Genomic DNA, 45,141 nt, shown 5'->3' with positions numbered 1-45,141 from the left:
GTGGCGGGACCCGCTGTTCTGCCGGAGGGCGCGGCGGGACCGGCCGCCCCGGCGGCGGGCCGGGTGCGGGCGCGGATGGAGGCGGCGTCATCGTCTGGACGGATGGCGCCGAAGGTCACCGTCTGCTCGCCGGGGGATTCCTGGTCATCCGGCGGGGGGCCGCCAGATGGCTCCTGGGGGGTGCCGGCGAGGCGAGGGTCACGGCCACCACCCGAATGGGGAGGCCTGTTGGAAGCCGATTTCACGGTACTCGCTCCGCTCGAACCATCTCGACCTCCTGGCCGACCTTCACGACATCACCGACGATCACGATCGCAGGGGGCCGAATCTCAGCCGCGCTTACGCGCTCCGCCACGGTGGAGAGCGTGGCGTAAAGAGCGCGCTGGGTCGGAAGGGTACCGTCCTGTACCACCATTACGGGAGTTTCCGGCGAACGTCCGTTATGAAGCAGCGTTTCGGCGATCACCCCGATCCGTTCGACCGCCATCATAAGCACCAGCGTGCCGCCGGATCTGGCCAGATTGGGCCAGTCGACCGTGGATCTCTCGTCGCCCGGCGGGACGTGTACGGAGATCACATGGAATTCCTGGCTGACGCCGCGATGCGTCACGGGCACGTTGGCGGCGGCCGGCACCGCGACCGGGCTGGTGATGCCGGGGACCACGACCACCGGGATGCCCGCGCGGGCGCAGGCGAGCAGCTCCTCGCCACCGCGGCCGAAGACGAACGGGTCGCCTCCCTTGAGCCGGACCACGAACTTGCCCTGCCTGGCGTGCTCGATCAGCAGCTCGTTGATCCTCTCCTGGGCCATGTAGCGACCGTAGGGGATCTTCGCGGCGTCGATCAGCTCGACGTCCGGGGAGAGCTCGTCGAGCAGGGCCTGCGGGGCGAGACGGTCGGCGACGACCACGTCGGCCTGGGCCAGCAACTGCCGTCCACGGACCGTGATCAGGCCGGGGTCGCCGGGACCGCCACCGACCAGGGCGACGCCCACGGGCTTGGTACGGTTGCGCCGGGCGTCGACCGTACCGTCCCTGAGAGCGCCCACCACGGCGTCCCTGATCCCGGCGGCGCGCCGGGGATCGCCTCCGGCGGTGATCGCCACACTGATCTCGTCCACCTTGCCGCTGGCGGGGGTCCAGGCCGCGGAGGCGTCCTTGTCGTCGGCGCGCACGCACCAGATCCGCTTCGCCTCGGCCTCCTCGGCCACGGCGGCGTTCACCTCGGGATTGTCCGTGCAGGCCTGCACCAGCCAGGCACCGTCGACGTCGCCGGCCTGGTAGCGCCTGGCCTCCCAGGTCACGCGGCCTGTCGCGATGAGATCGTCGAGGGCGTGCGTGACGCTCGTCGAGACGATGGTGACCAGTGCGCCCGCGTCGAGCAGCGCCGGAACACGCCGCTGGGCGACGCGCCCACCGCCCACGACGAGTACCCGCCGCCCGGAGAGGCGCAAGCCGAGCAGGTAGGGCGACATGGCGACCGATCTCCCGTTCACGAGGAATTGTGAATCATGACGTGCTTAAGAGGTAAACCTACCGGCTAACGACGCTCTCTTTGCTGCACCTGTGTTAACAGGTGTCAAGAGACGGCTGACTGTTGTCAACCGGCCGGCTTCAAGACTTCCGCAGGTCAGGCTTCCTTGTCTGTCACACCGGCGGAATCGAAGGTCGCGACCTCGTGCATCACCCTGGCCGCGGCGCAGACGAGCGGGTGGGCGAGCAGGCCGCCGGTGCCCTCGCCGAGCCGGAGTTCCAACTCCACCAGGGGGCGCAGGCCCAGGTGATCCAGGGCCGCGGCGTGACCGGGTTCGGCCGAGCGGTGCCCGGCCACGCAGTGGTCGACGACGTCGGGCGCCATCGCCGCCGCCGCCAGTGCCGCCGCCCCCGCGATGACGCCGTCCAGGATGACCGGCACCCGCAGAGCGGCCCCGGCGAGGACGAATCCGGCGATCGCCGCGTGTTCCAGGCCGCCGACCGCGGCCAGCGTCTCCAGGGCGGACACCGCGGAGGCGGCACCCGGCTCGCGCTCCAGGCCGTTCACCCGGAGTGCCTCGCGGACCACCTCGACCTTGCGTTCCAGGGTCTCGCCGTCGATACCGGTGCCCCTGCCGGTCACGGCCGCCGCTTCGTGCCCGGTGAACGCGCAGATCAACGCGGCCGAGGCGGTGGTGTTGGCGATGCCCATGTCTCCGGTGATCAGGCAGCGGGCGCCTCCGTCGACGAGATCGCGGGCATGGGCGATCCCGGCCTCCAGGGCCGCGACCGCCTGCTCGGGGGTCATCGCCGGTCCGCGGGACAGGTCGGCCGTACCGTACGCGACCTTACTGATCGTCAGTCCTGGCGCGGGGTCGAGGTCGGCGGCCACACCGACGTCGACGACCGTCACCGAGGCGCCTACCTGGGCGGCGAAGGCGTTGGCCACGGCGCCGCCCGCGAGGAAGTTGCCGACCATCTGCAGGGTGACCTCCTGCGGCCACGGGGTCACGCCCCTGGCGTGGACACCGTGGTCGGCGGCGAAGATCGCCAGAGCCGCGGGAACCGGGAGTGGCGGCGGGCTGACCGCCGCGGCCCCGGCCAGCCGGATCGCCACGTCCTCCAGCGCGCCCAGCGCGCCCCTGGGCTTGGTCAGGCGGTCCTGGTGGGCCCGGGCCTCGGCGACGGCCGCCGGGTCGGCGGGACGGATCGCCGCGATGGTCTCCTCGAGGATGGTCATGCGCTTCAGTCTCCTCCAGAAACCAGCCGGAAAAACACCAAAACCATCACGGGATCACCAGGCGATGCCGCTGAGCGCCTCCTCGTAGCGCTCGATGACCACGTCGGCCAGGCCCTCGCAGTCGCCGATGACGTCGGCGCAGCGGACGTCCAGGTTCGAGTGGCCTGCGGCGTAGGCCATGGCCTGAGCCCAGACGCGGTCGAGCAGGCCGCCGGCGAAGAGCAGGTAGGGCACGACGATCACGCGCTTGGCGCCGAGGCGGCGGCAGCGCTCGATGCCGCCGGGGACGCCGGGCGGGGTGAGGGAGACGAACGCCGTCTCCACGGTCATGTACTCGTGGGCGTGGGTCTCCCAGAAGAGCCGGGAGACCCGGTGCACGTCGGCGTTGGTCTCGGGGCTGGTGGAGCCGTCACCGACCAGGACGACGGCGGTCTCGCCGATCTCGATGTGCTCGGGTTCCTCGTCGAGCGGCCCGGCGGCGGCGGGGACCAGCCGGAGGCTGGCGACCTCGGCGGCGGCGTCGGCCAGACGCTCGGCGAGCAGCGCGAGGATACGGGGGTCGGAGCCCAGGGAACGGCCGTAGTCGCAGGTGAGCATGGGATGTCTCTCCCGCTCGCGGGCTATCGCGGAGGGAATGTCCGTGCCGAGCCACGTACCGCCGGTGAGACTCATGGGCTGGGCCACCATCCGATGGTGCCCGCGCGCGACCAGCGATGCGACGGAGTCACTGAGGCGTGGCCTGGCCTTGGCGATGTAGCCGCCGGAGACGTCGGCCGCCGTCTGGTCCAGGCGACAGCGGAGCCGGTGGATGAACCTACCGAATTCAGCGGATCCGTTGTCGTCGTGCGAGCCCTGCCCGATGAGCAGCAGCGGCGGTTTCATGGAAACAGGACTCCAATGACCTTGACCTGGGGTTACGCAGTAACGACTCGCGACAATATCCGATAATGACACCACGTGGGCAGGTAACGGATCGGTAAATTCCGCCTTTTCTCCTGCGGACCTGATGGACGGCGAGGATCGGATCGACCCCGGCGGGCGACAACCGTCCGCCGGCCGAGCCCTGTGGATCACGCGCCATGGCACGCTAGCCGGGCATGCCGTAGACGTCCAGCACGGCCACATCCGTGTTTCGCGCCCGACGCGCCTCCCCCTGCCGGATCAGCGGATGACGACGACCTCCAGCGCGCGCGGACCGTGCACGCCCTCCACCCGGTTCAGCTCGATGTCGCTGGTCGCGGAGGGACCGCTGATCCAGGTCAGCGGCCTGGACGGGTCGAGCCTGCCGACGGCCTCGGGAACGCCGGCCACGATCTGCCCGGCGCGCACGACGCACAGGTGGTAGTCCGGTACCAGGGTCAGCGCCCGGCGCCCCTGCCCGGGGCCGGCGTCCAGCACGATCGTGCCGGTCTCCGCGATCGCCACGGCGCACCCGGTGACGACACCGTCCACCCCGTCCAGCTCGGCCGCGCTCAGCGGCGGATCGTCGGTGACCGGCTCTGCGGGGACCCACTCGGGTGGCAGTCCTTCGGGGACGACCAACCGGGTGGCGCCCCGGCGGGCCAGCGCCGCCGCGATCGTCGCGGCCGCCTCCCCCTCGTCCACCACGTGCACGACGGCCCGGTAGTCGGCCACCCGCTCGGCGAGCAGTTCCACCAGGCCCGTCGGGCGGGCCGGGTCCGGTGAGGTGCGGTAGGCGCGGGTGATCTCGACCTCGCCGGCCCCGGCCACCGCGGAGCGGATCCGCGACAGGATCAGCTCCCTGCTGCCCGCAGCGGTCATTGAACGCCTCCGTCTGTACGGTCCCACCAGTCACGGAATGACTCGGGAGGAATATCGGGAATGTCGCGCGTGTCGGTCCAGGCCGACAGCGGGCCCGGCAGGCGTCCGGGGACGAACCTGCGCAGGCGGCCACCGAGCCGCTGAGCACGCGCCAGCCGCGCGGGGCGGTCGAACACCCATCCGGCGGCACGCATGCCCAGGCGCTCGACGCGCGCGTGGCGGACCTTGCCACGCAGGTGGACCAGGACCTCGGGAATGTCGATCGCGACCGGGCAGGCGTCGAGGCAGGCGCCGCAGAGGGTCGAGGCGTACGGCAGCGACGCGTCCAGCTTCGAGGCGGTGCCACGCAGCTGCGGGGTGAGGATCGCCCCGATCGGTCCCGGATAGACCGAGCCGTACGCGTGGCCTCCGGCCCGCTCGTAGACCGGGCAGACGTTCAGGCAGGCCGAGCAGCGGATGCAGCGCAGCGCCTGACGGCCGATCTCGTCCGCCAGCACGTTCGTCCGGCCGTTGTCGAGCAGCACCAGGTGGAACTCCTGCCCCTCGACCGCGCCGGTCCAGGTGGAGGTGTAGGGGTTCATCCGCTCGCCGGTGGAGCTCCTGGGCAGCAGCTGAAGGAAGACCTCCAGGTCCTGCCAGCTGGGCAGCAGCTTCTCGATGCCGACCACGCTGATCAGCGTCTCGGGCAGGGTGAGGCACATCCGCCCGTTGCCCTCGGACTCCAGCACCACCAGCGTGCCGGTCTCGGCGATCATGAAGTTGGCGCCGGAGATCGCGACCCTGGTGGAAAGGAAGCGCTCGCGCAGGTGGAGCCGGGCGGCCTCGGCGAGGGCGCGGGGGTCGTCCGTCAGGTCCGCCGGCGCGGCACGCCCCCAGTCGGCCATCTTCTCCCGGAAGATCTCGCGGATCTCCGCGCGGTTGCGGTGGATCGCCGGGACCAGGATGTGCGAGGGCCAGTCGTCGCCGAGCTGGACGATCAGCTCGGCCAGGTCGGTCTCGTAGGCGGTGATGCCCTCCAGTTCGAGAGCCTCGTTGAGGCCGATCTCCTGGGTCGCCATCGACTTGACCTTGACCACGCTGGTCTCGCCGGTGGCCTTGACCAGGTCGGCGACGATCCGGTTGGCCTCCTTGGCGTCGGCCGCCCAGTGAACGTGGCCGCCCGCCGCGGTGACCGCCTCCTCCATGCGCACCAGGTAGCGCTCCAGGTTGCGCAGGGTATGGTCCCTGATCTCCTTGCCCGCCCGGCGGAGCTCGGCCCAGTCGGGCAGCTCGCCGACCACGGCGGCCCGCTTGCCGCGGATCGTGTGGGTGGCCTTGCGGAGGTTGTACCTGAGCTGCGAGTCCCGCACGGCGACCGCGGCGTTCGCGGGGAAGGCCGGCATGCCGAGGAACGTGGCGCCCCCGCTCATCCGCGCACCGCCCTGCCGTCGCCGCTCTCCGTGGCGGCGAGGATCTCGGCGAGGTGCATGATCCGTACACCGGTGCGCTGGCGTCTGAGGGTGCCGCCGATGTGCATCAGGCAGGAGTTGTCGGCGGCGCACAGCACCTCGGCGCCGGTGGTCGCGACATTGTGCACCTTGTCCGCGCACATGGCGGCGGAGATCGCCGGGTTCTTCACCGCGAAGGTGCCGCCGAAACCACAGCACTCGTCCGCTCCGGGGAGCGGGACCAGCTCCAGGCCCCTGACCTGCTCAAGCAGGCGGGTGGGCCGGTCTCCCAAGCGGAGGCCGCGCAGCGAGTGGCAGGTCGGGTGGTAGGTCACCCGGTGCGGGAAGTAGGCGCCGACGTCGGTGACACCGAGGACGTCGACGAGGAACTCCGAGAGCTCGTAGACCTTCGGCACCGTCTCGGCCACCTCCGCGGCGAACGAGCCGGGCGGGGGCCTCTCCCCCGCGGGGGCCCCGGCGGCGGCCGGGGTGCGGGCGAGACGCGGGTACTGCTCGCGGACCATCGCGGCGCACGACCCGGACGGCGCGACGACCGCGTCGTACTCGGCGAAGACGTCCACGAAGTGCCGCGCGAGCCGGCTGCCCTCCTCGGGGTACCCCGTGTTGACGTGCATCTGGCCACAGCAGGTCTGCGCCCGCGGGAACTCGACGTCACATCCGAGGCGGCGCAGCAGCGTGACGACCGCTCGCCCGGTGCCGGGAAAGAGCGTGTCGTTCACGCAGGTGATGAACAGGGCGACGCGCACGGCACTCCTTTACGCTCATATGGTCTGACCATAGTATGGTCTGACCATATTCCCTCACAAGAGGAGGCCCCCTTGAGCGGTTGGCAGCCGGTCCGGCGCACCCGGGCGTTCGAGGATGTGATCGCCCAGATCGAGCGGCGCATCGCGGACGACGGGCTCACGGTCGGCGACCGCCTGCCCGGCGAGCGGCAACTCGCCGAGCAACTGCGGGTGAGCCGGTCGTCCGTACGCGAGGCGATGCGGGTTCTGGAGACGCTGGGCGTGGTGTCGTCGCAGGTCGGGCGGGGGCCGGACGCGGGGGCCTGCCTCATCTCCAAGCCCGCGGACGCCCTGAGCGACCTGCTCAGGCTCCACCTCGGGCTGTCGAACCTGTCGCTGGCGGAGGTCGTCGACGCCCGGCTGATGATCGAAAAGTGGTCCGCCGCGCACGCCGCGGCACACGGGGCGGACCTGTCGGCCCTGACCGCCGCGCTGGAGAGGATGGCCGCCTCGACGACCGCGGAGGAGTTCGTCGAGCACGACACGGCCTTCCACGTGGCCATCGCCGAGGCATCGGGCAACAGGCTGACCACCGCCATGATGCTCTCGCTGCGTGACTCGCTCCGCCGCTACGCGGTCGGCGCGGTCGAGCGCCTCGGCGACACGGCAGGGCTGATGGCCGATCACCATCGGATCCACCGGGCCATCGTCGCCGGGGACGCGGCGGGGGCCGCCGCCGCCGTCGAGGCCCACCTGCTGCGGGCCTACCCCGGCATCTCACGGTCCCCACGGACCGAGGAAGAGGGGCCTGACGGGCAGCACGGGCGGCTTGACCGAGTCGGCTGACCTGCAGGTGGCGCCCGAGCAGGAGACCAGGGCGTCGAGCTGCTGGTTGAACTGGGCGATCACGGAGAGCGGGGTCTCGGCGGCGATGTTGCGGAGCTGGTAAGGATCCGCGACGAGGTCGTAGAGCTGGTACTCGCCGGTGGAGTAGCGGACGAAGGTGTGCCAGGCGGTCCGCATGCCCTGGTAGGCCGGGACCGGAGTCTGGCGGGCCGAGCCCGGGTCCGTCGGGCGGTTGAACTCCAGCAGCACGTTCTGGCGCCACGAGGGCGGCGTGCGGCCCTGCAGGAGCGGCAGCAGGGAGCGGCCCTCGACGAAGTCGGGGAGCGTGACACCGGCCAGCTGGGCGAACGTCGGGGCCAGGTCCACCGTGGAGGCCATGTCACCGATGACGCGGCCCGCCGGCACACCGGGGCCGCGGACCAGGAGCGGCACCTTGATCGACTCGTCGAAGGGGGTGGTCTTGCCCTGGGCGAGCCGGTGCTGGCCCTGGTGGAACCCGTTATCGGAGGCGAAAAAGATATACGTTTCATCCAGCTTGCCGGAGACCCTGAGGGACTCGACCAGGGCACCCACCATGTCGTCCACGCCGAGCATCGCCCGGAGCCGGTCGCGGTAGTGCCGGTCGATCTTCTGGACCTTCCTGGCGTCGAACTGCGGGAGCGACCTGAGCCAGAGCGGCTCGGCACTGACGTCCGGCTGGTTGAAGGACGGGGTACGCGGGGCCACCGCTCCGGCGAAGGCGGCCTCGTGCCGGGGGGCGTAGTTGGCCGGGTTGTGCGGGGCGATCGGGGCGAGGTAGAGGAAGAACGGGTCGTCGCCCGGCTGGGAGACGAACGCCCCCGCCTTCGCACTGAGCACGTCGGCCAGGTAGTCCTCCGGCGCGAAGCCGTAGGCCCGCAGCGCGCCGTTCTCGTTGAGCGTGTAGCCGTACTCCTCGTAGAGCCTGCGCACCGGCACGTCCCACTCGTCCCAGCCGGGCGGCACGTAGGTGGCGGCGGTGGCGCCGCCGGGGTAGTGGTTGAGGTACTTGCCCATCAGGCCGGTGCGGTATCCGGCCGACTTCATCCAGGTCCCGAGCGTGGAACGTTCCAGGCCGGTTGTGTAGTACTTGGTGAAGCCGCCCTCGGGAGCGGTGTTGGTCAGCACTCCGTGGCTGTGCACGTACTGGGAGCGCATGATCGACGCGCGTGACGGGCAGCACCAGGAGTTCGGCACGAAGAACCGGTCGAAGCTGGTGCCACCCCTGGCAAGGAGGTTTGAGATGTTGGGAAATTTCTGGAGATCCCCCGCATCCAGGTCGTCAACGAGGACCAGCACGATGTTGGGCCGCCCCGCCGCGTGCGCCACGGCCGGGATCGCTCCCGCGACGGCGAGGGCAAGGAGAAAGATCAGGGAGAGGAGCTTGCGAGCTGCATAGAGCACAGATGGACGCTTCCCGGGAGACCGAATTTCGACACCTCACACTCGACCGACCAATGTAGAACGTGTTCTAATTGCGGGGCGTGTCCGGCCTTACGTTGCGAGGAGACCCGGTGAGTACCGACCTGAAACTCGGCCTGAACCTCGGCTACTGGCAGCGCGACGCCGACGACGCCACCGAACTCGTCCAGGCCGCGGAACGGCTGGGGTACGAGTCCGTCTGGACCGCGGAAGCCTACGGTAGCGACGCCTTCACCCCGCTGGCCTGGTACGGCGCGCGGACGTCCCGCATCAAACTGGGCACATCGGTGGTGCAGATCTCCGCCAGGACCCCGACGGCGACCGCGATGACCGCGATGACCCTCGATCATCTCACCGGCGGGCGGCTGCTGCTCGGCATCGGCGCGTCCGGCCCCCAGGTGGTCGAGGGCTGGTACGGCCGTCCGTTCCCCAAGCCGCTCGCCCGCACCCGCGAGTACGTCGAGATCATGCGCAAGGTCTGGCGCCGCGAGGAGCCGGTGACCAGCGACGGCGAACACTACCCCTTGCCCTACCCGGGCGGCGCGAACCTCGGCAAGCCGCTGAAGCTGATCACCCACCCGCTCCGCGACGAGATCCCCCTCTATCTCGGCGCGGAGGGCCCGAAAAACGTCGCGCTCGCCACCGAGATCGCCGACGGCTGGCTGCCGCTCTTCGTGTTCCCCGAGAAGATCGAGCGGATGTACGGCCCCTCGCTCGCCGGCGCCGGGCCTGACTTCGACATCGCCGCCATGGTCATGACAGTGATCACCGACGACGTCAGGGCGGCGCTGGACGGGGTGAAGATGATGCTGACCCTCTACATCGGCGGCATGGGTGCCAAGAGCCGCAACTTCCACGCCGACATCATCGGCAGGATGGGCTACGCCGAGGCCGCCGAGGAGATCCAGGCGCTCTACCTGGCCGGGCGCAGGGACGAGGCGTTCAACGCGATCCCCGACGAGCTGGCCGACGGCATCTCCCTGGTCGGCCCGCTGGGCCGCATCCGCGAACGCCTGGAGCTGTGGCGCAAGAGCCCGGTGAGCAACCTCCTGGTGATGGGTCCCCGCGACGAGACCTCCCTGAAGGCGATCCGGGACCTGGTCCTCGGCTGAGCCAACCCGCCCCCGCCGGGTGCCCCGCCGCCCCCTCCGGGGCGGCGGGGCGGGAGATCACTTCCGGGCGCCGAGTTCGTTGACCCAGCCGGAGCTCTCGTACGCGACCTTGAGACCCTTACGGGCGGGGATGAACACGGTGCGGGAGTCGGTGGCGCGGGGCTTCTCGTCCGGGCCGTCGTAGAGGAAGGCCAGCAGGCGCGCCCCCGACTCGTCGATGACCAGGGTGTGGTGGCCGTTGGCCGTGCTGACCGCGGTGCCCGTGCGGCCGAGCGGGTCGAGGACGCCCTGCTTCAGGACGAGTCCCGGCTGGGCGGCCAGGATGCGCAGCATCGAGGCGCGCGTGGCCGCGCTCGTCGGCATGGAGAGCAGGTGGCGCGCCCCCTCGAAGGCGAAGTCCGCGAACGATCCCTCGCGGTGCGCCGAGCGGAGCCAGCGCTCCAGTCCCTCGACGTCGCCGGGCAGCTTCTGCTCCTTGCCCAGGGTCAGCGTCTTGGTACCGATCTGCATTCCCAGGACCATGGAGAAGTCCTCGGTACGCGGGGCGGGCCACAGGGACGGGGATCCCTTGGCCTTCCAGGCCGCCTCATCGGAGTCGGTCTCGAAGGTGACCTGGACGTCCTGGTTGGAGGAGAGCCGCCCGTCCTTGCCGTCGGACCAGGATTCGTCGGTGTGGGCGACGACCGCGCCGGACCCGACGGGCTCGAAGGTCCGGGTGCGGTCGAACCAGTACCTGCCCTTCGGGGCGGTCTCACGCGCCGCCGTCTCCGCGCCGGCCAGCAGGAACGACCGGGCGTCAAGCGTGACCACCGGTGTGCCGGGCGTCGCGGCGGTGGATCCGGCGGAGGTCTGGTCCGGGTAGGCGAGCTCGGCGGTCCGGCCGCCACCCGGCCCCCGCAACCCGATCGTCCCCGTCACGACGGCCGGTGCCGTCACCGCTGCGGCCAGCCCGACGAGGGCGCCGACCAGTGCGACCCTCGGGGTGAGACGGAACCCCGGGCGGAAGGTGGGGCGGAACACGGACCGGGGCCGGGGCCTGGCCTCGGCGAAGGCGCGGGCGAGGTCCGCCTCGCGGCGGCTTCGGTAGGAGTCCTCGGTGAGGGCGTCCGGGCGTAGCGCGCGGACCCGCTCGTCAACGTCGTTCATCGGATACCTCCAGTTCGGATACCCCGGGCCTGGAACCCGGGGTGGGACGCGGCGCGGTGCCGCAGGGGATTGGTGAGGTGAGGTCGAGCGCCTGGGACAGGCGGCGGCGGGCGCGGTACAGGCGGACCGTGAACGCACGGGCCGAGCATCCGGCGAGCCGGGCGGCATCGGCCGGGGCGAGGCCGTACCAGCTGGCCAGGACCACGGCCTCGACGTCCTGCTCGGACAGGTCGGCGAGCGCCGCCAGCGCGGCCTCGCGCTCGGCGACCTGGTCGGCCACGTCGCCCGCCGGGGCCAGTTCGGCCAGCCGGTCGGCCAGCGCCCGCTTCCGCAGCCCGGAACGCCGCTGCGCGCGCAGCAGGTTGCGGGCGGTGCCGAGCAACCACGGCAGCGGAGACTCGGGCAGGCGTTCCAGCTGCCGCCAGGCGATCAGGAACGTCTCGCTGGCGACGTCCTCGGCCTCCTGCCGCTCGGCACGGAGCAGCGCGTAGCCGAGCACGCTGCGATAGTGCCGGTCGTACAGCGCGGTGAATCGCGCTTCTGGATCATCCACACCCAGTAGTGCCTTTCCACGCGCCCCGATCACCGGCGGAACGAAAAATCATCCGGCGCGTCCGATCCCCATGGTGCTCGCGCGGGTTCGTCCACGGGCCGGACGCGGGCGCCCTGTGCTGAAAGCCGGGCCTGCCCACCTCCGGCTGGGTTTGTCGGTGAATGCCGAACCGTTGCCCGGCGCCGGGCTGGCAGAATCCATCGGGTGACGATTCGGGTGCTCATCGCTGACGACCAGGAACTGGTGCGGACCGGGTTCCAGATGATTCTGGACGCCCAGGAGGACATGGAGGTCCTGGCGACGGCCGCCAACGGAGCCGAGGCCGTTGAGCTGGCGCGGCGGCTGCGGCCCGACGTCTGCCTGCTGGACATCCGGATGCCCAAGCTGGACGGCCTGGAGGCCACCCGCCTCCTGGCGGGACCGGGGGTGCCCAACCCGATGAAGGTGGTCATCGTCACGACCTTCGACCTGGACGAGTACGTCTACGGAGCGCTGCGCGCCGGAGCGACCGGTTTCCTGCTCAAGGACAGCGGGCCGACCCTGCTCATCGAGGCGATCCGGGCCGCGGCGGCGGGGGACGCGCTGGTGTCGCCCTCGGTGACCGTACGCCTGCTCGAACACCTGGCCCACCCGCGGGCCGGTGCCCGCCGGCCGCCCCGCGAGCCCCTCACCGAGCGCGAGCTGGACGTCGTACGCCTGGTGGCCAGGGGACGGACCAACCAGGAGGTCGCCGCCGAGCTGTTCGTGTCGCTGTCGACGGTGAAGACGCACCTGGGAAGCATCCAGACGAAGCTCGGCGCCAGGAACCGGGTGGAGATCGCCGCGTGGGCCTGGGAGTCGGGCACCGTGAGCTGAGCGAGCCGAGTTGGCCAAGTGGACAGAGTGGTCCGAGTGGGCTGATTAGCGAAAGGGCTGACGGGATAGAAAAAGGGCAGGTCCTCAGCGCATGGCGGGGGGAGATATACATGCGCTCTATCCCATCTCTACAGAAAAGGTCGGCTTCGGCCGTCTACTTCACCCTTACCACCCTGGTGGTCGCGACCGCCGCCCTGGCGGTGTTCGAACAGGCCCGTGGCCGGCGCCTCGTCCTGGAGATCTCGAAACTCGGCGGCGACCCCCACGCCCCCGGTGCCGACGCGATCTTCGGCGCGGTGACGGTCTTCGCCATCCTGATCATTTTCTTCGCCACGGCCGCGATCGCCGCCGTCGTCGCGTACCTGAACTGGCTGCTCCGTGCCCGGCAGTGCGCCGACCGGCCCGCGGTGGCCATCGTCCTGGCGAGCTGGTTCGTGCCGGTGGTCAACCTCGTCGCCCCCGTCGTGCTGGTCGACCGGCTGTGGCGGGCCTCCCGTCCGCCGGCCGACCGCCGCTCGCGCTGGCGGGTGCTGCTCGCCACCTGGTGGCTGAGCTGGCTGGTCGCGCTCACGCTGGTGCTGGTACGGCTCTGGCCGGGCGTGTCCCAGGCGGGCACCGGCCTGACCGGTTTCGGCCCGCCCGAGCTGACCGCCGTCACGGTCGCCGCACTGCTCTGCGCGGCGACGGTCCGGCAGATCACCGGGATCCAGACCGCGGGCGCCAGGCACCGGCGCCGAGTCCCGGTGCACCGTCCGGAGCGTGCCGGACGCCGGGGCGGGATGGGATCCTGGAGCGTGGCCGCGGCCTGGGGCAGGGAGTCAGTCCCAGGCCCTGATCAGCAGCCAGCCCTCGCCCGCGGTGTCGAACCGGAGCTCGTAGGTGCCGACCTGGCCACCGGTGGCGGCCTCGGCTCGCCAGAACCGGCGCTCGCCCGGATCACTGTCGGAGACCTTCCACCACTCGCGCGCGACAACCCAGTGGTCGAGAATCCGGTGGACCGTGTAGAGCCGGTCTCGCCAGACGAACTGGACGGGTCGTCCCTCGCGGGTCCACACCTCGACAGGGTCGCCGTAGAGTCGGTTCAAGACGCCTCTTCTCCCCGCGGCTTCGGATGAGTGCCCGGGGGAAGGCGGGCCTGCCGTGTCGAACATACGTTCTCATCGAGCCGGGCGCAAGTCACCCATCTGCCGTACCAGCGGGTTGGCGTCCACCGAGTTGCGGATGCTGAAGGTCACGCTGCCCGCGCGGTAGCGGTCGTCGGACCACTCGACGGGCCGGCCCTCGTGGGTGGTGGTGACCCGGCGCTGACGCAGCAGCGGGCTGCCCCTGCGCACGGCCAGCAGCCTGGAGTCCTGCACGCCGGCGGCCACCGCGTCGATGAGGTGCTCGCCGTAGGCGAAGACGAGGCCGACACTGTCGTAGAGGGCCCGGGTGATCGACTCGCAGCCGGGTTCGATCCGCTCGACGGCCGGGGCGATCCACCCCGCGTAGGTCGTGCGCTCCAGCATCACCGGCTCGCCTTCCAGGGAACGAAGCCGCAGCACCGACAGCACCGGTTCGCCCGGCTGGAGCGCCAGCCGGGCCGCCTCGGTGGCGTCGGCGCCCCTGCGACGCTGTTGCAGCACCTGCCCGCTGACCCGGTAGCCCATCGCCCGCGCCCACTGGGCGAAGCTGTGCAGCTCGGCGAAGCTCTGGCTGCGCTCGCGGCCGAGCACGATGCGCCTGGCCCCCTGCCGGGAGCCGACCAGGCCCTCGGTGGCGAGCACCGCGACGGCCTGGCGGATCGTGCCCCGGGAGGCCGCGAAGCGGGTGGCCAGATCGGCCTCCGAGGGCAGCTGGGCCCCCACGGCGTACTCACCTCGCATGATCGCGTCGCGCAGCCTCTCCGCGATGCCCAGGTAACGGGGGGTCACACCCGGTTCCTTTCTCCCGAGCCCCCGAACGACGGGATTCCTTCCCCTGTGCCTTCCAACACCCGCACCCCCTTCAGGACACCCGCGAACGTCCGGCGACCGCGCAATCCCGCCTCGCCGCTCAGAACCGTCCTCGCATTCGGCCCGGCATCCGACTCTGTTCCCACCGCGGTTCCCGCTCCTGTTCCCACGCCTGTCCCCGACGGTGGGCGCGATGGCGCGCCGCTTGGCTGCGCGCACCGACCGACGAGACCGACCTCCACCCTAAACACCCCTGAATCACCCACACAGCTGCGATTTTCGCATTTCACCCATGTACTCCATGCGTTCACCAAACAGCAACTTATTCACGGCATACGAGGTCTAGCTTGTTTGTACAAGTTCGTCTACTTTCGTGAAATATTGCGCGACACCCCCTTGGGAGACACAGTGATCGCATCCCGAGTTCGCCTTGCAGGTCTGGCCGCTTTCCTCCTGGTGGGAGCCACCGCGTGCGGGGCCGCCCCCGGCACGTCGACCCCGTCGGGAGCCGCCTCCGACGGAGGCTCCGCAGCCGGCGTGGACGCCAGAACCGCCACCTCCGCGGCCGATTTCGGCGGGCTGGACAAGCTCGTCGAGGCCGCCAAGAAGGAGGGCAAGCTCCACGTCATCGCCCTGCCGCCGGACTGGGCCAACTACGGAAAGATCATCGAGGCGTTCAAGGCGAAGTACGGCATCGAGATCGAGAGCGAGACGCCCGACGCCGCCAGCGCCGACGAGATCAACGCGGTGAAGACCCGCAAGGGCCAGGACCGCGCCCCCGACGTTCTCGACATCGGCCAGTCCTTCGCGATCAGCGGCGCCGCCGAGGGCCTGTTCGCGCCGTACAAGGTCCAGACGTGGGACAAGATCCCCGAGAACCAGAAGGAGCCCTCCGGCCTCTGGTTCAACGACTACGGCGGCTACATCTCCATCGGCTGCGACGCCAAGAAGATCGACAAGTGCCCGGAGACCTACGCCGACCTGCTCAAGCCCGAGTACAAGGGCAAGGTCGCCATGAACGGCAACCCGACCAAGTCCGGCTCGGCGTTCGCGGGCGTGTACGCGGCGGCCCTCGCCAATGGCGGCTCCTTCGACGACATCCAGCCGGGCCTGGACTTCTTCAAGAAGCTCAAGGAGGCCGGAAACTTCAACCCCGTGGAGACCACCCCGGCCACCATCGAGAAGGGCGAGACCCAGATCAGCATCGACTGGGACTACAACAACGCCGCCTACGCCCCCAAGATGGCCGAGAAGGGCCTCGACTGGAAGACCGTCATCCCCAGCGACGGCAAGTACTTCCAGCTGTACGCCCAGGCCATCAACAAGGACGCCCCGCACCCGGCCGCCGCGCGCCTGTGGCAGGAGTTCCTCTACAGCACTGAAGGCCAGAACCTCTACCTCGGGGGCTTCGCCCGCCCGGTCCTGCTGCCCGCCATGCAGGCCGACGGTTCGGTCGACAAGACCGCCGAGGCCAACCTCCCGCCGGTCGACGGCGAGCCCACCTTCCCGTCGGAGGCGCAGGTCAACAAGGCCAAGGAGGTCCTGGCGAACGGCTGGGGCGCCGCGGTCTCGGGATGACGGCCCACACGGTCACGGCCGCCGCCCCGCGCGGCGGCCGCGGCCGATCCAAGAACTGGCTGGGCGCCCTGCCGCTGCTGGTCGTGGTGACCGTGGCGTTCGGCATCCCGGCGGTCACCCTGCTCGTCGGGGCGTTCACCGTCAGGGACCCGGCGACCAGGGTGTCGTCCATCGGTACCGCCAACCTGTCCAGGAGCCTGCAGGGCGCCTACCTCAACGCCCTGCTCAGCAGCGTGCAGCTGTCGGCGGTGGTGGCGGTGGTCGCCGCGGTCCTCGGGACGTTCCTGGCCCAGGCCGTGATCACTTCTCGCTTCACGGCGCTGCGCGAGGCGGTGCTGACCTTCTCCGGCGTGCTGGCCAACTTCGGCGGCGTGCCGCTGGCCTTCATCTGGATCGCCACCCTGGGCAACTCGGGGGTGCTCACCACCGCGCTGGGCATCGGCCCCGGCGCGCTGTACAACTTCTGGGGCCTGGCCCTGGTCTACCTGTACTTCTCGGTGCCGCTGATGGTGCTCGTGGTGACCCCGGCGCTGGACGGCCTGCGCCCGCAGTGGCGGGAGGCGGCGCAGAACAGCGGCGCCACCACCTGGCAGTTCTGGCGCCACGTCGGCATCCCGGTGCTGACCCCCGCGCTGCTCGGCGGCGTCGTCCTGCTGTTCGGCGGCGCGTTCGCCGCCTACGCCACCGCCGCCGCCATGGTCGGCAGCACGGTCCCGCTGGTCACCCTGCAGATCGCCGACGCGCTCACCGGTGACGTCCTCATCGGCTACGAGAACATCGCGCTCGCCCTGAGCCTCGACATGATCGTCATCGCGCTGCTGGTGATGGCGGTCTACCTGCCGCTGCAGAGGAGGAGTTCCCGATGGTTGCGGTAGCCGCCCTGCCCGACGTCACTCCCGGCGGCCCGGGCCCCGTCGCCCGCCCCGGGCAGCGACGGGCCTGGCGGGGGGTCGCGCTGGTCGTCGCGGCGCTCTACTTCGTCGTGCCGATGGCCGTGTCGTTCTGGTTCACCGTCTACTCCGAGGGGCAGGGCTTCTCGCTCGCCGCCTACGGCCGGATCCTGTCGGCGCCCGGCTTCCTGTCCAGCCTGCTGCTCTCCCTCGGGCTGGCCGCCGCCACCATCGTCGCGGTGCTGCTGCTGACCCTTCCGGCGATGCTGGCCGTACGGCTCGGCGCGTCGAGGCTGGGGCCGGTGCTGGAGCTGATCGCCACGCTCCCGCTGGTCGTGCCGCCGATCACCTACGTGGTCGGCATCAGCACGGCACTGCGCGGCGGCATCGACGCGCTGGCCGCCACACCGCTCTGGGCGACGCTGATCGCCGTCCAGGACGAGCGGTTCCCGATCGTGCTGGTGCTGGCGTACGTGGTGCTGACGCTGCCGTTCGCCTACCGGTCGCTGGACGCCGGGCTGCGCGCGATCGACGTGCGGACCCTGGTGGAGGCGGCCCGCAACCTGGGCGCCTCGTGGCCGTACGTGCTGTTCCGGGTGATCATCCCCAACATCCGCTCCGCCATCGCCAGCGCCTCGTTCCTCACCCTCGCGCTGGTGCTCGGCGAGTACACGGTCGCCGCCCTGCTCGGTTACCAGACCTTCCCGGTCTGGATCGTCACCATCTCCGGGAACGACGGGCAGCTCTCCGTGGCACTGTCGATCATCAGCCTGCTCCTCATCTGGCTGCTGCTGCTCACCCTCTCGGGTGCGGGAAGGAAGCGTTCGTGACCGTCGAGTTCCGAGGACTGCGCCGTGCGTTCGGCCGTACGGTCGCGCTGGACGGCCTGGACCTCACCGTGGAGCAGGGCGAGCTGATGGCCCTGCTCGGCCCGTCGGGCTGCGGGAAGACCACGGCGCTGCGCTGCGTCGCCGGGTTCGAGCACCCCGACGCCGGGGCGGTGCTGGTGGACGGCAAGGACATCACCCGGGTCCCCGCCAACCGGCGGGACGCGGGCATGGTCTTCCAGTCCTACAGCCTGTTCCCCAACCTCAACGCCAGGGACAACGTGGCCTTCGGGCTCCGGGTCCGCAAGGTGCCCACCGCCAGACGGCACGCGCGGGCGGCCGAGTTGCTGGAGCTGGTCGGCCTGCCGGCGCACGCCCAGCGCTACCCGCACGAGCTCTCCGGCGGCCAGCAGCAGCGCGTCGCCCTGGCCAGGGCGCTGGCGCTGGAACCGCGCGTGCTGCTGCTCGACGAGCCGCTGTCCGCGCTGGACGCCAAGGTCCGTGTCACGCTCCGCGAGGAGATCCGCCGGCTCCAGCTCGAACTGGGCATCACCACCATCTTCGTCACCCACGACCAGGAGGAGGCCCTGTCGGTCGCCGACCGGGTCGCGGTGCTGCGCGCCGGGCGGCTGGAGCAGTGCGGTCCCCCGGCCGAGGTCTACGACCGGCCCGCCACCCCGTTCGTCGCGGAGTTCGTCGGCGCGATGAACCACGTCCCCGGCCACCTGTCCGGTCAGGAGGTCACGGTCCTGGGCCGGCTCATGCCGGTGGACGGCCCGCTGCCCTCCGCCTCCGACGTCGACGTGCTGGTCCGCCCCGAGGCGGTGCTGGTCACGCCCTCCCCCGAGGGAAGTGCCACGATCGTGGCCTCGTCCTTCCGCGGCTCGGTCGCGCGGCTGCGGGTGCGGCTGGGCGAGCTGGAGATCCTCAGCGACGTACCGGGACACGACGCGGTGCGGCTGGCGCCGGGGACGCGGGTGGACGTCGCCCTCGTGCAGCGGCCCGTCCTCGTCGCGGCGCGCACCGCCCCCGCTCTCCCTGAGCCCCCGGAGCTCTCGGGGCCCTCGGGGCCGGATGCGTCCGAGGCGTCGGAGGATCCCGCGGGTGTCGGGTGAGCTCCGCGCCGTCCTGTTCGACATGGACGGCACGCTCGTGGACACCGAGGGAATGTGGTGGCAGGCGTGCGCGGCGGTCGCCGCGGAGTCGGGTCTGGAACTGGCCGAGGCCGACACCGGCCACGTGCTCGGCCACCCGGTCGAGTACGTGGCCGCCCACCTGGTAAGGCGCGCGTCGTCCACCGCTTCCGGCGCGTCCGCGCTCCCCGGTGGAGCGGACACCGTCGAACGGGTGGGGGCGCGGCTCACCGACGCCTTCGCCGAGCGGATCGCGGGCGGGGTGACGCCGCTGCCCGGCGCGATCCGGCTGCTGGACGACCTGGGCGCGGGTGGCGTACCCGCGGCGCTGGTCAGCGCCTCCCCCCGGCGCATCGTGGACATGGTGCTCCAGACCGTCGGGGCCGAGCGGTTCACCCTGGTCGTGGCCGCCGAGGACACCGCGCGCGGCAAACCGCTGCCGGACCCCTACCTGCGGGCGGCCGCCGAGCTGGGCGTCGACCCCGGCGAGTGCGTGGCGGTGGAGGACAGCCCGACCGGGCTCGCGGCGGCCCGCGCGGCCGGATGCCGGGTGGTGTCGGTCACGGGCGGCATGGCCCGGGAGGGCGTGCTGGCCGTGGACGGCCTGGAAAAAGTGGACCTTCCGCTGTTGCGACAGCTGGCGAGCGGCCAGAGATCGATAGGCTGAACCACTCATGTGATGGCGTACGCGGTTAGGTACAAAGGTGAACAACCTCAGTCCCGACGAACCACTACAGATAGGCCGATACCGCTTGCTCAGCAGGCTGGGCCGCGGCGGGATGGGCACGGTCTATCTCGGCGAGTCCCCCGACGGGCAACAGGTCGCCATCAAGGTCATCAACTCGGAGTACAGCCAGCACGAGCGGTTCCGGATGCGGTTCCGCAGGGAGGCCGACGCCGCGCAGCGGGTCCGCAGGTTCTGCACGGCCGCGGTCATCGAGGCGGCGCTCGACGGCGACCAGCTCTACGTCGTCACCGAGTACGTCACCGGCCCCAACCTGGAGGAGGCGGTGGAGTCCGGCGGGCCGCTGCACGGCTCCAGCCTGGACGCGCTGGCCGTCGGGGTGGCGACCGCGCTGACCGCCATCCACGCCGCCGGGGTGGTGCACCGCGACCTCAAGCCCTCCAACGTGCTGCTCTCCCCGGTCGGCCCCCGCGTGATCGACTTCGGCATCGCCCGCGCGCTGGACACGCTCAGCGGGATGACCGGGACCGGGGAGATCCTCGGCACCCCCCGCTACATGGCGCCCGAGGTGCTCCGCGGCGAGCCGGTCTCGGCCGCCTGCGACGTGTTCTCGTGGGGCTGCCTGATGGCCTTCGCCGCGAGCGGGCGAGCTCCGTTCGGCGGCGAGGCGCTGCCCGCGGTGCTGTACCAGGTGCTCAACACCGAGCCCACCCTGGAGGGCATGGAGCCCGCGCTGCGCGAGCTGGTCGGCTACGCCCTGGCCAAGGACCCACGGCACCGGCCCACCTCCCAGCAGCTCCTCGACCACCTGGTGGGCCGCTCCGCCGCGCCCGAGCAGACCGCCCACTCGGTTCAGGCCTCCTGGCAGGGGCAGCCGGCAGGACCCGCGAACGCCCCGGGGACCGGCGACCTCCGGTGGACCCCCACCTCGATGTCCTCCCAGCCCGGCTACACGATCTCCGGCAACCCGCAGACGGGCCCCGGCCACACGCTCCTGGGTCCGCAGAGCGATCTCGGGATCTTTTCGCGCGAACAGTCGGCCAAGCGCCGCAAGCTGGTCATCGGAGCGGCCGCGGCGGCCCTGGTGGTGGCCGGCGCGTTCGGCCTGAGTCTGGTCCTGTCCCCCGGCGGCCCCCCGGAGAACCTCACCCTGCTCTACCAGGACGACTTCACCCAGAGCGGCACCGGCTGGAGCGGCGGCGCCTACAATCCGCTCGCTGACACCTACGGCTACGGCTACGCCCCCGACGGCTACTACGCCATCGACGTCAGCGGCTACTCCCCCATCAAGCGGGAGCAGGCCCCGATCCCCTTCGTGCCCACCCCCCCTGCCACCCCCGACCCCACAGCGAGCCCCACACCGATCACGCCGAGCCGGATCCTGCTCGGCACCGACATCACGATCCGCTCCGGCAGCATCGGCATGGGCGAGTACGGACTGTTCTGCCGGGGTGAGGACGACAACAAGGCGACCCGGTACGAGTTCCTGCTCGACACCGCGGGGAACGCCCGCATCCGCAAGACCGTCAAGAGCGCCGGGGGCGAACTCACCAAACCCGTCAAGGTCGACCTGCCCAAGGGGAAGACCGCCCGCCTTCAAGCCGAGTGCACCGGGGTCGACGGGGGCGTGCAGCTCAACATGTGGGTCAACGGTGATCGGACGCAGTCCTTCCTCGACACCAACCCGCTGCCCAACGGCCTGGTGGGCGTGATCGCCCGGGTCGGCGAGAACAGCGACGCCGTGCTCAGGACCGCGTTCGACAACTTCACGCTGCACGGCCCCGCCGCCACCGGACAGCCCTGAGTGATCCGCCCGGTGTCGGGGACGATCGGGACACTGACGGGACACTGACAGATCGAAGGAGTTCAGCACGATGCATGCCATAGCCGTCTCCGCCACCGGCGGCCCCGAGGTTCTCACCTATGTCGACGACCATCCGGACCCCGAGGTGAACCCCGGGGAGGTCCTGGTCGACGTCGCCGCCTCCGGCGTGAACTTCATCGACATCTACCACCGGATGGGCCGTTACCCGCTCTCCCTGCCCTTCATCCCCGGTGAGGAGGGCGCGGGCACCGTCGTCGCGGTCGGCGAGGACGTCCACGACGTCGCCGTCGGCGACACCGTCGCCTGGGCGTCCGTGCCGCGCAGTTACGCCTCCAGGGTCGCGGTGCCCGCTTCCAAGCTGCTCTCGGTACCCGAGGGGGTCGCGCCCGAGGCCGCGGCGGCCATCACGCTCCAGGGACTGACCGCGCACTACCTGACCCACTCCACCTACGCGGTGAAGGCCGGTGACGACGTGCTGGTGCACGCCGCCGCCGGTGGCATGGGCCTGTTGCTCACCCAGATCGCCAAGCTGCGCGGCGCCCGGGTGATCGGCACGGTCTCCACCGAGGAGAAGGAGGCCCTGGCCCGCCAGGCGGGCGCCGACGAGGTGCTCCGCTACCGGAACTTCCCCGACGCGGTCCGCAAGCTGACCGGCTCCGGCGTGCACGTCGTCTACGACGGCGTGGGCGCGGCCACCTTCGACGAGAGCATCATCTCGCTGCGCCCGCGCGGCATGATGGCGCTGTACGGCCAGGCCAGCGGCCCGGTCCCACCCGTCGACCCGCAGATCCTCGCCAGGAACGGCTCCCTGTTCCTGACCCGCCCCAGCCTGAACGCCTACATCGCCACCCGCGACGAGCTCGTCTGGCGGGCCTCCGAGATCTACGGCTGGGTGGCCGACGGGCGGATCCGGGTGCACATCTCCAACCGCTACCCGCTGGCGGAGGCCGCCCGCGCCCACTCGGACCTCGAATCCCGCCGTACGACCGGCAAGGTGCTGCTGATCCCCTGACGGGCGTGCGGGAACGCGCGAAGGCGCGTTAAACGGCGTCGACCCGGGCCCGTCGCCCTGTTCTTCGGTGACGGGCCACCGGGGCTCCGCGTACGGCGGGGGCGGTCAGCGCAGCGGCTGGGCGGGCCAGTCCAGCAGCCGGGCGCCCAGGACCGCCGTCTCCAGGGTGAAACGCTGGGTGGAGTCGTCCGGTGAGAACCCGGTGAGGCGGCGGATCCGCTCCAGCCGGTAGGTCACCGCCCGGGTGCTGACGCCGAGCCTGCGCGCGGCGGCGGTCTGGTTGCCCTGGGAGGCGAAGACCGCCTCCAGCGTGGCGAGCAGCGGCTCGGGACCGCCCCGCGCCTCGAGCAGCGGGCTGAGCACCGTCGTCACCAGGTCCTCGATGGCCGCCCGGTCCCGCAGCAGCACCGGGAAGACCAGCAGGTCGGCGGCTTTCAGCACGGGGGCGCGCAACCCCAGCCGGTCGCCGAGCTCGATGGCGTTGGCACCCTCGCGATAGGAGGCGACCACCCCGCCGGGGCCTCGGTGTGCCCTGCCAAGACCGACCCGCCAGCCGGGCGCGAACAGCCGGCGGACGTGGTGGGTGAACTCGCCGGTCGCGGCGGCGAGGCCGCCCGGCGCCACGCAGACGAGCATCCCGTCCCGGACCGCGACCAGCACGTTGTGCGAGCCGAACCGGGCGATCAGCGCGTCCTCGATCCGCCGGGCCGTCCCCTCGGCGAGCCCGCCGTCCGCATCGGCGGCAGGGCGGGCGACGGCGACCGCGTAGCTCTCGGCCAGGCGGAGGCCGAAGTGCTCGGCCCGTTCGGCGAGCCGGTGGACGCGCCCCTGGAGCAGGTCGTCGACGAACTCCCGGCGCGCGAGCTCCTCCTGGCGCAGCGCGGACCGCTGGGCGTCCTCGTACCCCTCCATCAGCGCGGAGACCGTACGCCGCAGGGCCGGAAGCGGGGCGGGGCTCACCGACTCGGCCATGGCCAGTGCCGCCTCGACCAGGGCACGGACGGACACGCCCCGCTCCGCGGCCAGCGCACCGGCGGCGCGGCAGTCGTCGAGCTCGGCTCTGCCCGGCGGCCTGCCGGTGGCGGCCGCCTCCCTCAACGTCCGGAGATGGCCGCCGAGCAGCTCGTCCATCAGACTCCCACGTCACGCCTGTCGAAGGCCGGTATCGCGGTCAGCACCAGCGCGACGATCGCCCCTACCAGCACGAGATACTCCCACGCGGGAAATCCCTGCTGGATCGGCCGTCCGTCGAGGTAGTAGTGGAACGGCGAGATCCAGCGCAGCCAGGACACCCCGTCCACGTCCCTGCCCATCGTCTCGACCACGTAGCCGGCCACCGCGACCACCCCGACCACCGCCAGGGCGACCCCCCTGCGTCCCGTCAACGCGCCGACGGTCAGACAGAGCGTGCCGAAGAAGAGGGCGAGCAGGAAGACGCCGGTGTGACCGGCCAGGATCCGGTCGGCCGGAACGCCCATGCCGACGGCCGAGGTCAGGCCGAGCACGACGAGGAAGGTGACCGCCGTCACGCCGAGCAGGGCGAGGGCGAGGGCGGCGAAGCGCTCCAGGACCAGCCGCCTGCGGGTGATCGGGAGGGTGAGGGTCAGCTCCAGGGTGCCCGTCTCCTCGGGCTGGGCGATCGCCCGGTTACCGATCACCGCGGCGCACATGATGAACAGCATCGGCCCGAACAGCTGGTAGACCAGCGTCTGCAGGTAGCCGGGGCCGCTGGTGAAGCCGTCCTCCAGACCGCCCATGAGGTCGCGCATCGCCCCGGGGAACTTGGTCAGCGCCACCTGCCCGTAGAGCTCGGGGTTGCTCACGATGGTCGGGTAGTACGCCAGGTACAGCCCGAAGAACGCGCTGATCCCGATCGTCCAGCCGAGCAGCGCCCGCCGGTAGTCACGCAGACTCTTCGACACCAGCGCGGGCATGACGCGCCTCCTCATCGCTGTAGTAGGTCAGGAAGATCTCTTCGAGGTCGGGCTCGGCGCTGACCATGTGCACCACGGTGAACCGCGCCGCCGCCTTGACCAGCGCGTCCGGGCGGCCGTCGATGGTGCAGCGCACCCCGGCGCCCTCCACCCGCAGGTCCCGAACGCCGGGCAGGTTCTCGAACGCCTCGCGGGGCACCGGCGCGTCGAAGTGGAACTCCACCTGGCGCACCGCCTTCTCGCGGAGCGTGGCGACGTCCTCCACCGCGACCAGCCTGCCGGCTCGTACGATGCCGACCCGGTCGGAGACGTGCTCGACCTCGGCCAGCACGTGCGAGGACATCAGCACGGTACGGCCGGAGGCGCGGACCTCGCGGATCATCGCCAGGAACTCCTGCTGCACCAGCGGGTCCAGGCCGCTGGTCGGCTCGTCGAGGATCAGGAACTCCGGCTCGTGCATGAACGCCTGGATGAGCCCGACCTTCTGCTTGTTGCCCTTGGAGAGCTTGCCCATCGGCACCGCCAGGTCGGCCTCCAGCCGCTCGGCCAGCTCCGTGATCCGGCCTCTGGGCACGCCGCCGCGTACCGCGCCGAGAAAGGCGAGGTAGTCTCCCGCCCGTTCCCTGCCCTCCAGGGCCAGCTCGCCGGGCAGGTAACCGACCCGGCTCCGCACGCCCGCCTCGCGGGGATCGCTGCCGAGGACCGTCATCCGGCCCCTGGTGGGGCGGATCACGTCCAGGAGCAGCCGGATCGTGGTCGTCTTTCCCGCGCCGTTCGGGCCGAGGTACCCGAACACCTCCCCGGGCCGGATCTCCAGGTCGAGATCCTCAACTCCCCGGCGCCCGCCGTAGAACTTGGTGAGCCCCTCGGTTTCCACCACCGCTGTCATGCACCCGATCGTGCCCGCCCGCCGGTGCGGGGGGCCATGGCCGGACCCCGACAGTTGGCCGCCTTTTCCTTGCCTGAATCCGGACCCCGCCCCGCCGACCCGCCGTGACACCGGGGCCGCGAGAGCCGTACCGACCCCCGACGCGGTCTCCGACCCGCCGTGACACCGGGGCCGCGCCCCCGCGGGGGCCATACCGATCCCCGGCGCGGTCTATCGTGAGGTCGTTGACGAATCGCGCGGCACCGGGCCGCCTGGCAATCTACGGAGGAGCGATGAGCGTGGACACCGCCTTCGTCCTCGGTGGCGGAGGGGTCCTCGGCGCTTACGAGGTGGGCATGCTGCGGGCACTCGACGAGGCGGGTATCAAGCCCGATGTGATCGTCGGCACGTCCGTGGGCGCGCTGAACGGCGTCGTGCTCGCCGCCTCCCCCGGTGACGCGGTCGCGCGCCTGACCAGGCTGTGGGGCTCGAACGTGGTCCGTACCGCGTTCGCGGGGTCGTGGGTGACCCGGCTGTCCACCCTCGCCAGGACCGGCACCCACCTGCACTCCGGTCAGCCGCTGCGCGACCTGCTGACCCGGACGCTCTCCGTCTCCCGGATCGAGGATCTGGCGGTGCCGTTCCAGTGCGTGGCCGCCTCGGTCGAGCGCGCCACCGCGCACTGGTTCACCGAGGGACCCCTGGTCGAGGCGGTGCTGGCCTCCTGCGCCGTCCCCGGGCTGCTGCCCCCGGTCCGCATCGGCGGCGAGCACTTCCTCGACGGCGGGCTGGTGCACAGCATCCCGGTCGGCCGCGCGGTCGCGCTGGGCGCCCGCCGGGTCTACGTGCTGCACGTGGGCAGGATCGAGCGTCCCCTGCTGGTGCCGCGGCGCCCGTGGGAGGTCGGGATGACCGCCTTCGAGATCGCCAGGCGGCACCGCTTCGCCGAGGAGATGGCCACCCTGCCGGGCGACATCGAGGTCCACGTCATGCCGTCGGGTGGCGAAATACGCCCGGGAATGGATCTGGCCCAGCTGCGTTATCGGGATATATCGAATATATCTGGATACATAGAACGGGCCTACCAGGCCTCGTCCAACTACCTGGCCCGTAACCCGTCCAGCTGAGTTCCCCACCCCGAGGCCCCAGCGACCGCACACACCGACTCCCCCGTGGGGAACCGACACTCCCCTCCATACCGATCATCAACCCGTCAGAGCCAGACACCCGCACCGCATATCGCCCCCAGGCAGGAGCCGCTCATGCTGCCTCCTCGCATCATCCGCCGTCTGATCCTGGCCCCGCTCGTCATCGTGCTCACCGTGGTCGCGGTGGTCACGCTCCCGATCTGGCTGCTGGTGGTGGCCGCGGCCTCGCTGCGCCTGCCGCCCCCGCAGCGGCGCGGCACCCGGCTGGTCTGGTTCGCGGTGGCGTGGCTGGCATTGGAGTCGATGGCGCTGGTCGCCTGCCTGGGCCTCTGGGTGGCGAGCGGATTCGGCGGATGGCTCCACCGCGACGAGCACCAGGAGCGGCACTACGCGCTGATCCGATGGCTCCTGTCCAAGGTGTACGGAGTGGCCGTGCGGATCTTCCGGCTGAGCGTCGAGATCGACGAGCCGACACTCACCTCCGACGAACTCTCCCGGCGCCTCACCCGCCCCGTCATCGTGCTGTCCCGCCACGCGGGTCCCGGCGACTCGTTCCTGCTCGTCCACCACCTTCTCGCCCGGTACGGCAGGCGCCCGAGGATCGTGATGAAGGCCGCCCTGCAACTCGACCCCTCACTGGACGTGGTGATCAACCGCCTCCCCAACGCCTTCGTCCCGCGCAAGACCTCCGAGAACGGCGTTCTCGGCGAGATCCGCCGCCTTGCCTCGGGCATGGACGCCGACGACGCCCTGGTGATCTTCCCGGAGGGCGGCAACTTCACCCCCAGGCGTCGCTGGCGGGCCATCCTCCGACTGGAGCGCAAGGGTCTGTCCGAGGAGGCCGCGCGGGCCCGCGGGCTGGAACACCTGATGGCGCCCCGCCCCAACGGGGCCATCACCGCCATCGAGGCCTGCCCCGAGGCAGACGTGATCTTCGTCGCGCACACCGGCCTCGACGACCTGGTCACCCTCGGAGACATCTGGCACCGCCTGCCGATGAGCGCCGAGATCAAGGCCAAATGGTGGCGGGTCCAGGCCGCCGACGTGCCGCGCGACCGCGAGAGCCAGATCCGGTGGCTCTTCGACCAGTGGGAGAAGATCGACGCCTGGATCACCGCGAACCAGCCCACCTCCGCCCCCGCCGCCTGACAGGCCGCGGAAACGGGCCTACCACTCCTGGGAGAGACCCGACATCCGGCGGAGGTACTCGTCCTCGTCGATCTCACCGGCCGCGTAACGACGTCTGAGGATCTCGCGGGGGCTGTCGACGGCGGGTTTGGGAGCCGAGAAGGAGCGGATCATCCGGGCCATGCCGAGAACCATCATGGCGATCACGACGATGACAAAAAGCAACACGATGATGCGGACCATCATCGACCTCCCAGACTTCCCCCATCGGATCTGGCAGGGGAAATACCAATTTTACTAGGCTATGGCCCCTTCTTCCCTGTCGCGCTGGAAAAGAATGGGGACGCCCCCTCGCCGGACCGTCCCCGCCACCGGTCAGCCGGCGGAGGATCCGCCCCGGGAGAGGTACGGGGCCTCGCGCCGGGTGGCGCCGGGCGGAAGCGACGGCAGGCCCGAAGGTGCCCCGCCCTCCATCAGCCGGAGCAGTGCCCCGGTGTCGACGTTCCGCTCGACCAGGTCGCCGAGCGCGTCCAGCCGCTCCTCGCGCAGGGCGGCGAACGACACGTCAGGGGCCGGGGTGAAGTCGCGGCCGGAGACGGCGGCCACGTCGGCCAGGAACATCCGGCGGAAATCGTCGTTCTCCAGAGCGCCGTGCCAGGTGGTGCCCCACACCGAGCCGTACCGGCAGCCGTCCAGGAAGGGCTCGCCGCCGTCGGCCGTCACGACGCCGTGATGGATCTCGTACGCCTCGACCCGGCAGCCGTAGGCGGCGCCCACCGGGCGGCCCAGCGTCTTGTCCGCGGCGAACTCCACCGAGGCGGGCAGCAGCCCCAGCCCCTCGACGAGGCCGGCCCCCGACTCGACGTCGTCACGGATGGTCCTGGCGAGCATCTGGTAGCCGCCGCAGATGCCCAGCACGGCCCGTCCCCGCAGGGCCTCGGCCAGGCCGGTGGCGCGGAGCCAGGCCAGGTCGGAGACCGTGGCCCGGGAGCCGGGCAGCACCACCAGATCGGCGTCGTCCAGCTCGCCCGGCGAGGTCACGTAGCGGACCGTCACTCCGGGCTCGGAGGCCAGCGCGTCCACGTCCGTGAAGTTGGAGATCCTCGGCAGCCGTACCACCGCCACCCGCAGACTCTGCCTGCCGTACGGGGCGCGTGCCCCGAGCGCGGGCCGGTTGTCCAGGGCCAGGGAGTCCTCGACGTCCATCCAGAGGCCGTCCAGCCAGGGCAGCACCCCGTACACCTCGCGGCCGGTCAGCTCCCTGATCATGTCCAGGCCCGGTTCGAGGAGCTCGGGCGCCCCCCGGAACTTGTTGATCACGAACCCGGCGATCAGCGCCTGGTCGGCGGGCTCCAGCAGCGCCACGGTTCCGTACAGCGAGGCGAAGACCCCGCCCCTGTCGATGTCGCCGACCACGACGACCGGCAGGTTCGCGGCACGGGCCAGGCCCATGTTGGCGATGTCGCCCGCACGCAGGTTGATCTCCGCCGGGCTGCCCGCCCCCTCGCAGACCACCACGTCGTAGGAGGCCCGCAGCCGCTCCAGCGCGTCCACCGCGACCTGGCGGAGCCGCTCCTTGACGTCCCAGTACTCCATCGCGTCCACCTCGGTCATCGGCCTGCCCATCACCACGACCTGGCTGCGCCGGTCACTGCCCGGCTTGAGCAGGATCGGGTTCATGTCCGCGCCGGGCTCCAGCCCGCACGCGGCGGCCTGCACCGCCTGGGCCCGGCCGATCTCGGCGCCGTCGGCGGTGACGAAGGAGTTCAACGACATGTTCTGCGCCTTGTACGGCGCGACCCGCACCCCCTGGCGGGCCAGCCAGCGGCAGATCCCGGCGGTGACGACGCTCTTGCCCGCGTCGGAGGTGGTCCCGGCGACCAGCAGCGCCCCCTTCACCCCCTCCTCCCGCGCGATCCGCGTACGGCGGCCAGGACGGCGAGCCCCGCCGCGGCCAGGCCGACCGCCCGCGCCAGCCGTACGGACCTGCGGATGTCGGCGACCGAGGGCTCGGGCCCTTCGCCCATCTTCGGCCGGTGCTCCACCCGGGTGCCGTACACGTTCACCCCGCCGAGCGTGCGGTCCAGCGCGCCCGCGAAGGCCGCCTCGCAACGGCCCGCGTTGGGACTGGGGTGGCGGTGGCCGTCCCCGCGCAGCACCGCCGCCGCCCGCCGCGTCGAACCGCCCACCAGAGGAGCGCCGAGCACGGCGAGCAGCCCGGTGATCCTGGCGGGTACGAAGTTGGCCACGTCGTCGAGGCGGGCCGCGGCCCAGCCGAAGCGCTCGTAGCGCTCGTTACGGTGGCCGACCATCGCGTCCAGCGTGTTGACCGCCCGGTAGGCGAGCAGGCCGGGCACCCCGGCGACCGCCCCCCAGAACAGTGGCGCCACCACCGCGTCGGAGGTGTTCTCCGCGATCGACTCCACGGTGGCCCGCGCCAGCCCAGGCGCTGCCAACCCGGAAGGATCCCGCCCGCACAGATGAGGCAGCCTCTCCCGGGCCCCGGCCAGGTCGCCGTCCTCCAGGAACTCGGCCATCGCCGCCCCCTCGCGGCCCAGCGTGGTGCCGCCGAGGACGGCCCAGGTCGCCGCCGCGCTCAGCGCGGCCCGCACCATGGGATCGCGCGGCCGGGTCGCGGCGTGGCCGAGCAACGCCACCGGAACCACGCACAGCGCGACGTGGAGCACGCCCCTTGCCCGGCCGTCGCCGTACACCCGCTTCTCCACCTCGGCGGCGGCGGTGCCGAACAGCGCGACCGGATGCCCGCGCCGGGGATCGGCGAGCACGGCGTCGATCACGACCCCGGCGAGCATCCCCACCCCTTCGGCTACCCCAGGTCCCCTTAGTCCTACTTTGGTGATTAGTCGACTAAATGAGATGTTCATGGAGTTCATCCTGGTGGGTCTCCAGCCACACCCGGGCCCGCCGGATGCGCACCCCCGCCCCACCGGCCCACATCCGGGCCCATCCGCCGCCCCCGGCCTCGGCCCTGGCACGCATCACCTGGTACGAGCGGTCGAAGCGGAGCCGGGCCAGATCCAGCAGGCGTCTGCGGTCGCGAGGCGCCAGGCCGTACGCGTCGCAGAACAGGCGGAGCCGGGGCCCGACCTCAAGGCGGCGCTGAAGCGGCTCCAGATCGATGGGATCGGCGATCGGCGCCCAGTGCCGCAGCGTGGTCACCACGTCGAAGAGCCGGGTCGTCGGCCGGGCCATATCGAAGTCGATCAGCGCGACCGGCAGCCCGTCGCGGAAGATCACGTTGTCCAGATTGACGTCGCAGTGCCCGATCAGCTTCGGGGCCGCGTCGTCGTTGGACCCGCCCTCCCAGACGGCTCCCGGCGGCGGGACGAACCTCTCGGCCGCGTCGTGGAAGCGGCGCAGCAGCCGCGCCAGCGCGGCCAGCGACTCCCCGCTGAGCGCGTACCCGGGCAACGACCTGGCCGCGGAACCGCCCTCGACGTAGCTCAGTACCTCCCGGCCCCGCTCGTCCACACCCAACGCCCGGGGCGCCCCCTCGAAGCCGGAACGCTCCAGGTGCCGCAGGAGCGCGTGCACCGAAGCGGTGGAGGCCCGGCTGGGCCGGCGGACGGTGTCCCCGACCCGCACCACCCCGTCGGTGACATCACCGCCCAGAAGGGGGATCTCCTGTTGGGTCGTGACGGCGAACATGCCACCCGAGCGTAGACCGCCCGGCCTCCCCGCGGGGACGATTCGGGCAGACATCTCCCTGTCGGATGGAACATCCGGAAGTCGTCCGCCCATCGGACATCCGCTGCCCCGCCCGGCAGGAGAGCGGCAGGTCACCGGGGAGGTACCCGCCCCGTCCAGCCCGGTTTCCCCGTCCCGAACAGCCAGAATCCGGCCACCGCCCACCCGGGCCGAGGCGCCCCGACGGCCGTTCCCTCCGAGGGCGCGAGACGCCGCAGAGTGATCCTCGCGACACAGCCCCGAAACCGATACATGAGCACTCCCCGGATCATGCACAATTGAGCGGGAGCACCCTTAGCTCAGCTGGATAGAGCACCGGACTTCTAATCCGACGGTCGCAGGTTCGAATCCTGCAGGGTGCGCAACCAAGACCAGGTCATCTAGCCACTGACCTGGTCTTTTGCTTGCCGGGGGTACGCGCCCCTCAGGTAGCCGGAAGCGGCCACATGCCACCGGTCGCGGAATGGGCCCGGCCCCGTTTTCCCAGATGGGAGCGGGAGTTCCGGAGCATCGCGGACCGATTCCGGAGCCGGAACGACGAAGGACCCCGAGGTGTCCCGGGGTCCCGTCGTGGTGCATGGTCGGCGTCACCTGATGAGCGCGGCCAGGATGCGCTGGTTGGCCACCTCTCGTTGGCCGTCGATGCACCTGGCGTAGACCCTGAGCATCACGTCCACCCCGTGACCGGCCCTCTCCGCGGCTTCCGGCGCGTGCACACCGGCGTTGAGCCAGAGGGAGACCGCCGCGTGCCGCAGGTCGTACGGCCTGCCCGCCAGAGGTGAGGCGACCTGATCCGGGGTGAAGGCGTACGTCCGAGCCTCCTTCCAGACCTTGGCGTACGCCAACCCGGAGATCAGCCCGCCCGTACGGGTCCGGAAGAGCCTGCCGTCGTCTCCGACCCCGTGAGTGTCGAGGTGATCGCGCAGAATAGCCACCAGTTCCGGCGGGATCGGCACCGACCGCGTCTCCTTCTCGGCCCGGTGCTTGAGACCACGATCGTCATGGGTCTCCCCCGAGTCGGTGAACCGCTTGTTGCTCCGCGGCTTGGTCTTCTCCAAGGTGAGCACGCCCCAGCCGGACGCCGGAAGGTGACAGTCCTTCTCCCGAAGTCCCGCGGCCTCCCCCGGACGCAGGCCGCCGAAGTACATGCAGGCGAACAGGGCAGCGAGCATCGGCCCCGTGACCGGCCCACGTAGGTCACCGCGATCAACAGCTCACGGGCCTGAGCCGGGTTGACCACCGAACGCCGATCGATCTCACCCCCGGACTTCGCCTTGCGGAGCTTGACCTTGTGCAGCGGATTCGCCGAAAGCTCCTCCAGCTCGACCGCGTACTCAAGCACGTGATGGAAGACCGCCCGCTTGCGCCGGTAGGTCGAGATAGCCCGGCCAAGGCGGTCTGCGATGCGTTGATCGACACGGTCCGGGTTGTTCCGTCCCAGCTGATGAAGTCGATTACGTGGGATCAGGGCTCGGAGATGGCCAGGCATGCCGCGCTATCGGTCAAGACTGACATCGGCGTCTATTTTGCTCACCCGCATGCGCCGTGGGAGCGTGGAACCAACGAGAACACGAACGGGCTCATTCGGGAGTACATTCCTAAAGGGACAAAGATTTCAAGCGATCCCGTCTTTCTGAATTCTGTGTCTCAATCTCTCAACACTCGCCCGAGGCGTATATTTGGTTACAAAACGCCAGCCGAAGTGTTCGTCGAGATGCCCTCCGAACTTGCTTCCACCGATTGATACCACCCTCACGAGCGGTACGTCTCCACGCAACTGGCCCCGTCCTTCTTCGGGAGGACGGACCCGACCGTGGCGCCCATGCCCACGTGCGCGTCGGCCATCAGCGCGACGTGACTCGGAACGAACGGCAGACGGGCGGCCTGCTCGATGGTGCCAGGCTCGATGTCGGAAGCCCACGACAGAAGACCCGGTGCTACCTGCTGCGGTATGAGGGAGTCCGCCTTCCTGCTCGGTGATCCCAGCAGGCTACGGCCGACCAGCGGTAGCCGCCACTGGGCCAAAGCCCCCTGCGGTGATCCGGCCCGCAGCACTACCCCAGGGCCAGGGCGATGCCTCGACCACCGAAGAAGGAGCCGAACACCTCGGCGGGCAGCGTGGCCCGCCGAGCGTTCGCCGTGTGACCGGATGGGTTGAGAAAGTGCACGGTGCCGTGGTCGTAGCCGGTGACGAGCACCAGGTGCCCGCCCTGGCCGGGGGCGGGCCGGTCAGGGCGCCGAATTTCCTTGTGGACCGAGGCCATCACCAGATTTCCAGCCGCCAGCAGGTCGGGGACCTCCTGCATGGTCAGGTGCGGGTGGACGGTCGCGTCCAGGCCGTGCTCGGCGCGGACGTAGTCGGCGAACGGCTGGTAGTACAGGCCCTTGATCGCGCCCTGATCGTCTTCGACATAGCCCCCGTAAGACACACAGCCGCGCAGCAGCTCCATCATCGGCGGCGCGTGACCGTCGCGGTGGTCGAGAACCATCTGGAGACCGGCCATCCCGCAGCAGTGCCGGGCCCAGGTCCCGTACTCGGTGCGGGTGCTGGCTCCGGACTCGGCCCAACGGGGGTCGTCGGCCGGGTCAGCACCCTGGTAGGCGATGGCCTTGATGAGGTCCGGGGTCATGTACTGCGTGTAGACGGCGACGCCGTCATGAAGCGTCTGCTCGCGGCCTCCCGTCGTCGTCTGCTCGCACGCCAGGCAACCCATCGTCTCTCCTCGTGTCGGTGCGGCCGATCAGTGTCCTGAACGTCGACCAGTCGACGTTCCCCCCGGACAAGACCACACCTATCTTGCCGGAGGCGCTGGTGATCTGCCCGCAGGTGACCGCCGCCAGCGCGCACGCGCCGCTCGGTTCGACAACGACCTTCAGACGGGTGAAGGCGACTTCCATCGCCTCGATGATCTGTCCGTCGGTGACGGTGACCACTTCATGCAGCAACGTGCGGTTGATGTCGAACGGGATCGGGGCCGGGGTGGTGTGCGTGAGTCCATCAGCGATTGTGAGCGGCGGCTGGATCGTGACCCGGCTGCCTCGGCGTAGCGAGGCGGCGGTGTCGTCGCCGCTGCTGGGCTCCACTCCGATCACCTGTATCGCGGGGTTGATCGCTTTGGCGGCCACAGCGCAGCCGGCGGCCAGGCCGCCGCCGCCGACCGGAACGACCAGAGTGTCGATCTCCTCGTGCGCGAGGAGCTCCAGGGCGACGGTGCCGCCGCCTGCTATCACCTGCAGAGAGTTGGACGAGGGGAAGATGGTCAGGCCCCGGCTGTGGGCCAGCTCGGCCACCAGGGCGTCGTAGTCGTCGTGGCCTCGCACGTAGAAGACCACTTCGGCGCCGAGCGCGCGGGCGGCGGCCACCTTGATCTTTGGCGCGTCGGCGGGTACCACCACGACCGCGTGCGTACCGGCCTGGTGGGCGGCGAAGGCGAGTGCTTGAGCGTGGTTGCCCGAGGAGGCTCCGATCACCCCGGCCGCCAGTTCCTCACGCGACAGGCTCAGCACGTGGTTCAGTGCCCCGCGAAGCTTGAACGAGCCGGTCAACTGGAGGTTCTCGGCTTTGCACACCACCCGGCCGCCGCACACCTCGTCCAGAGTGGGCGACGACAGCAGCGGGGTGACGGCGGTGAGGCCGAACAGTCGGGTCTGGGCTGCGCGGACATCGTCGATGCTGATCATGGGATTCTTCACCTCAGGGCCGGTAGCCGTGGTTGGTCAGGGCGGTGGACAGAATGTGGGTGATCAGGGCGTCGTAGTCCAGGCCGGCGGCCTTGGCCATGGTGGCCATGTTCCCGGTGGTCGATAGGCCCGGCAGGGTGTTGGTCTCCAGCCAGAACACCTCGTTGTGGTCGGTGACGATGAAGTCGCTGCGCGAGTAGCCGGAGCAGCCCAACGCGCGGTGCGCGTCCTTCGCCCATTCGCTGATCAGCGCGGTCGTCGAAGCGGGAAGGTCTGCCGGGCAGTGGTTGGAGAACATCGCGAGGTTGTTCTTCGTCGGGTAGTCGTAGAACTCGCCGGTGGGCCGTGTCTCCAGGGCCGGTAGTGCCTGTAGGTCATCGCCGTCGGCCAGCACGCCCAGGGTGACCGAGCGGCCCGGACAGTACTGCTCGGCGAACAGGGCCTGCCCACTCGTTCGCAGTTCCTCGATCAGGCCTGCGAGATCGTGCTCGGTGTGACCCACGTGCATGTCGATGGAGCCGCCCTCTGACACCGGCTTGATCATGATCGGCAGGTTCAGGGAGTCCGCCAAGCTCTTGGCAGTCAGCTCGGTGGGCTCCCTGTCGTCGATATCGTGCCCAGGCAGCACGTTCACGCCGTGAGCACTCACCGTTCTCTTAGCTGCGGTTTTGTGCATCGCCAGGGCGCTGGCCAGCACTCCGGATCCCGTGTAGGGGATGCGTCTGTGCTCCAGTAGTCCTTGGAGCTTGCCATCTTCGGCGTACTGCCCGGCGATGGCGAGGAAGGCCACATCCACCCCGCGTAGACGGTCGAGGAAGTTGGGCACGGCGGTGTCGATCAGGACAGCGAAAAAGCCCTGTCGGGTCAACGACGCATGGACGGCCTCTCCTGAAAGGAGAGATCGGGCGCGCTCGCGGGAGCTGCCGCCGGTCAGCACGCCGATTCGGCCACTACCTGGAAGGTCGAGTAGGGCGGCGTCAATCGGAAACGGCACGGGAGCCTCCTGACTTGCTGTGGGGGGCTGAATCGGCGGATGCGAAGAATTGGGGCATGCCGAAGACAACATGACCTCCTTCGAGTTGTCGCGCGTGAAGCCACGGCCTTCTCGCGTTTTGGTGTGGGACCCCCGGTAGGGCAGGTCAGGCAGGGGCTGACCGCCGGGGAAGGCTGGCCCTACCGGGGGAGTTTTAGGGGTTACGCCAGGAGTCCCAGTGCCACGGCAGCCATCCGTTGCGCCAGTCCCTCACGAAGGAGTCCCGCGAAGGTGAGCAGGACGGTCACGGTGATGTGGTCGGCGGTCTTCCCGACTGCTTCGACGATCATGGCTCTCAGCTCTGGGCCGCTGGCTGGAGGTCGTGGACCTGGACGATCAGCTGTGTGGCCAGCGCCTGGTGAAGCCGGCTGAACTCGTCCAGGCCAATGTGCCGCTGGCGGTGGGTCTCCACCACTCGGCCGCGCCCGGCCTCGCCGTACAGGTTGGCCAGTACCCCGATCGGAAAGTAGTCGCTGACCGTGCACACGACCGGCGCCCCGACGCGCAGGTAGGGGCAGGTGGCCAGTGCTTCGCCGAGGTGCGCCTTGCAGGTGGGCGGGTTGGCTGTGGACATGGTCGACCGGAGGGCGCGGGGCGCCACGAAAGGCATGATCCAGGTGATGCGCCCGGTGTCGGGGTCAGTGGCCGGCTCGCCGCACACTCGGCACAGCCGGTTCAGCATGCACCGTCGTTGCCGCAGCGTATGCACCATGGGCCACAGGATCTTCCCTTCCCGCGCGGTGCCACAGCGAGCCCACAGCGCCCCGAACATCCAATCCTGGGGGAGCGCGTCACGGTAGGTCAGCCGGTGCACTCCGTCCGCCCACTCGAAGGTCAGCGGCAGATCCAGGGTTTCCTCGGCGTACGGCGTGATGTAGGGCTTGCGAAGCCGTGTGGCCGCGGCGGCTGTCATGACTGGCCGCCTGGTTGAGCGGTGAGGATCAGGTCCGCGACCTGCTGCGGTTTCCGCACCGCCTCCAGGCTGGGGCCGCCTCGCAGGGACACCAGGTAGTAGCTGGAGCGCGCCCCCATGGTTACCTTGGCGCTCAACCATCCGGCGTCGCTGTGGACGACCAGTTCGGGGGGGGTGCCGTATGAACTGTGCCGGAGGCCACGCCTCACCGTTGTCCGACAGCTTCAGACCGATCGTGTGCACAGCGTACGAGCGAACTCCCCGGGTTTTCAGGAGCCGCTGCACGACGGCCAGCGCTTTGTCGTGCTGTTCGGCTTTCGCGTCGCTGCACTCTGTCTTCGACGTATGCGCGGTGGGCAGGACGCCCGTAATTTCGCTAGCCATCGTGGACCTCCAGCAGTTCGTCCTACGACGTTCAAACTACGGAGATCACGGCGCCTGGAGTATAGGGGTAAGGCCCGGAGGGTGGTCAAAGTGGTCAAAGATCGCTTTTCCAGGCCAGTAGGTTTCCGGCCACTCGTGTTAATGGCTCCGGCGCTGGTGACTATGGTTATTCGCACGGTCGGCAACTGGCTGTAGCGAAGACGCGAATCGGTCAAAGTGGTCAAAGATCCGTTTAGCGCACGGAGGCATGCTATGACGAGCAAACGAAATGAGCGGCTTGTCGTACTGCTGGAAGAAGCGGGCTGGTCACGTGCGCAAGCGGCGAGTGCTTTCAATCGTGTCGCCCAGGAGAGCGGCCTGCTCGACCACACGAATATCGGCCGCTCCCACATCAGCATGTGGGTGGCAGGGACCAAGCCGTCAGGCGCAGCACCCATAATCTTGTGTCAGGCACTGTCCCGTCGTCTGAAGCGTGTGGTCACACCTGATGAGCTCGGGTTCGCAGTCCCCAATGCTCCAATGGCATTGGAGTGGCGCGTTGATCCGTTGATCGCGCTGACCGACCTGGGGAGAGCAGACTTGGACGCGGAGCGACGAAACTTCCTGACGGGCGCGGTGTACTCGGTGGCGGCCCTGGCGCTGCCCGATGATGCCTGGTGGAAGACCATGGCCGAGGAACACCCCGCACCGACGAAGCATCAGCGGGTAGGCGGCGGTGACGTAGCCACCGTTCAGGAACTCACTTATGCCTTTTCGCGGATCGACCAGCGGCGTGGCGGCGGCCATGGCAGAAAAGCGCTGGCACAATACCTACGGTCCGACGTCGCGATGTTCCTGCATGGGACATTTCCTAACGAGCGGGTACGCAGTGACATGTTTTCCGCAGCCTCAGAGTTGGCTTACTTGTCGGGCTGGATGGCGTTCGACAACAGCGAGCAGGCCGCCGCGCAAAACTATTTTGCGCTGGCTGTGAAGTTGGCCGCTCGTGCTGGGAATCCGCCGTTGAGTGGTCATGTTCTCCGCGCGATGGCGCATCAGGCTCTCGACCTGGGATTCCACAAGAATGGCCTTGAGTTGTCCACAGCTTCCATGCGGGGGCAACGCTACGCTTCGGCCACTCCTCGGGAGAAGGCGTTGCTTGGGGTCGTTCATGCTCGCGCCCTGGCGGCGACTGATCATCGGCAGGCGGCGGCGAAGGTCTTACTGAAAGCTGAGGATGACCTCGCCTCGGCCAGTGAGGGCATCGAGGAGCCGCATCGGACGTTCTTCTTCGCGGAGGCTTCACTGGCGCATGAGACGGCGTGCACGTTGCGGGCCGGTGGGGACCAGCAGGGGGCGCTTCGCCAGTTCAGGCGCAGCGTACGGACTCGGGGGGATGCTTTTCGCCGCACGCACGTGGTGACGCTCGGCCATCTGGGGGCTATGCAGATCGCTACTGGCGGCGTGGAGGAGGCGTGCGCCACGTGGAGCACCGCTCTGGACGCGATGGAGGAGGGCATCTATTCGGGGCGGGCTCGGCAAGCGGTCGTTGACATGCGGCAGCTGCTTTCCCCGTATCGGCGTCGCAAGATATCGGTGGCCGCTGAGGTGGATGCGCGGGCCGCCGCGTATCTGGTCGGCGTAGATTGATCACGTCGAGTTCAGTGGGATAGCGGGATGAGGACGGGCGCGTGACGAAATCGCTGGAGATCAAGCCCATCGGCATCGTGGTTGGGGGACGTAGCGAACCCACTGATGACCACTGGAGTGGCACGGCGATCATCCGCTTGAATGCGGATTTCCCTGCCGAGGTCGTTCAGGGCTTGGAGGAGTTCTCCCACCTGCTGGTCGTCTGGCATTTCCACCAGGCTTCACCCGGGGATGTCGCTCTGCACGCTCGGAGCCCGCGCAACAATCCTCAATGGCCGGTCACCGGCACGTTCGTTCATCGAAACCACCGCCGCCCCAATCAGCTCGCGCAGTCCTTCCCGCGACTGCTGCGGGTTGACGGCCTGGATCTGCATGTGGCTGACCTCGACGCGATTGACGGCAGCCCTATCTACGATCTGGCGCCGTACTTCACGGAGATGGGTCCGCGCGGTGAAGTCCGCGAGCCCAGTTGGCCGGGCGAGATGCTCGTGGACTACTGGGCCGACCCGCAGAGCTGAATGCGGCTACGCCGGCGACGTCAGCGGTAGGTCTTCCTCGACAAGCTGGACCCGCATCGGATTCGCAGCGATCCGCATCAGTTCGGCTAGGCGGGCCGTGCTCGTCGCGAGTGACTTGCTTGACGCTGAGGGCTCACACGATTTAGGCCACACGCGGTGGGTGACGAGACGCCACCCACCGCGCTGACATGCGCTTACGCCGTCATTCGTATGGACAAGTAGGCGACGACACTGCTGTAGCAACGGCTGTAGCAACCAATGCGAGTTCACTGGGGTTCGCCGCGATGCATGGGAGGCCCCTGCCAGGGGAAACGAACCTCGGCGAACCTGTCCGAACCCTATGCCTGAGACTTCTAATCCGACGGTCGCAGGTTCGAATCCTGCAGGGTGCGCGATCAAGACCAGGTCATCTAGCCACTGACCTGGTCTTCTGCTTGCCGGGGGTACACACCCCTCAGGTAGCCGGAAGCAGCCGTACGCCACCGCTCGCGGAATGGGCCCAGCCCCGTTTTCCCAGGTGGGAGCGGGAGTTCCGGAGCGTCGCGGACCGATTCCGGGGCCGGAACGACGAAGGACCCCGAGGGGTCCCGGGGTCCTTCATGGAGCATGATCCGTATCACGTGACGAGCGCGGCCAAGATTCTTTGGTTGGCCACCTCGCGCTGGCCGTCGATGCACCTGGCGTAGACCCTGAGCAACACGTCCACCCCGTGCCCCGCCGCACTTCTACCGGCCGAGGACACCGATGCGAGCACGCCCTACCTCTCCATGGACGCTCACCACCTCGCCCGCCGACGCGGCAACCGCCTGGTGCGCTTCGGCGACCCCGGCACCGTCGAAGACCTGCGCTCCGCCCTGGCAGGAATGGACGGCACCTACAACCGCGCCGAATCCGGAGTCCGCTGCGACCTGGGCCACGCCCTTCTGGCTAAAGGAGAACCCGACGCGCCCAGCAACTCGCGACCATGACCGGCTCCCGCCGCCAGCGCAAGCGCATCGCAGAACTCGCCCGAGCGGGTCAAGCGCTCACTGCGTTGAGAGCGCCTAACAGAATGAAGCGGTCTTCTTCCGGCACCCGCTGGGCGGATGAGGTTGTCGGTACGCGCAGGGTTGACGCGCTCCGGTTTGCACGTATCTTTCATTTAGGAAAGTTTCCTAAGAATCCCCTCTGTTGCACATCCCCGAAGTAGGGCGCGAACCGGGGTGTACGGAACGTGAAACGGCCATCTGTCACCAGTACTAGGAGAGGGTATGAGAAGAACCCTGCGCGTCCTCGCCGCGACCGTGCTCGCGGTGGGAGCCATTACCGTCGGGTCGAGTGCGCTGAGCCCGGCGTCGGCAGGAGTCAATGACTGTGACTACACCTTCGGTCAGAACTCGTTTTCCGCCCGATGCGCGACGAACGGTCCTGCCTACGAGTTCCGCGCGTGGGTCCAGTGCGTCAACGGCCGTAGGGACGGCGGCTGGGTGACGACCAACAGCGGTCAGTGGAGCATAGCGAGCTGCGGACCATGGTGGATCGACCGCCTGAGCTACGGCATGGACGTGCGTCCGCTCTCCTAACGCGGGTACGGCGGTACCGCTGGGGCGTGGCCGGCTGCGGTGCTTCCGGCGAAGAGCTCCTAGCAAAATGAGGTGTGATCGCGTCTGCACTGTCCATGGGCGCCGCCTACCTGGGCGAAGGTTCTCAGCGCACCGGCGCCGAAAGAGAACCGCCTCATGCTGTTAGGTGCTCTAATACTCCAGCCGCAGATCGTGAGGCCGAGCAAGTTCGTGCGCATGTGAACCTGTAGGCCTAGGGCCACAGGTTCGAGGGACGGCCACCGCTGTGACCATTCAGGTGTGATGGAACTGAAGATCATGCGGTGGCCGCGTTGGCCAGAGTAGAACACCTGGACGTCACTCGTCTGCACGCCGCTTTGGATGACGCGTTCGCCCACGTCGCAGGCCGATTCAAACGGCGGGAAGTGCGCCTGCGCGCCCGTTCGTGCATCTTATTGTGTCTGAGCTATGACGATCGCTTGTTCAAGCCGTCATGGTGGGTGGGGAGGCGTGCAATATGTGTGCAATGATCAAGGGTGTTATTAGTATGTAGGGAAGAGTTGCCGCAGGTCAGAGGTCATAGGGCGTCACGTCCTGTAAAACTGTTGGCCCAGCCTACGCAGGTTCAAGTCCCGCACCTGCCACACCAGCAGGAAGAGACTTCTCATCAGCGCAAACAGCGACCTGAGGCGCCAGCACTCCGGCGTTGAGCCATGACGCAGCCACTCTGTCTCAGAGGTCCCCGAGGGAGCGTCTGGCGTTGTCGATGAGTTCCTTGTACGTGATGACCTCAACGCGGTTCACGTGAGTGTTGAATGTCCGAAGCGCTTCGTTGATCTCCCGTTCTGGCACGCTCGGCTGGACTGCTGGATGGCCGATCAGAACGACGGCGCTTGCTCGGCGTGTCTCGATGCCGAAGTCTTCGAAGATCTGTTGACGGTTCTCATCTAGCCCAACAAGGTAGTTGACAGCTTGGCCGACGGCATCATGCACCTCAGCAGTAGGCACCCAGGCTCCACGATGTCGCTTCACCAGAGAACCCTTCATGCTCATGGCCCGCTTCAACTCGACGATGTGAAGACTTCCATCGCCGCGGATCAGAGGAATGTCTACCTCGTCACCCGACACCAACCTGCGTTGCGCAGCTTCCCCGACGAAACGCCCACCGAAGATCCAGTGCTGCCCTTCCAGCGCCCGTTGTAGGTCCAGCTCCGTAGTGGTCCTGCCCTCCACCACTTTGCGCAGGCTTGCCAGGCGGGCCGAGCGCTGCTGAAGTTGGGATGCCCGGAGGATCATCTGACCATCTGAATCAGCGGCTAGGAGAGCCCATGCCTCTGGTGACGCGGCAATCCGTTGAGCGGCTTCCTCCGGGTCTTCGATATCGACCCGCTCTTGGAGCACACGCTCCAGCCATATCATCGTCTCCCTCCGGCCGCGGAAGAGCGAGTATCGCCCTGGCCGACCTTCCGGTGCTACGAGATGCCGAGCGTCATGGCTGAGCGAGTTGATATAGGCCAGCAGATCATCCACATCTGCACCGGGGTGTTGTTCCAGGAACTCGCGCCCTGCCTCGGCGACGTACTTGAAATTGATCTCAAGCATGCCTGCCACACGCCGCCGCAGCCTTTGATTGCGTATGCCGTCTTGAAAAAGCCGGTATCTATCGTCGAACTCCGGCTGCAAGATCCGTTCCTCGGCGTAATCCAGGGAGTCCTGCAGCAGCCGCACAACCTCCCACTCACCAACCGAGGCTGCGTGCCCGCGCGCCTCTGTCAAGAGTTGCACGAGCGCCTTCCCGCCCCTGCGGTGGCCGTCGCGTCCAGTTCGCATGTACTGGAGCACGGAGGTGACCGCTCGCTTCACCTCGTCGCTCGCCGCCTGCTTGTGAACGTACTCAAGCTGCAGGTCCAATGAGAAGTCTGATCTGATGGCCATGGGATGAAGTGTGACCGGCAGGTGTGACAGTTCCTTGCGAGGGTTCCAGACAGGTTGCCGACGCCGTTCAGGCACGCTGGAGGTCGTCCTACCGATTGCGGAAAACCGTGTCCCGGAAGTTCGTAAGGAACATGCCCAGGTCGGGGAGGTCCTCGAACTCCTCCCAGGCAGGTAGTCGGCGGCCATGTGGCGGATGGACTCATCCGGCGCCGGCGACACCCCCGCCTCGGCGCAGACCTCCTCACGATCTCTGCCCATGCCTTCCGGCCCGAGACCGTCCCTTCCTAGGAGATGAAAGCAGCATCATGGAGGAGCTCGGCGGAGGTCAGCATAAGCTCACGACGTCTGTGGGATATGCGCGGGATGATCTTCGATGGTCGAGGGCATACGAGGTGCTTTTGCCCTGGTGAGAGGCCCTATCGCTGCTTGGAACGTAGCCCTCTTGAAAACCGCTGGGATCACGTCAGTCCTAGTCCATACACTGGGATGCTGTGACCGATCTCCGCGCGCTGGTATCACTTGGCTCATGTACCAAGATTCGCGAACTAGTATCCGGGTGGGGTCCCTGGGAAGTACGGGATATCCATGATCACTGGCAGTTTCAAGGTTTCGCCCCCGGCCCGAGTCGTGAAGACGTCCGAGGTGAGCGCCGCTCGCTCTTCCAAGCATATCTCGATGCCGTCGACTGGACCGACTATGGGCAGGTCAGCCGTGCGTTGCGAGTGTTTGAGGATGTCTTGAGAGCCAACACACCGGAAAGTCGAGCAGAGGCTGTGAGATTTCTCAGGCGAGATGGATTTCAGGTCGATGACGACGGATCTATCCGTTCCACTTGGTCCACCCTCCGTGAGGGCAGCCTCGCCACGCTGGACAACCCCAGCGCCATCTACGAAGGCGTCGAGCGCTTGCGGAAGGCCATCGAGAACGAAGATCCCGCTCTTGTTATTGGATGCGCAAAGGAGCTCATCGAGTCGACGTGCAAAGTTGTTCTCCGCGAAGTGGGAGAGATTGTGGACGACAAGGCAAAGTTCCCCGACCTCACACGCTCCGCACAGAAAGCACTCCTTCTCGTCCCAGACAGGACTTCCCATGGACCAGACAGTGCTGAGGGTCTGCGTAAGATTCTCGGCGGGCTGACTGGTATCGCGGGGGGACTCAACGAGCTACGGAACCACGGGCATGGAACCGGGCACGGTCCTGCGCAGGCCAGAGTCGGTCTTTATACCCGTCATGCGAGGCTCGCGACCGGAGCTGCAATCTTGTATTGCCAGACGCTCCTGGACACTCTTCAGGATCCTCACGCTCTCTGGAGGACGCGCTCCCAAGTAGCGAACACCTAGTCGCCAGCATGGCCCTCGAACTCCGGTTCTTTATTGATCTTCGAAAAGCACTAAACTGCCGATGATTTTGAGAATAATGGAGCCATGGATCTGTCTTCCGCTCTTACCGCCTATGATCGCGTAGCGCTGAATCTGGACAAGCTTGATCGCGTCTGGCAGCGGATGCGGGCACTCGTCCCAGAGGGGGCGTATATCGACGCTGGGAGCGACGATTGCATCCTCTACGGGGAACTTGCCGAGTCTTGGATGACGATTGCGAAGAGCCTGCCAGCGATCGGCGGATGGCGGCTTGAGGCAGCCATCATTGATTACACCGCTATCGGGCAGACACGTCTCGATTACTTGGAGCTCGGCGAACAAGAAGGCTTGTTCGCCTTCGAAGAGCAGGTTGGCGCCCCTGCTACCGAAGCAGCCAGGTATCGACATAAGCTTGCCCGAGCTCGCCAGAAGCTTGTTCGCCAGCGGGCTGCCGAACTTGTCCAGACCGTCGATCAGTTGCTGACCTCGGTACCTGCTCAGCCCGACCAACAACTTCCAAAGCTGGATACGGATCAGATTATCGCCACGATCGGGGAGGCTGTTGACGAGATCGAACGCCTGCTCGGAGACGCGCTGGCGGGAGGCCCTCGACAGAGCGATCTACATCGACATCTGTACTTTGGCAAGCCTCACGATCTCCGTGATATCGCCACGATGGACTGGCCAGCCTTCCGGCCCCACGTTGAAATCGCCCTCTACAGCGACGAAGACCCCGTGCCCATCGACGTTGAAGACCTGGCGAGTCTAAGCGGCATTCCAGAAGTTCCGCTTGTAACCGGCCGGGAGCCAGGGGCTGGTCCACGGCGCGGCGGTGACCAGTAACTGGTCCGGTGAGCGGG

Annotated in this window: 47 protein-coding genes, 1 tRNA gene and 1 pseudogene; 21 read left to right on the top strand and 28 right to left on the bottom strand. The window is 69.0% G+C overall.

Annotated elements, in window-relative coordinates; all coding sequences use genetic code 11:
* Positions 1 to 241 precede the first annotated feature (241 nt).
* The 6 genes from cobA to ABZ260_RS05985 all read right to left on the bottom strand — a co-directional run bounded on the left by cobA (position 242) and on the right by ABZ260_RS05985 (position 6,688).
* Positions 242 to 1,474 carry a uroporphyrinogen-III C-methyltransferase gene (gene cobA / locus ABZ260_RS06010; RefSeq protein ID WP_355613462.1) on the bottom strand — a complete coding sequence of 411 codons (1,233 nt, stop codon included), beginning with the start codon at positions 1,472 to 1,474 and terminating at the stop codon, positions 242 to 244.
* Positions 1,475 to 1,629: 155 nt separating this feature from the next.
* Positions 1,630 to 2,712 carry a nicotinate-nucleotide--dimethylbenzimidazole phosphoribosyltransferase gene (gene cobT / locus ABZ260_RS06005; protein WP_355613458.1) on the bottom strand — a complete coding sequence of 361 codons (1,083 nt, stop codon included), beginning with the start codon at positions 2,710 to 2,712 and terminating at the stop codon, positions 1,630 to 1,632.
* Between the two features lie 54 nt (positions 2,713 to 2,766).
* Complete coding sequence (locus ABZ260_RS06000) at positions 2,767 to 3,594, bottom strand: sirohydrochlorin chelatase (protein WP_350921536.1); 828 nt, start codon at positions 3,592 to 3,594, stop codon at positions 2,767 to 2,769.
* Positions 3,595 to 3,873: 279 nt separating this feature from the next.
* Positions 3,874 to 4,494 carry an LUD domain-containing protein gene (locus ABZ260_RS05995; protein WP_355613456.1) on the bottom strand — a complete coding sequence of 207 codons (621 nt, stop codon included), beginning with the start codon at positions 4,492 to 4,494 and terminating at the stop codon, positions 3,874 to 3,876.
* Positions 4,491 to 5,903: a lactate utilization protein B gene (locus ABZ260_RS05990; RefSeq protein ID WP_355613454.1), complete on the bottom strand. Its 1,413-nt coding sequence runs from the start codon at positions 5,901 to 5,903 to the stop codon at positions 4,491 to 4,493. Before ABZ260_RS05990 ends, ABZ260_RS05995 begins: the two co-directional genes overlap by 4 nt.
* A complete protein-coding gene (locus ABZ260_RS05985; RefSeq protein WP_350921529.1) occupies positions 5,900 to 6,688 on the bottom strand; it encodes a (Fe-S)-binding protein in 789 nt (262 codons plus the stop codon). Before ABZ260_RS05985 ends, ABZ260_RS05990 begins: the two co-directional genes overlap by 4 nt.
* Positions 6,689 to 6,760: 72 nt before the next feature.
* Between ABZ260_RS05985 and ABZ260_RS05980 the strand changes: the two genes are divergently transcribed.
* Positions 6,761 to 7,513 carry an FCD domain-containing protein gene (locus ABZ260_RS05980; RefSeq protein ID WP_355613452.1) on the top strand — a complete coding sequence of 251 codons (753 nt, stop codon included), beginning with the start codon at positions 6,761 to 6,763 and terminating at the stop codon, positions 7,511 to 7,513.
* Here ABZ260_RS05980 and ABZ260_RS05975 read toward each other — a convergent pair.
* Positions 7,445 to 8,935: a sulfatase gene (locus tag ABZ260_RS05975; protein ID WP_355613450.1), complete on the bottom strand. Its 1,491-nt coding sequence runs from the start codon at positions 8,933 to 8,935 to the stop codon at positions 7,445 to 7,447. The two genes, ABZ260_RS05980 and ABZ260_RS05975, sit on opposite strands and share 69 nt — an antisense overlap.
* A 110-nt stretch (positions 8,936 to 9,045) precedes the next feature.
* On the opposite strand from ABZ260_RS05975, the gene ABZ260_RS05970 reads away from it, so the two are divergent.
* Positions 9,046 to 10,065, top strand: coding sequence for an LLM class F420-dependent oxidoreductase (locus ABZ260_RS05970; RefSeq protein WP_355613448.1), 1,020 nt, complete (start codon positions 9,046 to 9,048; stop codon positions 10,063 to 10,065).
* A gap of 57 nt (positions 10,066 to 10,122) precedes the next feature.
* Here the strand turns inward: ABZ260_RS05970 and ABZ260_RS05965 are convergent, their stop codons facing one another.
* On the bottom strand, positions 10,123 to 11,211 hold the full coding sequence (locus ABZ260_RS05965; protein WP_355613446.1) for a hypothetical protein: 1,089 nt from the start codon (positions 11,209 to 11,211) through the stop codon (positions 10,123 to 10,125).
* Positions 11,198 to 11,764: an RNA polymerase sigma factor gene (locus ABZ260_RS05960; protein WP_355613444.1), complete on the bottom strand. Its 567-nt coding sequence runs from the start codon at positions 11,762 to 11,764 to the stop codon at positions 11,198 to 11,200. Before ABZ260_RS05960 ends, ABZ260_RS05965 begins: the two co-directional genes overlap by 14 nt.
* Positions 11,765 to 11,968: 204 nt before the next feature.
* On the opposite strand from ABZ260_RS05960, the gene ABZ260_RS05955 reads away from it, so the two are divergent.
* Positions 11,969 to 12,619, top strand: a complete 651-nt coding sequence (locus tag ABZ260_RS05955; protein WP_350921515.1) for a response regulator transcription factor — start codon at positions 11,969 to 11,971, stop codon at positions 12,617 to 12,619.
* Positions 12,620 to 12,729: 110 nt separating this feature from the next.
* Positions 12,730 to 13,305: pseudogene (locus ABZ260_RS05950) on the top strand (DUF4328 domain-containing protein); the annotation flags it as partial.
* Positions 13,306 to 13,437: 132 nt separating this feature from the next.
* On the opposite strand, the gene ABZ260_RS05945 reads toward ABZ260_RS05950, so the two are convergent.
* Positions 13,438 to 13,770, bottom strand: a complete 333-nt coding sequence (locus ABZ260_RS05945; RefSeq protein WP_355613460.1) for a DUF6504 family protein — start codon at positions 13,768 to 13,770, stop codon at positions 13,438 to 13,440.
* A gap of 6 nt (positions 13,771 to 13,776) precedes the next feature.
* Entirely contained in the window at positions 13,777 to 14,532 is a 756-nt protein-coding gene (locus tag ABZ260_RS05940) for a GntR family transcriptional regulator (protein ID WP_350921513.1), read from the bottom strand.
* Positions 14,533 to 14,961: 429 nt separating this feature from the next.
* On the opposite strand from ABZ260_RS05940, the gene ABZ260_RS05935 reads away from it, so the two are divergent.
* The 7 genes from ABZ260_RS05935 (at position 14,962) to ABZ260_RS05905 (ending at position 22,503) form a co-directional block, all read left to right on the top strand.
* Positions 14,962 to 16,131 carry an extracellular solute-binding protein gene (locus ABZ260_RS05935; protein WP_355613442.1) on the top strand — a complete coding sequence of 390 codons (1,170 nt, stop codon included), beginning with the start codon at positions 14,962 to 14,964 and terminating at the stop codon, positions 16,129 to 16,131.
* Positions 16,128 to 17,006: an ABC transporter permease subunit gene (locus ABZ260_RS05930; protein ID WP_355613440.1), complete on the top strand. Its 879-nt coding sequence runs from the start codon at positions 16,128 to 16,130 to the stop codon at positions 17,004 to 17,006. The genes ABZ260_RS05935 and ABZ260_RS05930 overlap by 4 nt, the downstream gene beginning before the upstream one ends.
* Positions 16,994 to 17,851 (top strand): ABC transporter permease subunit, encoded by an 858-nt coding sequence (locus ABZ260_RS05925; protein WP_355613439.1) that lies wholly within the window; start codon positions 16,994 to 16,996, stop codon positions 17,849 to 17,851. The genes ABZ260_RS05930 and ABZ260_RS05925 overlap by 13 nt, the downstream gene beginning before the upstream one ends.
* Positions 17,848 to 18,963, top strand: a complete 1,116-nt coding sequence (locus ABZ260_RS05920) for an ABC transporter ATP-binding protein (RefSeq protein ID WP_355613437.1) — start codon at positions 17,848 to 17,850, stop codon at positions 18,961 to 18,963. Before ABZ260_RS05925 ends, ABZ260_RS05920 begins: the two co-directional genes overlap by 4 nt.
* Complete coding sequence (locus ABZ260_RS05915; protein ID WP_355613435.1) at positions 18,953 to 19,648, top strand: HAD family phosphatase; 696 nt, start codon at positions 18,953 to 18,955, stop codon at positions 19,646 to 19,648. The genes ABZ260_RS05920 and ABZ260_RS05915 overlap by 11 nt, the downstream gene beginning before the upstream one ends.
* 37 nt (positions 19,649 to 19,685) lie before the next feature.
* The gene (locus tag ABZ260_RS05910; RefSeq protein ID WP_355613433.1) at positions 19,686 to 21,470 is read left to right on the top strand and encodes a serine/threonine-protein kinase; all 1,785 of its coding nucleotides are present in this window, start codon (positions 19,686 to 19,688) and stop codon (positions 21,468 to 21,470) included.
* A gap of 70 nt (positions 21,471 to 21,540) precedes the next feature.
* On the top strand, positions 21,541 to 22,503 hold the full coding sequence (locus ABZ260_RS05905; RefSeq protein WP_355613431.1) for a quinone oxidoreductase: 963 nt from the start codon (positions 21,541 to 21,543) through the stop codon (positions 22,501 to 22,503).
* A gap of 105 nt (positions 22,504 to 22,608) precedes the next feature.
* Here the strand turns inward: ABZ260_RS05905 and ABZ260_RS05900 are convergent, their stop codons facing one another.
* The 3 genes from ABZ260_RS05900 to ABZ260_RS05890 are packed head-to-tail and all read right to left on the bottom strand — an operon-like array spanning position 22,609 to position 25,326.
* Complete coding sequence (locus ABZ260_RS05900) at positions 22,609 to 23,634, bottom strand: helix-turn-helix domain-containing protein (protein ID WP_355613429.1); 1,026 nt, start codon at positions 23,632 to 23,634, stop codon at positions 22,609 to 22,611.
* Positions 23,634 to 24,437, bottom strand: coding sequence for an ABC transporter permease subunit (locus ABZ260_RS05895; RefSeq protein ID WP_355613427.1), 804 nt, complete (start codon positions 24,435 to 24,437; stop codon positions 23,634 to 23,636). The genes ABZ260_RS05900 and ABZ260_RS05895 overlap by 1 nt, the downstream gene beginning before the upstream one ends.
* The gene (locus ABZ260_RS05890; RefSeq protein WP_355613425.1) at positions 24,406 to 25,326 is read right to left on the bottom strand and encodes an ABC transporter ATP-binding protein; all 921 of its coding nucleotides are present in this window, start codon (positions 25,324 to 25,326) and stop codon (positions 24,406 to 24,408) included. Before ABZ260_RS05890 ends, ABZ260_RS05895 begins: the two co-directional genes overlap by 32 nt.
* Before the next feature lie 272 nt (positions 25,327 to 25,598).
* On the opposite strand from ABZ260_RS05890, the gene ABZ260_RS05885 reads away from it, so the two are divergent.
* Together ABZ260_RS05885 and ABZ260_RS05880 are read left to right on the top strand one after the other, a co-directional pair.
* Positions 25,599 to 26,432: a patatin-like phospholipase family protein gene (locus tag ABZ260_RS05885; RefSeq protein WP_355613423.1), complete on the top strand. Its 834-nt coding sequence runs from the start codon at positions 25,599 to 25,601 to the stop codon at positions 26,430 to 26,432.
* A 135-nt stretch (positions 26,433 to 26,567) separates the two neighbouring features.
* Positions 26,568 to 27,602 carry a 1-acyl-sn-glycerol-3-phosphate acyltransferase gene (locus ABZ260_RS05880; RefSeq protein ID WP_355613421.1) on the top strand — a complete coding sequence of 345 codons (1,035 nt, stop codon included), beginning with the start codon at positions 26,568 to 26,570 and terminating at the stop codon, positions 27,600 to 27,602.
* An 18-nt stretch (positions 27,603 to 27,620) separates the two neighbouring features.
* Here ABZ260_RS05880 and ABZ260_RS05875 read toward each other — a convergent pair whose 3' ends face one another.
* The 4 genes from ABZ260_RS05875 to ABZ260_RS05860 form a co-directional block, all read right to left on the bottom strand.
* Positions 27,621 to 27,827, bottom strand: coding sequence for an SHOCT domain-containing protein (locus ABZ260_RS05875; RefSeq protein WP_355613419.1), 207 nt, complete (start codon positions 27,825 to 27,827; stop codon positions 27,621 to 27,623).
* Positions 27,828 to 27,956: 129 nt separating this feature from the next.
* Positions 27,957 to 29,480, bottom strand: coding sequence for a cobyric acid synthase (locus tag ABZ260_RS05870; RefSeq protein ID WP_355613417.1), 1,524 nt, complete (start codon positions 29,478 to 29,480; stop codon positions 27,957 to 27,959).
* Positions 29,477 to 30,400 (bottom strand): cobalamin biosynthesis protein, encoded by a 924-nt coding sequence (locus ABZ260_RS05865; protein WP_355613415.1) that lies wholly within the window; start codon positions 30,398 to 30,400, stop codon positions 29,477 to 29,479. The genes ABZ260_RS05870 and ABZ260_RS05865 overlap by 4 nt, the downstream gene beginning before the upstream one ends.
* A 49-nt stretch (positions 30,401 to 30,449) precedes the next feature.
* Entirely contained in the window at positions 30,450 to 31,250 is an 801-nt protein-coding gene (locus tag ABZ260_RS05860; protein WP_355613412.1) for a phosphotransferase, read from the bottom strand.
* 327 nt (positions 31,251 to 31,577) lie between these two features.
* On the opposite strand from ABZ260_RS05860, the gene ABZ260_RS05855 reads away from it, so the two are divergent.
* Positions 31,578 to 31,651: transfer RNA gene (locus ABZ260_RS05855), tRNA-Arg, on the top strand.
* A 225-nt stretch (positions 31,652 to 31,876) separates the two neighbouring features.
* On the opposite strand, the gene ABZ260_RS05850 is transcribed toward ABZ260_RS05855, so the two are convergent.
* Entirely contained in the window at positions 31,877 to 32,461 is a 585-nt protein-coding gene (locus ABZ260_RS05850; protein ID WP_355613410.1) for a tyrosine-type recombinase/integrase, read from the bottom strand.
* Positions 32,462 to 32,580: 119 nt separating this feature from the next.
* On the opposite strand from ABZ260_RS05850, the gene ABZ260_RS05845 reads away from it, so the two are divergent.
* The gene (locus ABZ260_RS05845; protein ID WP_355613408.1) at positions 32,581 to 33,033 is read left to right on the top strand and encodes an IS30 family transposase; all 453 of its coding nucleotides are present in this window, start codon (positions 32,581 to 32,583) and stop codon (positions 33,031 to 33,033) included.
* 8 nt (positions 33,034 to 33,041) lie between these two features.
* Here the strand turns inward: ABZ260_RS05845 and ABZ260_RS05840 are convergent, their stop codons facing one another.
* The 7 genes from ABZ260_RS05840 to ABZ260_RS05810 form a co-directional block, all read right to left on the bottom strand.
* Entirely contained in the window at positions 33,042 to 33,314 is a 273-nt protein-coding gene (locus tag ABZ260_RS05840; RefSeq protein WP_355613405.1) for an RtcB family protein, read from the bottom strand.
* 29 nt (positions 33,315 to 33,343) lie between these two features.
* Positions 33,344 to 34,003 carry a C39 family peptidase gene (locus ABZ260_RS05835; RefSeq protein WP_355613404.1) on the bottom strand — a complete coding sequence of 220 codons (660 nt, stop codon included), beginning with the start codon at positions 34,001 to 34,003 and terminating at the stop codon, positions 33,344 to 33,346.
* Positions 33,945 to 34,970, bottom strand: coding sequence for a threonine/serine dehydratase (locus ABZ260_RS05830; protein ID WP_355613402.1), 1,026 nt, complete (start codon positions 34,968 to 34,970; stop codon positions 33,945 to 33,947). Before ABZ260_RS05830 ends, ABZ260_RS05835 begins: the two co-directional genes overlap by 59 nt.
* A gap of 13 nt (positions 34,971 to 34,983) precedes the next feature.
* Positions 34,984 to 35,964 carry a D-alanine--D-alanine ligase gene (locus ABZ260_RS05825; protein WP_355613400.1) on the bottom strand — a complete coding sequence of 327 codons (981 nt, stop codon included), beginning with the start codon at positions 35,962 to 35,964 and terminating at the stop codon, positions 34,984 to 34,986.
* 200 nt (positions 35,965 to 36,164) lie between these two features.
* Entirely contained in the window at positions 36,165 to 36,293 is a 129-nt protein-coding gene (locus ABZ260_RS05820) for a hypothetical protein (RefSeq protein WP_355613398.1), read from the bottom strand.
* A gap of 5 nt (positions 36,294 to 36,298) precedes the next feature.
* A complete protein-coding gene (locus tag ABZ260_RS05815) occupies positions 36,299 to 36,916 on the bottom strand; it encodes a hypothetical protein (RefSeq protein ID WP_355613396.1) in 618 nt (205 codons plus the stop codon).
* On the bottom strand, positions 36,913 to 37,053 hold the full coding sequence (locus tag ABZ260_RS05810) for a hypothetical protein (protein WP_355613394.1): 141 nt from the start codon (positions 37,051 to 37,053) through the stop codon (positions 36,913 to 36,915). The genes ABZ260_RS05815 and ABZ260_RS05810 overlap by 4 nt, the downstream gene beginning before the upstream one ends.
* 499 nt (positions 37,054 to 37,552) lie before the next feature.
* Here ABZ260_RS05810 and ABZ260_RS05805 point away from each other — a divergent pair, with 499 nt between their 5' ends.
* Both ABZ260_RS05805 and ABZ260_RS05800 read left to right on the top strand, forming a co-directional pair.
* Entirely contained in the window at positions 37,553 to 38,929 is a 1,377-nt protein-coding gene (locus tag ABZ260_RS05805; RefSeq protein ID WP_355613392.1) for a hypothetical protein, read from the top strand.
* 41 nt (positions 38,930 to 38,970) lie between these two features.
* The gene (locus ABZ260_RS05800; protein ID WP_355613390.1) at positions 38,971 to 39,447 is read left to right on the top strand and encodes an SAM-dependent methyltransferase; all 477 of its coding nucleotides are present in this window, start codon (positions 38,971 to 38,973) and stop codon (positions 39,445 to 39,447) included.
* A gap of 616 nt (positions 39,448 to 40,063) precedes the next feature.
* Here the strand turns inward: ABZ260_RS05800 and ABZ260_RS05795 are convergent.
* Positions 40,064 to 40,201: a hypothetical protein gene (locus ABZ260_RS05795; protein WP_355613389.1), complete on the bottom strand. Its 138-nt coding sequence runs from the start codon at positions 40,199 to 40,201 to the stop codon at positions 40,064 to 40,066.
* 13 nt (positions 40,202 to 40,214) lie between these two features.
* Here ABZ260_RS05795 and ABZ260_RS05790 point away from each other — a divergent pair, with 13 nt between their 5' ends.
* Positions 40,215 to 40,415: a hypothetical protein gene (locus tag ABZ260_RS05790; protein ID WP_355613387.1), complete on the top strand. Its 201-nt coding sequence runs from the start codon at positions 40,215 to 40,217 to the stop codon at positions 40,413 to 40,415.
* A 282-nt stretch (positions 40,416 to 40,697) separates the two neighbouring features.
* Entirely contained in the window at positions 40,698 to 41,009 is a 312-nt protein-coding gene (locus ABZ260_RS05785) for a hypothetical protein (RefSeq protein ID WP_355613385.1), read from the top strand.
* Between the two features lie 711 nt (positions 41,010 to 41,720).
* Here ABZ260_RS05785 and ABZ260_RS05780 read toward each other — a convergent pair.
* On the bottom strand, positions 41,721 to 42,923 hold the full coding sequence (locus tag ABZ260_RS05780) for a Shedu anti-phage system protein SduA domain-containing protein (RefSeq protein WP_355613383.1): 1,203 nt from the start codon (positions 42,921 to 42,923) through the stop codon (positions 41,721 to 41,723).
* A 491-nt stretch (positions 42,924 to 43,414) separates the two neighbouring features.
* Here ABZ260_RS05780 and ABZ260_RS05775 point away from each other — a divergent pair, with 491 nt between their 5' ends.
* Positions 43,415 to 44,263, top strand: coding sequence for an abortive infection family protein (locus ABZ260_RS05775; RefSeq protein WP_355613381.1), 849 nt, complete (start codon positions 43,415 to 43,417; stop codon positions 44,261 to 44,263).
* An 84-nt stretch (positions 44,264 to 44,347) separates the two neighbouring features.
* Positions 44,348 to 45,124 (top strand): hypothetical protein, encoded by a 777-nt coding sequence (locus ABZ260_RS05770; protein ID WP_355613464.1) that lies wholly within the window; start codon positions 44,348 to 44,350, stop codon positions 45,122 to 45,124.
* Positions 45,125 to 45,141 lie beyond the last annotated feature (17 nt).

This window comes from Streptosporangium sp. NPDC006013 (assembly GCF_040614275.1).
Lineage (GTDB): Bacteria > Actinomycetota > Actinomycetes > Streptosporangiales > Streptosporangiaceae > Streptosporangium.
Note: the sequence above shows the minus strand (reverse complement) of the source record. Positions and strands in the feature narration are given on the sequence as shown.

What these genes read in the sequence shown, in the direction of transcription:
- cobA (WP_355613462.1), bottom strand. Translation starts at nt 1,474, where the DNA reads ATGTCGCCCTACCTGCTCGGCTTGCGCCTCTCCGGGCGGCGGGTACTC.
- cobT (WP_355613458.1), bottom strand. Translation starts at nt 2,712, where the DNA reads ATGACCATCCTCGAGGAGACCATCGCGGCGATCCGTCCCGCCGACCCG.
- ABZ260_RS06000 (WP_350921536.1), bottom strand. Translation starts at nt 3,594, where the DNA reads ATGAAACCGCCGCTGCTGCTCATCGGGCAGGGCTCGCACGACGACAAC.
- ABZ260_RS05995 (WP_355613456.1), bottom strand. Translation starts at nt 4,494, where the DNA reads ATGACCGCTGCGGGCAGCAGGGAGCTGATCCTGTCGCGGATCCGCTCC.
- ABZ260_RS05990 (WP_355613454.1), bottom strand. Translation starts at nt 5,903, where the DNA reads ATGAGCGGGGGCGCCACGTTCCTCGGCATGCCGGCCTTCCCCGCGAAC.
- ABZ260_RS05965 (WP_355613446.1), bottom strand. Translation starts at nt 11,211, where the DNA reads ATGAACGACGTTGACGAGCGGGTCCGCGCGCTACGCCCGGACGCCCTC.
- ABZ260_RS05945 (WP_355613460.1), bottom strand. Translation starts at nt 13,770, where the DNA reads ATGTTCGACACGGCAGGCCCGCCTTCCCCCGGGCACTCATCCGAAGCC.
- ABZ260_RS05930 (WP_355613440.1), top strand. Translation starts at nt 16,128, where the DNA reads ATGACGGCCCACACGGTCACGGCCGCCGCCCCGCGCGGCGGCCGCGGC.
- ABZ260_RS05925 (WP_355613439.1), top strand. Translation starts at nt 16,994, where the DNA reads ATGGTTGCGGTAGCCGCCCTGCCCGACGTCACTCCCGGCGGCCCGGGC.
- ABZ260_RS05905 (WP_355613431.1), top strand. Translation starts at nt 21,541, where the DNA reads ATGCATGCCATAGCCGTCTCCGCCACCGGCGGCCCCGAGGTTCTCACC.
- ABZ260_RS05900 (WP_355613429.1), bottom strand. Translation starts at nt 23,634, where the DNA reads ATGGACGAGCTGCTCGGCGGCCATCTCCGGACGTTGAGGGAGGCGGCC.
- ABZ260_RS05895 (WP_355613427.1), bottom strand. Translation starts at nt 24,437, where the DNA reads ATGCCCGCGCTGGTGTCGAAGAGTCTGCGTGACTACCGGCGGGCGCTG.
- ABZ260_RS05890 (WP_355613425.1), bottom strand. Translation starts at nt 25,326, where the DNA reads ATGACAGCGGTGGTGGAAACCGAGGGGCTCACCAAGTTCTACGGCGGG.
- ABZ260_RS05885 (WP_355613423.1), top strand. Translation starts at nt 25,599, where the DNA reads ATGAGCGTGGACACCGCCTTCGTCCTCGGTGGCGGAGGGGTCCTCGGC.
- ABZ260_RS05880 (WP_355613421.1), top strand. Translation starts at nt 26,568, where the DNA reads ATGCTGCCTCCTCGCATCATCCGCCGTCTGATCCTGGCCCCGCTCGTC.
- ABZ260_RS05875 (WP_355613419.1), bottom strand. Translation starts at nt 27,827, where the DNA reads ATGATGGTCCGCATCATCGTGTTGCTTTTTGTCATCGTCGTGATCGCC.
- ABZ260_RS05860 (WP_355613412.1), bottom strand. Translation starts at nt 31,250, where the DNA reads ATGTTCGCCGTCACGACCCAACAGGAGATCCCCCTTCTGGGCGGTGAT.
- ABZ260_RS05850 (WP_355613410.1), bottom strand. Translation starts at nt 32,461, where the DNA reads ATGCTCGCTGCCCTGTTCGCCTGCATGTACTTCGGCGGCCTGCGTCCG.
- ABZ260_RS05835 (WP_355613404.1), bottom strand. Translation starts at nt 34,003, where the DNA reads ATGGGTTGCCTGGCGTGCGAGCAGACGACGACGGGAGGCCGCGAGCAG.
- ABZ260_RS05830 (WP_355613402.1), bottom strand. Translation starts at nt 34,970, where the DNA reads ATGATCAGCATCGACGATGTCCGCGCAGCCCAGACCCGACTGTTCGGC.
- ABZ260_RS05820 (WP_355613398.1), bottom strand. Translation starts at nt 36,293, where the DNA reads ATGATCGTCGAAGCAGTCGGGAAGACCGCCGACCACATCACCGTGACC.
- ABZ260_RS05815 (WP_355613396.1), bottom strand. Translation starts at nt 36,916, where the DNA reads ATGACAGCCGCCGCGGCCACACGGCTTCGCAAGCCCTACATCACGCCG.
- ABZ260_RS05805 (WP_355613392.1), top strand. Translation starts at nt 37,553, where the DNA reads ATGACGAGCAAACGAAATGAGCGGCTTGTCGTACTGCTGGAAGAAGCG.
- ABZ260_RS05790 (WP_355613387.1), top strand. Translation starts at nt 40,215, where the DNA reads ATGGACGCTCACCACCTCGCCCGCCGACGCGGCAACCGCCTGGTGCGC.
- ABZ260_RS05785 (WP_355613385.1), top strand. Translation starts at nt 40,698, where the DNA reads ATGAGAAGAACCCTGCGCGTCCTCGCCGCGACCGTGCTCGCGGTGGGA.
- ABZ260_RS05780 (WP_355613383.1), bottom strand. Translation starts at nt 42,923, where the DNA reads ATGGCCATCAGATCAGACTTCTCATTGGACCTGCAGCTTGAGTACGTT.
- ABZ260_RS05770 (WP_355613464.1), top strand. Translation starts at nt 44,348, where the DNA reads ATGGATCTGTCTTCCGCTCTTACCGCCTATGATCGCGTAGCGCTGAAT.